We start from the raw sequence: 55300 nt of genomic DNA on the forward strand, positions 1-55300 counted from the left end.
GCGTCGATTCGAGACCGTCACACACAGGTCCCTCCCTGGAGCGATCCAGGGTATGGGGCTATTGGCGGTTTGCCCTCGTCGGACAGGCGGGGGCGTTCGGAGAGGGCGCCGTCCGACAAACATACGTCTCTAAAGGATCAAGTCCGTTGCAGGTACTCGTTCGCGATAACAACGTCGACCAGGCACTCCGCGTTCTCAAGAAGAAGATGCAGCGCGAGGGCATCTTCCGCGAGATGAAGCAGCGCAAGGCCTACGAGAAGCCCTCCGTGCGCAAGGCTCGTGAGAAGGCCGAGGCCGTGCGCCGCGCCCGCAAGCAGGCCCGCAAGACCGCGATCCGTGAGGGCCTGATCGCCGCTCCGAAGCCGAAGCCCCGTTTCGGCGCCGGTGCGCCGCGTCGTCCGGGCGGTTCGCCTTTCGCTCCGAGCGCCGCTCCCTCGGCCAACGTCGCCTCGTAAGACCGACCGGCGGCCGATCCCGTATCGGCCCCGAACGCGGTTACTGGCGCTACCGTCCCATCTCTCAGAATGCCCGGGCGCCGATGCGTCCGGGCATTCTGTCGTTTCAGGCGATCCCCACGGCGGCGGAGGCGTGCTCGGCTTCCACCAGGACATCGAGGGCGCGCCAGGGCTTCTGCATGTAAATGGCCTGTTCGGGCAGGCGACCGGTGCTGCGCTCGTCGTAGCCCGAGGTCAGGACCATCCGGACATCGGGCCAGCGCTGCTCCACGGTCCGCGCCAGGGCGATGCCGTCCATGGCCCCGCCGAGGCGCACATCGGCGAACAGCAGGGCGACGTTCATCCCCTTGCGCTCGAGAACGCCGATGGCCGCCTCGGCGCTGTCACAGGCAATCACGTCGAGATCGGTTTCCTCGAGAATGGCGGCAGCGAGGTCGCGAACCGCTGCATCGTCCTCAACCACGAGGGCAACGGGGCCGTCGATCTGGGCTGGCGATACGGTGTCGGCGGTCGAGTGGATGGTATGATTCATGAGGTCTCCTTCTTGGAATGGGGGCGGGCGCGATCGCGGCCCCGCAGGGCGTCATGCGCCCGGTCGATGATTCGATTGTTCGAAGGCTGCGCCGCCTGGCCGGGATCGGCAAGGGTGCCAGCCGCCGCCACGGCCATGCGCCTCTCGCTCCATAAAAAGCGGAACCGCCTCAAAGCGGGCTTGGTGGCAGCCTAAGATCCGAGAATGCACGAAATCGAGCGTCTCTGCACATCGTCTACGCAGACGCACAAGGTTCGGGCATACCGCAACGCATTAACGATCTGTTCACCGCAAAAGATCGAATGTTACAGTTCAACGACCGTCAAGCTGGATCATGGAACGGTTTCTGTTTCCCGATCCGGGGAGGGGTGCCGAAACAGGGGGTTGTTGCTCAGCCATGTGCCGCTTTCTCGCCTATAGCGGTGATCCGGTCTTCCTGACCGATCTCGTCTGCGCGCCGACGCACTCGCTGGTGCATCAGTCGCTGCACGCCACCGAGGCGAAGACGGAGACCAACGGCGACGGTTTCGGCATCGGCTGGTACGGCGAACGGACCGATCCGGGCCAGTATCGCGACGTCTGCCCGGCCTGGTCGGACGAGAACCTCGTCAATCTCTGCCAGCAGGTCCGCGCGCGGATGTTCTTCGCCCATGTGCGCGCCTCCACCGGCACGGCCACCACGCGGGCGAACTGCCATCCCTTCGCCCATGGGCGGCACCTGTTCATGCATAACGGCCAGATCGGCGGCTATCACCGCATCAAGCGGCGGATCGAGGCCCTGATCCCGGACGCGCTCTACGAAGCGCGGCGCGGCACCACCGATTCCGAGGCGATCTTCCTCCTGGCGCTGGCCAACGGTCTTGCCGATGACCCGATCGGTGCCATGGCCGAAACCCTCTCGACGGTCCGCGACCTGATGCAGGCGGCCGGGATCACCGAGGCCCTGCGCTTCACCTCCGTCGTCACCGACGGCGAGACCCTGACGGCCTATCGCTGGGCCTGCGACGGTCGCCCGCCGAGTCTCTATTACCGCCAGACCGAAACCGGCCTCGTAGTGGTCTCCGAGCCCATCGACGATTGCAAGGAGGGCTGGATCGTGATCCCGCGCGGCGGCACGCTGCAGGCGACGCGCGGCGGCACGGTGACGGTGAAGGGCGCCGACGAGGCGCGGGTCCGCATCGCCGCCTGAGACCGCTCCCGAGGGTTGCGGCACGGAGGGTTGCGGCGTCGGCGCGAAGGGCGGACAACCCATGCTCCTTCGAGAGCGTGAGCCGCCGATGACCGACACGGACGTGACCCTTCACATCGCCGGGGCCTGGACGCCCGGCTCCGACGCGCGGACGATCCCCGTCCTCAACCCCGCCACCGGCGACGCCATCGGCACCGTGGCGGTGGCGACGCGCAACGATCTCGACCGTGCCCTGGAGGCCGCCCGTCGCGGATTCGCCGAATGGCGCAGGGTCGCGGCCTTCGATCGCGCCAAGGTGATGCGGCGGGCCGCCGATCTGCTCCGTTCGCGCGTCGACGACATCGCCCGGACGATGACGCTGGAACAGGGCAAGCCGCTGGCCGAGGCACGGGTGGAGACGCTTGCCGCCGCCGACGTCATCGACTGGTTCGCCGAGGAAGGGAAACGCGCCTACGGCCGCATCATCCCCGCCCGCGTGCCGGGCGTGACCCAGATGGTTCTGCGCGAGCCGGTGGGTCCCGTGGCCGCCTTCACGCCCTGGAACTTCCCGATCAACCAGGCCGTCCGCAAGCTCTCGGCGGCGCTCTGCGCCGGCTGCTCGGTGATCCTGAAGGGGCCGGAAGATACGCCGGCGAGTTGCGCCGAACTCGTCCGCGCCTTCCTCGATGCCGGGGTGCCGGGTGACGTGCTGTCCCTGGTCTTCGGCGATCCAGCCGAGATCTCGTCCTACCTGATCCCGCATCCGGTCATCGCCAAGATCTCGTTCACCGGCTCCACTCCGGTGGGCAAGGAGCTCGCGGCTTTGGCCGGGCGCCACATGAAGCGCATCACCATGGAACTCGGGGGCCACGCCCCCGCCCTGGTCTTCGCCGACGCGGATGTGGAGAAGGCCGTCTCGGTGCTCGGCGCCAACAAATTCCGCAATGCCGGGCAGGTCTGCGTCGCGCCGACCCGCTTCCTCATCCACGATTCCGTCTACGACCGCTTCGTCGAGGGGTTCGTGGCGCATGCACAGGGCATCAGGGTCGGCGACGGGTTCGATCCCGAGACCCAGATGGGGCCGTTGATCCATGCCCGCCGGCGCGAGGCGATGGAATCCCTGGTGGCCGATGCCGTAGCGCAGGGCGCGGAGCTCCGCACCGGCGGCAAGCGCATCGGCAACCGCGGCCATTTCTTCGAACCGACCGTACTCACCGAGACCCCGCTCACCGCGCGGATCATGAACGAGGAGCCGTTCGGCCCCGTTGCCCTGGTCCAGCGCTTCTCCGACGACGAGGCGGCCTTCGCCGAGGCCAACCGGCTGCCCTATGGTCTCGCCGCCTACGCCTACACCCGCTCGGCCACCCGCGCGACGGAGATCGCCGCTCGGGTCGAGAGCGGCATGCTCGGCATCAACCATCACGGCCTCGCCTTCCCCGAAACTCCCTTCGGCGGCATCAAGGATTCCGGCTACGGCAGCGAGGGCGGCTCGGAAGCGATCGAGGCCTATCTGACGACGAAGTTCGTCAGCCAGGCGAGCGCCTGAACAGCCTCATTCGGTAGGCTCGACAAGCAAAACGCTCCATGGGGCAGACCCCATGGAGCGCTGATGCACGCCTTTGCTCCGGCCCCGCTCACGGGAGCGGCCTTAGCGGGTCGCGGGGTCGACGATCTCGGCGACGATGCGCCGGGTCGCGGGAGCACGCGAGGTCAGGGACGGCGTGGTGGTCAGTTCGGAGGCCGGACGCACGGCGGCCGTGATGCGGGCCTGCTCCCGATAGAGCGTGGGGGTGACGGTGATGCGCTCGTCGGCGGTCGCGGTACCGACCAGGGTGGCGGAGGCGAGAGCGGCGAGGACAAGGCTACGAACGGTCATAATATTGATCCCTCTGATGTTTCGGGGCCGATGCCCCGTTTCGTGAGACCGATATATTTTGCGGCGCAACATTCATCAAACAGATAGCTTCGATATCCGATATCGACCGTATCAATGCGATGCTTTCAATTGGACCGCGCGGCCGTTTACGTCTTCAGCCGTTTCGATCCGCAAACGTCGCTGGAAAGCATGAGACAGGATGGGATGTCTCACCCTGTCTCGTCATCAGCTGGGCTTGCCACTTCACCAAGGGTTTGAGACCTAAGTCCCGAAGCCGAGGCGCCTCTGATCGGCAGCCGATGGACGCCGACCGCCAGCGATGAGGCGGAGCTTCGACGTCGTTCTCAGCCCTGCCGTCAGTAGCGGGGGGCATCGACGCGTGCACCCCAGATATTGAGCGTGCGGATCGATGGCTTAGACGGAGCGTCCACGGCCTCTGCGCTCGCTTTGGCGGATGCGTAGGACCGCTTCGGCGCGATGGAATCGGTGTTCGGCGAGTTGGTGGCGGATGCGGTCAAGGTCGCTTGGGTACCGGGGACGGTGAAGCGATGCCCCCAGGCGTCGAACGACCTCGCCGGCTCGGCCTTAGCAGGAACGATGGCGGCGACGACGAGTGTGAGGATGGCGCCGGTGATGAAGGTGGAGCGAGTGGTCATGATACGACGTCCTGTTCGGTGAGCGTTCGTCGGGGGAGGTTTCCGATGACCCGACGCTTCGGCCCGTTGCAACAACGTTGATATAAACGTAGCGCTGCGGCCTGCGGTGCGCGTCCGCACATAGGTTGATATCAATTATATTCCGAGGAGGTCTCGTTTGGCAGGGGCTGTACAAAACCCGCAGGGCCATTATCTCGTTGGTATCAACAGTCCAGGGAAATCTCGTATGGCCGGACATCCGGTCCTCACTCCACAGATCGCGGCCGGGGTCGAACAAGCCTGCTTCAGCTTCGCGGCTCAGAAGGCGGCACGCGCCATTGGCCGGCGCTATGACGCGGCGCTCCGCCCGACCGGCCTCTCGAACTGGCAGTTTACGCTGCTGATGATGCTCGTCCGAGACGAGGCTCCGACCATCGGCGCGCTGGCACAGGCCCTAGCGATGGATCGCACGACCATCACCGCGAACGTGAAGCCCCTGGAACGACGCGGGCTGCTAAGAATCGAAGCCGATGCGGACGACAGGCGCGTGAGACGCATCCTGCTTACCGACGAAGGTCGCACAGTCCTGGCACAGGCGTACCCGCTCTGGGAGAAGGCGCAAGCCGCTTGCGCCGAACATCTCGGCGCGATCGATCAGACCATTTACCGTGCCGCCGTGGCCGCGCTGACGATGTGAGTCGGCCTGGCAGGGCACTCGGGACCTATCGCGCCCGGAGACCTTGCCACTTTGCTCGAAACATTCGCGAGGTGCGAGAAGCCGGTGCTCCTCAGTAACGCACCGTCGCCCGCACGCCGAACACCGCGGCATTCTTGATCCGGGCGCCATCGGGATCGCGCGGATTGGGCACGCCGCCGCCCGGGCGAAAGATATACTGGATGTCCGGCTGAACCGTGACGCCGGGTCCGAGGACGGCCTGATAGGTCGCCTCGATCACGGCCTCGCTGCTCCGACGGGGTCCACTCGCGCCGCCGAAGCGGATCACATCGGTGTCGAACCCACGGGCACTGTCCGAGATGCGGGCCAGGGCGAAGGCGACGCCGATCGTGTCGTCTGACCGTCCCTTGAAGAGGCCCTTATAGGCAATGCCCATATCGGCGTAGAAATCCACGATGTTGCGGTCGGAGGGCGAACCGGACAGGCGCAGGAACACACTGGCACCGTCATTGGGGTCATCGGGCTCGCGGTAGATGGTCTGGTCGATGATGCCGTAGAGGCCGCTATCGCCGCGAAAGCGCCGGGCGATGCCGGTGGTGGACGGATCGGCCAGTGAGCGCCCGGCCTCGTCGAAACGCTGGCTGTCGAACCGGCCAAAATGATGCCAGCCCCCCAGCGTCACCGTGCCGGGATCGCCCTCATCACCCTGCGCGATGTTGTACGCATAGGCGGCTTCCGCGATGACGAGGGTGGGATCGCTGGTGCGGAAATTCGTGCCGGTGCGGTTGCGGCGCTGAGGATCGAGATCGCTGGGGTAAGGCCCTGCCGGATCGCCGTCGAAGACGCCGACCTGCAGCGAGAAATTCTGGTTCGGGACGTATTTCGCCCGGATCGCCGGCACCGCCAGCGGGTAGATCGGACCGCCGCTCGGCAGCACCTCCGCCATGATGTTGGGCCAGCCGAAGGTGGAATTGATGAACAGCGTGCCGGTCTGAGTCACTGCGAATTCGGTATCGGCCGCGATCTGACCGACCTTCAATCCGAACTGTCCGTCGAACAGCTTCTGTTCAAGCCAGATTTCGTACAGCCGCGAAGAGGGCAGTGCCTCGATGGCGCTCACGGTGATGAAATTGTTGACGTAGTAGCGCGACAGGCCGGTGCCGTGGATGAGGTAGAGATTGGTGTGGAAGGTCGCCCCTTGCCAACCTGCCAGCTTCTCGAGGTCGGCATCGAACTGGATATCCAGGCGCCCTTCGACGATCGCACCGCGCCGTACACCGCCCGTCGCGTTGCCGAAGCTCTCGCCGATATAGGTGAGGCTGTACTCGATGCCTTTGGTCTTCAGAAAGGAACGCAGGCCATAGGGGTCGCCATACGGGCCGAGCTGGTCCTGTATAGAGGTGTTGAGGTTGGCCGAAGGCTTGGCCGAGGTCACCGACTGCGCCACCGACGTCTGCGGATCGCCGCCGGCGCCGCGCGGTGAGCCGATATCGAGCCCCTCCAGCGCCAGACGCGCCTGCCGTGCCGCAATCTCGGCAGCGGTCTGGGCGTGGGCGCCAGACACGGCAAGGCCGGACATCAGGGCTGCGACGGTCGCAAGAGGAAACGAGCGGAGCATCATTCCTCGGAAAAGCGTGTCCCAGGGCGACCGACCCCCGCTCGCGCTCTATCATGCAGAGCGTGACAGAGCTGTAACCGATACGAGGGAGCGATGTGGCCGCAGGAATTCCCTATCCCGGTGTGTCGCGCTTCCCACATCCGCTTCAGAGCAGTGCTCTGTGAGGAGCGCCTTACTTGCCGGTCCAGTTCGGCGGGCGCTTGGCCAGGAACGCCTCCATGCCCTCGCGGAAATCGGCGCTTGTGTAGCACATAAGGATGAGATCGTCGTCGGGCCGTTCCGATGCCTCCTCCTCGGCGGCGAGGCGGCGCAGACCTTCCTTCGTGGCGCGCAGGGTCAGCGGTGCATGGCCGGCAAGCTGCGTCGCGAGTTCCGTCGCCCTGGCGGCGAGAGCGGCGGCATCTTCCACGACTTCGCCGACGAGACCGGCCGAAAGCGCCTCCTCCGCGCCGAACAACCGAGCGGTGAAGATCATGTCCTTCACCCGTGCGGGACCGATGAGGCCGGACAGGCGCTGAAGGTTCGACATGGACAGGCAATTGCCGAGCGTCCGCGCAATGGGAAAGCCGAACCGGGCATCGCGTGTGGCGATGCGTAGGTCGCAGGAAGCCGCGATGGCGGCACCGCCGCCGGTACAAGCGCCGGCGACAGCGGCGATGACCGGCACGCGCAGACGCTCGAGCGTGCCGAGGACCTTGTCCATGAAGCGCTCGTATCCAAGGGCGTCCTCCGGGCTGGAGAAGTCCCGGAACTGGGCGATATCGGTGCCGGCGGCGAAGGCCTTCTCACCGGCGCCGGTAATGACGAGAACCTTGATCCGTTCGTCTGACTCGATCCGCCCGCACAGGTCGATGAGGCCCTGATACATCGCGAAGGTCAGGGCGTTTCGTGCCTGTGGCCGGTTGAGGACGATGCGGGCGATGCCGGCATCGTCGGTTTCGAACAGAATCTCGTCGGTGGCGCTCATGCGGGGTTCCCATGCCGGACCGGCCGTTCATCGGCCTCTTCGACACAGGTCTTGCCCATCCGTGCCGCTTTGGGCAACCGCGGGGAGACCGGACAGGCGGCCTTCGATGCCCTCGGCTCCGATCAGAACAGCGCCGGGACGAACATATCCTGCGGAACCGGCTGGCGGGCGTAATCCTCGTGGCGCATGCGCTCGGGCAGATGCACCGGCGGGTGCTCCACGTCGCCATAGGGGATCTGCGTGAGGAGATGGCTGATGCAGTTGAGGCGGGCCTTCTTCTTGTCTACGGCCTCGACCACCCACCAGGGCGCCTCGGGAATGTGCGTGCGGGCGAGCATCACTTCCTTCGCCTTGGTATAATCCTCCCAACGGCGACGGGATTCGACGTCCATCGGCGAGAGCTTCCACTGCTTCAGGGGATCGTGGATGCGCATGTTGAAGCGCAGTTCCTGCTCCTGATCGGTGATTGAGAACCAGTATTTCAACACGATGATGCCGGACCGCACCAGCATGCGCTCGAATTCCGGCGCGGACTGGAAGAACTCTTCGTACTGGTCCGGGGTGCAGAACCCCATCACGCGCTCGACGCCGGCGCGATTGTACCAGGAGCGGTCGAACAGCACTATCTCGCCGCCCGCCGGCAGATGCGCGACGTAGCGCTGGAAATACCATTGCGTGCGCTCGCGCTCGCTGGGAGCCGGAAGCGCGGCAACGCGACAGACGCGCGGATTGAGACGCTGGGTGATGCGCTTGATGGCGCCGCCCTTACCAGCCGAATCCCGCCCTTCGAAGATCACGACCACGCGGAGCTTCTGGGCCTGGACCCAATCCTGCAGACGAACCAGCTCGTGTTGGAGCCGAAACAGCTCACGGAAATAGACTCGCCGGTCCATGCTGGGCGGACGCGGGCTTGCATCGATTTTGCTAACCAGTCGCTCAAGGCGCTCGTCTTCTAGTTCCATCTCCAATTCTTCATCGAAGTCGTCGGCCATCTCTCGACGAATAGCCTCGATATCGAAAGGACGAGTCCCGGCGCGCGTGCCGTCCATAACATTGCCTTCCTGATGAATGGGAATGATCCAGGCCCTTGGATCACAACTGCATGACAGTAAGGAGACCTCCTCGGCGACGGCAACGAGCTCCCTAGAGCTTGTATTGGCGTGCATTCTCATGCGGGATTGTCGAGGGCATTTTTGGCCGGGAGGACGGCGACGCAGGCGAGCCGTCTGGTTGCGACATCCAGGGCGTTCGGCACGTTGGCGGTGCGGGCCGCCCCAATGGCGAAGCCCACCGAAAATCCATTCAACGACTCGGCGCTGTTCCAGCACGGCATCCTTCGACAAGCTCAGAATGAGGGCCGCTCTGACCCGGCGGCTTCTCGAAGACGGGGGGGCGCGTGCCCTGGATCAGGCACCAATCCTGGCGGCGCTCGACCGTGAGGCACCGTCGAATTTGGCTGAGTGCAGGCTGGACCATCTCTTTTTGCCGTCATCAAGGGCAACCAGCGCAACGCGATCCTGCACGTTCGCTGAAGCCAGGACATGCCCTTCGGTATCGATCAACGCCACGCGTTTGTGCCCGGCCAGCTTCTGGGTGCCGTCGTAGCCGCGCAGCCCTGCACGCCAATGCAGGTGACGCTTTTCTCCGGGCTAAGACGAAACTTCGCGGCTACACACAACCTGTCTGTTTCAAACATTCGCCCGGTTTCGGATTTCATCCGTTCTGCGCCGCCACTCCAGACGGCGTACTATCCCCGCGTGCCCCAGCGTACGCCCATCCGGCTCGGGGCCGCCGCATCGGGGCCGATCGGGGGACCGCTCGGCCGGGCGACCGGCGGGGAGGACGGCTCTGCGGCCTCCTCCTCTGAGGCGGTGAAGGCCTCCTTCGAGAACTGGCCCGCCTTGCGGAAGGTCCAGAGGTAGCCGGGCACGATGGCGGCCATCGCGGTGGGCAGGATGCCGAGCCCGTCCAGCGTGCGGCCTTCCGCCTTGGCGGCTTCCGAGACCACGTTGTCGGTCTGGAGCAGCGTGACCTGGTCGCGGGTGAGCTTGAGGCTGTCCGGCAGCAGGCCGAGGCTCAGCGTGTCCACGGTCTCGATCACGCGGGCCTGCAGCATGGCGATGGGTTTGGGCAGGTCGACGACGAGGCGGCGGCGGCGGGTGGTCTTCAGCATGTAGCGGACGAGGCCGTCGAGGGTCTCGACCTCCGGGCCGCCGAGTTCGTAGACGCGGCCGGCCTCGGCCTGCCCGTCCACCGCGCGGGCCACGGCCTCGGCCACATCGCCGACGAAGACCGGCTGGAAGCGCGTCTCGGCTCCGGCGAGGGGGAGGACCGGGAGCACGCGGGCGAGCGACGCGAAACGGTTGAAGAAGCTGTCTCCGGGGCCGAAGACCAGGGAGGGACGCAGGACCACAGCCCGGGGCTGGGCCGCCAGCACCTTCGCCTCGCCCAGCGCCTTCGAGCGCGCGTAGAGAGAGTCGGAATGCGGGTCCGCCCCGATGGCCGAGACGTGGACCAGGGGCGCGCCGATTGCGGCGGCGGCACGGGCGATCTCGCCCGCCCCTTCGGCCTGAAGCGTGAGGAATCCCTGCCTGCCGGTCTCCTGGAGGATGCCGACGAGGTTCACCACCGCGTCGGCTCCCTCCACCGCCCTGGCGATGGAATCCGGGTAGCGCAGGTTCGCCTGCACGGCGACGATCTGCCCGACCTTGCCGAGAGGCTGCAGGAACAGGGCGAGGTCCGGCCGCCGGACCGCGACCCGGATACGGTAGCCGCGCTTGGCCAGCGCCCGCACCACATGGCGTCCGAGGAAGCCCGAACCGCCGAAGACGGTGACCAGCTGCGATGACGGACGCGGCAATGACGGTCCGGCGAAAGGAGAGGTCGAAGCGTCGAAGCCGGTCATCGCCTGGTTCCCACCTGTCATCCGAGATGCCCTGCCACGCCCTGTCCGGGCCGGGGCCGAGTCTCTGTCCGTCACCACTGAACGCGGGATTACCATCGCTCGCGCATCGATAGCTAGGGCCGTTGACGGCAGCGCGGGAGGCCCAGGCGGCGATGAAACATTCGGCGAGGGAAAACCCCCGATACCCCGTCGTTCACGGAGGGGCCGGCGGTCGGCACCCTGTGGCGAAGGTCGGCTCCGCGACGCGTCCGATGCACCCCGGGTGATCGTCTCACCGAGGCGGGGCCGACGGGGAGGAAATAGAATGTTCTCGCTGACCGGCTGCCTATCGAAAGATTGTCCTTATCTGCGGCAAGAAAATGTATTTCCATTCCTTTGACTATAGGACCGGTTTGTAAGAGATTTCATCTATCAAAGATGAAGCACAAGCAGTGAATGATGATGTGCTTGCTGCAATAATGTATTCATTTGAGGCTTTCGCTTCAGATAAATGCCTGGTTTCTCACATTCGCGGATAGAACTATGACCCGCCCGAGCCATCGCCCTCCGGAGCCGATCCGTTTTGCCTATTGGGTGCCGAACGTGTCCGGTGGCCTTGTCATCAGCAAGATCGAACAACGCACGAGCTGGGAAGCGGATTACAATCGCCGCCTCGCACAGATCGCCGAGGAGGCGGGGTTCGACTACGCCCTGACGCAGATTCGCTTCACCGCCGGTTACGGCGCCGAGTACCAGCATGAATCGGTGGCGTTCAGCCACGCCTTGCTGGCCGTGACCACAAAGCTCAAGGTCATCGCCGCGCTACTGCCCGGCCCCTGGAACCCGACCATCGCCGCCAAGCAGATCGCGACGATCAGCCAACTCACCAACGGGCGCATCGCCATCAACGTCGTGTCGGGCTGGTTCTCTGGCGAGTTCCGCGCCATCGGCGAGCCCTGGCTCGACCATGACGAGCGTTATCGCCGCTCCGAGGAGTTCATACGCTCCTTGCGCGGGATCTGGACGCAGGACGACTTCACCTTCCGCGGCGATTTCTACCGCTACACCAACTACACCCTGAAGCCGAAGCCGGCCGACCCGCAGCCCGAGATCTTCCAGGGCGGCTCCTCCCGCGCGGCGCGCGACATGGCGGCCCGCGTCTCCGATTGGTACTTCACCAACGGCAACACGCCGGAGGGGATCCGGGCGCAGGTGGACGACATCCAGGCCAAGGCCTCGGCCAACGGCCATTCGGTGAAGGTCGGCGTCAACGCCTTCGTCATCGCCCGCGACACCGAGGAAGAGGCCCGCGCCGTCCTCCAGGAGATCATCGACAACGCCGATCCCGATGCGGTGAAGGCCTTCGGCCATGAGGTGAAGAACGCCGGCAAGGCCTCCCCGGAAGGGGAGGGCAACTGGGCGAAATCGAGCTTCGAGGACCTCGTCCAGTACAATGACGGCTTCAAGACCAACTTGATCGGCACGCCCGACCAGATTGCCGAGCGTATCGTGGCCCTGAAGGATGCCGGCGTCGACCTCGCGCTCCTCGCCTTCCTGCACTTCCAGGAGGAGGTCGCCTATTTCGGCGCGCACATCATCCCGAAGGTGAGGGCGCTCGAAGCCGCGCGCGAGCGCCGGGCCGAGGCCGCCTGAGCGGCCTTTCCAGCGCCAGCTGACGACAGCCGCGCATCCCCTCTCCCCGCAGGCGGGGAGAGGGCCGCGACGACCTCGTCGTCGGCGCGGCGAGGCGGCAGCCGCCGGTGAGGGGGCTCGTCCGGAGGAGCCTCTTTCGGAATCGCCCCCTCACCCTCGCTTCGGCCTCGCCTCCGCTTGCCTCGCCCCCGACGAGGGGGGCTCGGCCCTCCCCCCGCTGGCGGGGAGAGGGGGATCCGGCTGAGGTCTTCAAACGCCCGTTCAAACCAGTCCATCGTCTGCCCGGTACCCTGGAGCCATCCATGAACATCGCCGTCAGCGCCCAGTCGCTCGAAACCGCCCGGGGCGCGCCGCCGGTTCCCCGTCCGGCATCCCCCGCCCACGTCATCCGCGACGATGCCGAGGCGATCCGCGTTGCCCATGCCCTCGCCAAGGAGTTCCGCGAGGGCGCGTCCGAACGCGACCAGACCAACCGGCGGCCCTATGCCGAGCTCGACGCGTTCTCGCAGAGCGGGCTCTGGTCGATCAACGTGCCCAAGGCCTTCGGCGGTCCCGAGGTCTCCTACAAGACCCTGGCGCAGGTCGTCGCCATCATCTCGGCCGCCGACCCCTCGATCGGCCAGATCTCGCAGAACCACCTCGGCATCGTGGCGGCGATCCGTACGGTATCCGACCCGGAGCAGCAGGCGCTGCTGTTCGGCGAGGTCCTGAAAGGCACCCGCTTCGGCAATGCCTTCTCGGAGATCGGCACCCCGCGCGCCACCGACTTCAAGACCCATTTCGTCGATGACGGCGACCACGTCATCGTGCGCGGCAAGAAGTTCTATTCGACGGGGGCATTGCTCGCCCATCTCGTCCCCATCGTCACCCTCGATGGCGAGGGGCGCGCCTGGTACGCCATCGCCGAGAGGGGCGCCCCCGGTCTCACCGTTATCGACGACTGGTCGGCCTTCGGCCAGCGGACCACGGCGAGCGGCACCGTCATCATCGACGACGTCCGGGTGCCCAAGACCCATCTCGTCCCGGCTTGGAAGGGCTACGAGCAGCCGCGCTCCGACGGGGCGATCTTCCAGATCATCCAGGCGGCGGTGGATGCCGGCATCGCCCGCGAGGCCATCGACGACACCATCGCCTTCGTCCGCACCAAGACCCGCCCCTGGGTCGATAGCGGCCAGGACCGCGCCTCCGACGATCCCTACACGATCCAGGCGATCGGCGAGCTGACGATCCGACTCCATGCGGCCGAAGCCATCCTCGACAAAGCCGGCCTCGCCCTCGACGAAGCGGTGGCCAACCCGAGCGCGGAGACGGTGGCTGCGGCCCAGCTCGCCGTCGCCGAATCGAAGGTGCTCACCACCGAGATCGCCGTGCAGGCGAGCAGCAAGCTGTTCGAGCTCGCCGGCACCCGCTCGACCCTGGCCGAGAGCAACCTCGACCGGCACTGGCGCAACGCCCGCACCCACACGCTCCACGACCCGGTGCGCTGGAAATACGCGATCATCGGCAACCACGCCCTCAACGGCGTGAACCCGCCGTTCCACGCCTGGAGCTGACGGAAGGAGCCGGACGAAGGGTGCTCGTGCCTGAACCCAGCACTTCGTCGTGAAATGTTTGCTCGTCCGCGTTCGAACGACGAACGAAGGAAAGTGCCCGCCAAGGTAAAAGGGCCAGCCACAGGGGCACTCTCGTGGCTGATCGAGAAATGCCTCGATAGCGCCGAATGGTCAGACCTCAGCGCCTCCACGCGCAGGCGGTATACGGTGTACCGCGCGATCCAGGAAACCTCTGGTTCGAAGTCTCTGACAACCATAGATCGGGGGGTGATTCTCGCCGGCCGGGATAAGCGCCGCGACAAGCCGCACGCCGTCAACACATTCCTGAAGGCCATGCGTGGCATCGCCCCGACCCTCAACGCCAAGCTGCTGACGGGCGCGAATGATGAGGTGGGCTTCTTTGGCTGGACAGAGGACGAACTAGCCCGGTTCGAAGCGAAGTGGCCGGTCGGCACCCGCCAGCGCCTCGCCTTCGACCTGTCGCTCCATTCGGGCTTCAGGCGCGGCGATGCGGTGAAGATCGGTTGCCAGCACGTCCGGAGCGGGGAGCTGTCGATTCGCACGGAAAAGACGGGAAACGTCGTCCTGCGGCCAATCCTCCCGATGCTGGCCGAGTCGACCGCAGCGCCGCCGACCGGAGATCTCGCCTTCATCATCAGCGAGCACGGCCGGGCCTTCACGAAAGAATCGTACGGGAACTGATTCAACAAGATCTGTCGTGATGCCGGCGGGCGGGGTCAACGCGCGGTCTGCGGAACTCCGGCGCGCGCCGTGCTGCCAAAGCTGGAGCTACGGTGGCCGGCGAAATGCTCTCTATGGGTGGACGCCCGGAAGCCGGGAAAGCGCAGTCTATACCCGCGCCGCCGACAACGACCGGCTAGCCCGCTCGGCGCTCATTTATCCCTCACCTACTACCCTGGTGCGGGAGCCGATCCGGATAATCCAGCGAAACTACGAGCTTACAAAAAATAGATGGTGCCCAGGGACGGAGTCGAACCGCCGACACTGCGATTTTCAGTCGCATGCTCTACCAACTGAGCTACCTGGGCCCCCGCCGAAGCGCTTGGCGCCGTCGACTGGAGCGGGGGTATAGTGAGGTGGCGGGGCCCTGTCCAGCCTCCTTCGCACGCTTCGTGCGATGGAATCGGCTCAGGACGAACGCGGCGGGTCCTCGTCCTCGGTTTCGTCCTCATCGGTGGGGATCGCGTAGCGGTCGGTGAGCCAGCGGCCGAGGTCGATATCGGCGCAGCGGGCCGAGCAGAAGGGCTGGAATTCCGGCTGAGCGGGCTTGCGGCAGATCGGGCACGGCTCCGGCTTCGGCTTGATGGGAACGGCCCGGCTCACGCCATCGCCCCCCAGCCTTGCCGCACGGGAAAGCCCTCGCCTTCGAGAAGGCTGATCGTCTCGTAGAGCGGCAGGCCGATGACGGCGCTGTGCGAGCCGACAAGCTTGACCACGAAGGTACCGGCGAGACCCTGGATGGCGTAGCCGCCCGCCTTGCCCCGCCACTCGTCCGAGGCGATGTAGCGCTCGATGTCGCGGCCGGAGAGACGCTTGAACCGCACCCGCGTCTCCACCACACGCTCGCGGCGGCTTCCCTTGGGCGAGAGCACGCAGACCGCCGTGTAGACACGATGCTGGCGCCCGGAGAGCAGGCGCAGGCAATCGGTGGCCTCGTCGGCCAGTTCCGCCTTCGGCAGGACGCGCCGTCCCACGGCCACCACCGTATCGGCCGCGACGATGTAGCTGTCGCGCATGTCGTCGCGGCGGCGGGCGGCGTCCCCCGCCACGTCGAGCTTGGCCCTGGCGAGGCGTCGTGCGAGCTCGCGCGGCGCTTCCGATTTGTGGGGGGTCTCGTCGACATCGGCGGGAAGCAGGGCGTCGGGCTCGATGCCCGCTTGCTGCAGCAGCGCCAGCCTGCGCGGTGAGGCGGAGGCGAGAACGAGGCGAGGGCCCCGGCGCGGCGTCTCGCCGGAGGCGTCATTCATCGTGGCGTGCGTGCCGCCCTGCGCGGAAGAGATATCCATTGGTGCTTTTTGACAATCCGCAGGCTGGAAGAGGAGGCGGGCCGACCCGGTCGCGAGAGGCCCGCTTGGCGTGCCGGATCGACATGCCGGAACGGCCGGTACGCTATCGGAAAGCCCGCTCCTTGGAAACGCAAACCGTCGCGCCGCGCCCTGGCCAGGCCGTGGACAAAGCGGGCCGCTCTGATATGGTCCGCTCCGCTGGACGAGGGGAGGCTGTCGAGGCCCTCCCGCAACCGGCATGCGGGCGTAGTTCAGTGGTAGAACGTCAGCTTCCCAAGCTGAATGTCGTCGGTTCGATCCCGATCGCCCGCTCCAACTAACTCGTTGAAGCGTCAGATTTTCTGGCCCCCTTCCGCTGATCTCGCGTTCCTCATGTTCGCCGTCGCGTTCCCCAAGGCCTGTTCAGGCCCCGTTCTTCACGGCCCGATGCGCGACCCGAAGATTCGCTGCTGCCCGTGATTTTCCGCCTGCGCCGCGCGAGTAGCGCTGCGTCGTCGATGTCCGTGCGTGCGCCGCAGCCGACCCGATGTGGTCGAGATCTGCGCCAGCATCCCCAGCTTCCGTGATCGCTCCTGCCCTGGCGTCCACGTTCCAGACATGGTCCGGCACTCCTGCGGCCTTCGCGACGATTCGCCATTCGCGCCCTTAGCGGACTCGGCGAAGGGCCGGCCGGCTGTCTCGTCTAAGATCAACGGACCGACGCGGCGATCAGCCGGCACCTTGTCCGGTAAGGTCACTACGAGGGGGCAGAGCTTCAGATCGTGAGCGGCGAAGACGCCCGCCTTCGCCGTCGCCTTCCTCACCACGAGGTCGGTCGCGATATTAGACCAAGTCAGGCCGTTCACCCACCGGCGCCCGCTCAGGACGATATGCGGTGGATCTCAGGCTGCGGCGTCGACGGCCTGGTCGGTGTTCGTGCTGAGGGCCGGGGTGAACACGAGTTGGTCACACCGCTCGTAAGCCTCCCAACGGGCCAGCAGGGCGTCGATGTTCTCCGGGGTGACCGGGGCGGGGGCGCCGCACGCGTCGCCGATGGCGGCACGGGCGTACCGGGGCAGGCTGAGGGCCGAGCGCTTTATGCGCCCTGTCCCATGACGAGCGACACCGGCTGTCCGCGACAGGTCTCGACAGCAGTGAACCCGCGGGAGCGCAGTTCAACCTCCATGTCGTGACAATCCCACAGATGCCCGCCACTCCGGGCCAGCCGCAGGGCCGCCAGTGCGGCTCCGATGGGCTCCGCCGGCGGGGCATAGAGCCCCACGACCAGATATCCCTTCGGTCGGAGAGCAGCCGTCAGTCGATCGAGCGCTGTCCGGGCCGCGTCCTGCGAAAGGAAGGGCGTCGGGAGCCATGTCAGCGAGTAGCCCGCCACTTCATCGAAACGGGTCACATCCTGCAGGCGAAGTTCGATGCGGCTGCCAAAAGGGCTCGCCGCCACGTTCTCGCGGGCCAAATCGAGGGCGGGCTTCCAGATGTCCAAACCAACGACATGCAGCGAAGGCCATTGCGCAGCCGCCTCCAGGGCGATGCCGGCGACACCGGTGCCGACGTCCAGGAAATGCCCGCCAAGCGCGGCCGCGAGCGCTGGACGCTCCGCCGCCAAGGCTGCCAAGCGCCGTACGACGCCGCGCGAGGCTTGGCCTTGCGCCTGCAGCATCGCGGGATCGCTGACCTGCCAGAGCGGAGGCCTGTCCGGATGCTCGAACAGATCCCGTGCTTCCTCCAGCGCGTGGGTGGCGGATGTCAGTAGAGCGGACATCCGCTCCTGATCGAGCTCATCCAGGCCTCCCGGCACCAAGGCCGCGACCGCATCGAGCAGACGGCGCTCTACCTCCGGATGAACCTGTGCCGCTCCTTGCCGCACGCGTAAGACCGCACCGATCACGGCGAGCCCCCTTGCCTCATCTCCCATTTGCCGCAGCTGGCGTTCGACAGCATGGACGTTCATCGGGGACCACCAGTGCGACGATCGCGACACTTGGTCGTGACCTGTGAATGAGAAGGATCTCGCATGATTGCGACCGATCCGATGTGCCTGGATCAAGATCGATTCATGCGCGCGAAGATGACCGGCCGGCGATCATTCGAAGTTTCTCCAAAGACAAACGCGCTTGAGCCGGCAGCACTGATGAAAATTCTGATGATGCCGATATGATGCTATGCATCTGCTTGACGATGCATGAAATCATCCGTTCTCGGCTCCCGGTATCACGCAGTATGACGCCAAGACCTGGGACAATCGTGTCGATGACCGGGCATCCAGGAACCGCCATCCTGCCGATATCCTCACCGCGGACGCCGTCCGTCGGCGCGGCGCATGGCTGCGCTACGATGATAGGCCGTGAGCCTGGTGGATCATCTGTGCAGCCCGCTCCCCGATGATGGCGCAGGGCGCTTGAGTATTCCCCGTGGTCACACGCGGCATGACCGAGGCATCTGCGATACGCAGGGATTCGATCCCGTAAACCTTCAGCGACGCATCGACGACCGACATCGCGTCACGGCCCATCTTGGCCGTGCAGCTCTGGTGCCAGTAGGTCACCGCGGCATCACGGACGAAGTCTTCGCGCGCGTCACCCTTGAGGTCGCCGGGCATGGCCTCGTTGCGGACAAAGGGCCGGAACGCGTGAGCATTTCCCAATTGGCGGCAGAGATCGACGCATCTGAGGGCCGTTGCCATATCCGCGGGCTCGGACATCATGTTGGCCTCGATCTCCATCGGCACCGAGGGGTCGGCGCTCGTCAGACGCAGCCGGCCGCGGCTCGCCGGATGCGCGAGACCGGCGAACATCGTCCAGCCATGTGCCGGCACACCGCGCGCCGCGGTCCGCTCGCTTGGGACGGGAAATTCGACTTGGCAGAACAACACGTCCGGCGCATCGAGTTCCGGACGACTCTTCCAGTACAGGGTGGCCTCGCTGCCGCTGTTACGCGGGGCGATAGGCTCTTCGTAATTCCAGATGCATCCGAAGGACACGTGGTCTTGAAGGTTTTGCCCGACGCCCGGCAGATGCTGCAGCACCGGTATTCCCATACGGGTCAGTTCCGCCTGATCTCCGATGCCCGAATGCATCAGGACCTTGGGCGTCTGGATCGCGCCCAGTGACAGCACGACCTCGGACCGCGCGTGGATCGTGAGGACCTGCCCGGCGCGAACCACCTCGACCCCGACGGCGCGCCGATTCTCGATCAGCACGCGCCGAACGGTCGTGTCGGTCAAGACCGTCAGGTTGAGGCGGTCGAGCCAGGGGCGGATATAGGCCTGGTAAAGCGACTGGCGCCGGCCGTCGCGGACCAGCATGTCCGAGATAGAGGCGCCGCCCGGCCCCTCCATCATCAGGCCGTTCGGGTGCTCGAAGGTCGGGATACCGATCTCGCGGGCGGCATCGAGCATCGCGTATGCAATGGGACTGGGATCAGAGGCGGGCTGGACCCAGACCGGCCCCGATTGGCCGCGATAGGCGGGATCGGGCGTACCCTGCCAATTCTCGATCCGACGGTAGATCTCGAGGACATTGTCGTAACCCCAGCCGGAATCGCCTGCCTCTTCGGCGAAGAAATCCCAGTCGCTGCGATGCCCGCGCGCCCACACCATGACGTTGATGCTGGAGCCACCCCCGAGACCTCTGCCCATCGACATCGACAGGGCACGACCGTTCAGATGCGGGTTCGGTTGCGCCTGGAAACCCCAATCCCGCTCGCTGCCCAGATTGGCGGGCCATTGAGCGGGGTCGAGCACGGCCTCCGCGTCATCGCTGCCGCCGGCTTCGATCAACAGCACCTGCGCTTCGGAGTTCTCCGCGAGCCGCCGTGCGACGACGGAGCCCGACGCGCCAGCGCCGCACACGATGAAATCGTAGTGCGGCTTCAACTCGGCGATGAGGCGCCCTTGGTTCTCCCGCGCACGACGAGACAAATCCCGGTCTTCAACAAAGGTTTGGCTCACCATTTCATGCCTCCTTCTTCCGTAAAACTGTGGTCACTAGGGACAAAGACAGTCTCCCCCGGTCTTTGGTGGCTTCCGCTGCGAAATGCAGGAGTTGCCGAGATCCGGCTTCAGGAGACGGTGCACCCGTCTGCGGCTCGGGGCTGAACCGCTACAGGGAAGCGTCGTTATATCAAATCTATCAGATTTAGCAAATATACCAATTTTGCATGGGAGAGGCTTCCCTGCTAGGGCTCGCTGTTTGTTGCCGACGGCGCCGTTCGCGTCGGCGGAATCGGCAGGTGGACACAGTGAAGGCGATGGAGAAGGACATCCTCACCACGGCCCAGACGGCCAAGCTGCTCGGCGTTTCAGTCCGCACAGCTCAGCTGCTCATCGAGGGGGGCTCGGTTCCGTCCTGGAAGACGCCGGGTGGGCATCGCCGTGTGTATCGGACGGATATCGAAGCGCTCATCGAGGGTGGTGGATGTGGCACGCTCTCGGCCTCCGCCACTGTGATCGTCATCACACCGGGAGATCGGATTCGATCCTACGAGGAAGTGTTCGCCGCCGTCCCCGAATGCGAGGCTGAGATCTTCGAAGATCTTCATGCCGCGCTGTTCGCGCTCGGCTCGGCCCGTCCCCATGCCATCGTGGTCGATCTTGTGGATGGGGATGTCGAGCGGTCCGGCCTCCTGCACAGTCTCGTGGCCAACCCATCCTTAGGTCACAGCCGCATTCTGGCCGTGGGTGCCTCCGTGCAGGCGAGGAAGACAGATGGGCTCGATCGGGTGATCGCCATCGATACCCCCGAACAGGCGGTAGCGGCCATCCGCCGGTCGTTGGCTGATACGGGGCAGACGGCACTGCCGCCCGGGGCCTTGCCCTTCCCAGTCGCCCTCAACGAGGGCCAGAGGCTTGTGGCGTTGGAACGATCCGGGCTCCTGGGCACGGCGCCCGAGGAGACCTTCGATCGCCTGACATGGCTTGCCAGCCAGACACTGAAAGCACCGATCTCGCTGCTGACCCTGCTCACGCCGACGCAGCAATGGTTCAAGTCACGCCTTGGGCTCGACCTTCCGGAGACGCCGCGGAGTTGGGCGTTCTGCAACTATACGATTCTGCAAAAAGGGGTCTTCTCGGTGGAGGATCTCGCAAAGGACCCTCGGTTCAGCAGTAATCCGGCCGTTGCGGGCGATCCTGGGTTTCGCTTCTACGCAGGCGTTCCCGTCCTCGACAACGAAGGTTTCCCCGTCGGCTCGCTCTGCGTGATCGACTACAAGCAGCGCGTGCTCGACGAGCGTGAGGCGCAGGCTCTGTCGGCGCTTGCCGCTCTGGCCTCCTCCGAGGTCCGCCTGCGGGCGACCGAACGGCAATTGCGCGAGGCCCTCCGAAGGGAGGGACGGCATGACTCGGCCCGAGGCCGCGATCCTATTGCGCAGCATGCGGTGAAACCTCACGCTCGATCTCTGACTTGAGGGCGCAGGGCGAGTCATGGGTGAGGTTGCCCGCCTTTCTTCAAATCTCCCCTTTGGTGCAGCGTCCCGCGTCTTCGTCGAGCGACCCGTTAGGCCGTCTGCGGCTCAATCCGGCTGGGTGATCGAAGCAATTCCGCCGTTGCTGAGCATGACGATTCCGCGGCGCGATTTTATTCCGGCGTGTCTCGCGCAGCGGACCATTTCAGAAGCGCGTCCAGCATCGGGCACAACGATTGCCCCCACTCCGTGAGGCTATACTCGACTTTCGGCGGAACCTGATGGTGGACGAGGCGTGTCACGATTCCGTCTGCTTCCAACCCTCGTAACTGCTGAACCAGCATCTTTTGTGAAATCGCCGGGATCGCGCGCTCGAGATCGGGGAACCGGAGACGCTGAATGACGAGCGCTTGCGCAAGACCAGCCAACCTGCCGGACGGTGTGGAATTCGTCGCGGCGGACCTGCTGTCATCCGCCGGATGCTCCGACTTGGCCCGGGCAGCGATTGCGGCGTTCGGGGGTGTCGACATCATCGTCAACGTACTCGGCGGCTCGAGCGCCCCGGGCGGCGGCTTTTCGGCGCTCGACGACGAGACCTGGGACAGGGAGATACAACAGAACCTGATGGCGGCGGTCCGCCTCGACCGAGCCCTTGTCCCTGCCATGGTCGAGCGTGGGCACGGAATCGTCGTGCATGTCACGTCGATCCAGCGCCAGCTCCCCCTGCCGGAATCGACCACCGCCTATGCGGCGGCGAAAGGCGCGCTCTCCACCTACAGCAAGGCCTTGTCCAGGGAGGTCACGCCCAAGGGGGTCAGGGTCGTTCGCATCTCTCCGGGATGGGTCGAGACCGAAGCATCGATCCAGCTGGCGGAACGCCTCGCGGCCGAAGCGGGGACGGATTATGAAGGGGGCAAGCAGATCATCATGAACAGCATTGGCGGCATCCCACTCGGACGCCCCGCAAAGCCCCAGGAAGTCGCGAGTCTGATCCTGTTCCTCGTATCACCCCATGCGTCCTCGATCAGCGGGACCGAGTACGTCACCGATGGAGGCACGATACCGACCGTGTGAGGAAGGCGCGACGCCCCGGCCGAAGGAGACGCGCAAGTCTTGCCGAAGGACCGGTCTTGCCAGATCTCCCGGCTCCAAGAGTGCTTACGAAACTCCCGGCCACGGTCGGCCCTCGCTCGGAGCACGACGGCGCAAAGGCAGTTCTGTGAGAGATACTGAGACGCCGTTGTGCATTGGGCCGTCATGCGAGCCTAACCTCGCGCGACGACTTGGCTGCGCCGCTCTGTGACCTTCATCACGGACGATCCGACCCATGAAGAGCCATAGGGCGAGGCGTCGCGCCGACACGAGGCTGCAGGACGGATCGGACGATGACGGTGAAACAGAGCAGTGCCTTCGGCGGGAGTACCCGTTCCGGTGCGAAGAAGACCCTGGGGGCGACGCTGCGCGCGGAGCGCCGTCCTCGCAGATCCGGTCCGAGGTTCGAACGTCGACGTATCGCTTGTCTGCGAAGTCTGGTCCCGAACGTGCGCCCGGCCTCGCGACTTCAGGGGACGCGGCCGTGAGCACGCCACACAGGCTCACCCGCATCCTGGCGGCCAATCCTTTCTTCGCCGAACTGGGCCAGGAAGCCATCCAAAGCATCGCCGGCCTGTGCAGGACGGTGAGCGTCGCGCGAAACGAGGTACTTTTCCAGAAGGGCGATCCGGGCGATGCTCTCTACGCGATCCGTCGCGGGCAGATCCGCATCGCCGCTTGCAGCGAGGAGGGGCGGTCCGTGACGCTGAATCTCCTCGGGGCCGGCGATGTCTTCGGCGAGATTGCCCTTCTGGACGGCCATGCCCGCACCGCAGAGGCCGTCGCACTCGAGGCGACGGATCTCTTCGTCATCGAGCGGCGGGACTTCCTCGGCCTTCTCACGCATGACGCAACGCTGGCGGTCCGGATCATCGAATTCCTGTGCCAAAGACTGCGCTGGATGAGCGAGCGGATGGAGGAAGCCACGCTGCTTCCCCTCGACGCTCGATTGGCACGCCGACTAATCATGTTGTCCGAGGATTACGGTGCCGAGATTCAGGTGACGCAGCAAGAGCTTGCTGCTTATGTTGGCGCGGCGCGGGAAAGCGTGAACCGCGTTCTTCAGGATTGGCGCCGGTCCGGCATCATCGATCTTGGGCGCTCACGCGTGAATGTGAAGTTCGCACAGCGTCTGGCGGCCCTCGGCGGTCCGTCCCGGATATGAGGCGGCAGAAGGGATCCAACCCATGAAAAACCCGGCACGAGTCGCGGCGGCACTCGCGGCCAGCATCGTCCCCGGTATCGCCCTTGCCCAAACGCGCTGCACGGAAACGACACGCTTCGATCCGCCCCTGCGGGTCCTGCATTGCACGGATGGTCTTTCACTCGAAACCGAGCGGTCGGCCACGCTGCGGCCGATCGATCGGAACGGCGACGGGCAACTGGAAGGCGCCGAGATCGGCGGCCGCGCCGTTCTGGTGACCCTGCCGCCCCGCTCGCGTCCCCGGAAGGGCGGCTTCCAGATCCTCACGCCCCACGCGATTGCCTCCGTGCGCGGCACGGTCTACGCCGTCGATGTGACCGACGCCAAAACGGCGGTGTTCGTGGCTCGCGGCCATGTCGTCGTCGCGCGTCGTAACGCGCCGGGCGTTTCCGTCACGCTGGCCCCGGGTGAGGGCGTCGATGTCGACGGGGACCAGCAGAGGCCCCTGGACGTGCGGCGGTGGCCGCAGGAACGCGTCAGAGGTTTGCTGGAACGCTTCGGGCAGTGAAAGCAGCGGGCCTGATGCAGGGGCGTGAGCCGATCTCGAACCGCCGTCGGGTGACCCGGCGCTTCGTCCTCCTTGCGTTGGTGACCGCTTTTGGCTGGAGTGGCTGGCTCGCCCATCTGCACATCGCCGGGCGGGCGACGCCTCTCGACCACGTCGAGGCGGCCATGACGGACCTGCGCATGCGGCTGGCCGGTCGGCGCGCGCCCCCCGAAGAGATCGCGATCGTCGCCATCGACGACGAGATCGTCCGCCGGGACGGAGGCTTCCCCATCTCGCGCGCGACGATGGCGCGGCTGATCGAGACGATCGCCACCGCTCGCCCGCGCGCGCTCGCCGTGGATGTTCTGTTCCTGGAAGACGGGCGCCAGCCGGAGGCGGATCGTGCCCTCGCCGCTGCCCTTGCCAAGGTGCCCGCCGTGTTGGCGGCGGCGGCCGTTTTCAACGAGGTGACGAACGAAGAGGGTATCCCGGTCGCCACTGCCGTGCACCGGCCGATACCGGGGATCGGCGCGACCGCGCTGTCGGGGATCGTCAATGTGTCCGAAGACGCTGCGGGCGTGCCGCGGCACCTTCCCCTGGTTGCGATGACGGATGAGGGCGTGGCCACGGCTTTCGTCCTGCGCGCGGCGGCCCTGGCAGCGCGGACGGATCCGGTCCTGGGCGAGGGACAGGTCCGGATCGGCTCTGCAGTCATCCCGCTCGATCTCGGCTATCATCTTCCTCTTCGTCCCTATGGGCCGCGGCGCACGATCCGGACCCTCAGCGCCGCCGCGCTCCTCGATGGTACGGCGGCAGTGGCAACTCTGAGCGACCATATCGTCGTGATCGGCGCGACGGCACTCGGAGGCAGCGACACCTTTGCCACGGCGTTCGATCCGGTGATGCCCGGCGTCGAACTGCTGGCGACCGGCATCGCCCACCTGACTATGGGGGACGGCTTGGTGCGCGATGCCCGCGTGCGGCGGCTCGACGCCCTGGCGGCCGTGACTCTCGCGGGCGCCGCCGTGCTTCTGATTGCGCTGGCGCCGCCTGGCCCGGCGACCATCCTCGTGCTGATCTTGCTGGCTGCGTGGTTTGCCGTGGGCACCGTCGCCTTCAGCCATGGCATCTGGTTGAGCGCCGCCCTGCCAGTCGCAGCGGCCGGACTGCCGATGCTTCTGTGTGCGGTGGCGCGGCAGATGCTGGATCGCCACCGAGGCGTGCGGCTGGCGCAATCGGAGCAGGCCCTGCGCCAGCTTCAACCCGCAGCCCTCGCGGATCGTCTCGCCTGGGACCCGACTTATCTGGCTGAGCCCCTCGCGCGCGCGATCCCGGTGCTCTTCATCGATCTCACCGGATTCACCCGCCAGAGCGAGCGCCTTGGCCCGGTGCGCACACGCACGATCCTCAAGACGTTCCACGATCTCGTGGACGAGACGGCTTCTTCACACGGAGGTCTCGTCGTCAACTTCATGGGCGACGGCGCGATGGTCGTGTTCGGCGCATTGGACCCCGATCCGGCGCAAGCGGAAAACGCCGTGCGGGCAACCGAAGACCTCATCCGACGCACCCGGGATTGGATCGCACGCGACCTTGAGCTGGCGGGCGCAGGACGCGCGCTCGATGTGCGCATCGGCGCTCATTACGGGCCGGTCATTCTCTCGCGCCTCGGAAGCGACACCAATCAGCACATCACGGCGACAGGCGATACGGTCAACGTCGCGAGCCGCCTGCTCGCAGTGGCCTCCGAGAGAACGTCGCGCCTCGCCGCGAGCGCCGATCTGCTGAAAGCCGCCGGCATCAATACACCGGATGACATTTTCGACGAGCAACAGATTGCGGCCATCCGTGGACGCGCTCAGCCGATAGAGGTTTGGCTGCGGCACGATCCACCTCCGCCGTGATATTCTTCGAGTCGAGGCGAACGCTCAGGTATTCGTGACCCAGATCACAGAGACCAATCATCATCGAGGGCAGAGTGCTTCCACCCCAACAGGGAGAAGCACGATGAAGACAAATTCGACGAAGATGATGATTGCATCCGGTCTCGCGCTCGCGACTTTGGCTGCCGGTAGCCTCAGTGCGGATGCCCGCGGGTTCAGACACGGCGGCTTTCACGGCGGCTTCGGCCATCATGGAGGCTTCGGTCACCGCGGGTTCGGGCACGGGCGGTTCGGGTACGGGCGGTTCGGGCATGATCGACGTTTCTACCACCGCGGGTTCCGCCAGCGCTTCGGCGGGCTCCCCTGGGTCGCTCCCGCAAGCGGCTACTTTCTCAGCTCCGATTTCGGCGATTGCCGCACCGTCTACACGCCCTTGTTCGACGGTTACGAGCGCGTCTGCGGCTGATCGGGCGCCAAGCTCTTCAGGTTTCGAACCGTAGAACGGCCGCCGCCGTACGCACGGCGGCGGCCCGGACACTCTCTTCGCCGCATCACGCCTTGCGGGGACGACGGGGCGCGTATCGGCACGCTGGCCTCGGCCGTTGCGGAGATCTCGCGAGCCTCGTGAAAGACAACGCTATCGCGTTGAAAACAAATTGGGTCATGGTCCAGCACCGTATCGGCGGGGACAGCTCTACTTGGACAGGGGGAACCGCAATGGCACAGACATGGGATCGAAAGAGATTCAGCGGCTTCATTGCGCGCGCGATACTGACGCTCATCTTCACAGCTGCGGCCGGCATGAAGTTTGCCGCACTGCCCTTCGAGGTCGCCGGCTTCGAGCGCTTCGGCTACCCGCTCTGGTTCATGTACGTGATCGGGGCTCTGCAACTGCTCGGCGCGGTATTACTCTGGGTTCGCGGCTTCACCGCAGCCGGAGCGACACTGCTCGCCATCCTGATGGCCGGCGCCGTCGGCAGCCACTGGTATGCGGGTGATCCTGCCGCGACGATGCTACCTCCGCTCGTGCTGCTGATTGCGCTTGCCGGGCTCGCCTATGCCCGTCATGCGGAGTTTGTCGCGATGCCCTTGATGAACGCGTCGCGACCCGAACGCCGCCACTGGTCCTGATCTTGACTTGATCTGGTCTTTTCCAAGAGCGCTTCGCATCATCCGTTCTTGATGCACTTGCGCGAGAAGCAGGATCGCAAGCCTTCCCGTTGGCCGAGCCTTACCGTTGGCATTGAGCAGAAGCGAAGAGGATTGCGAAGTCGTATGGCCAGAAACGAAGAGGATCGAGTTCTCATCGCCGGTGGCGGCATCGCGGGCCTCGCCATGCGGCGGGCGCTGCGGCGGCGCGGGCTGCCTTCGCTCACCCTGGAGCGGCGTGGAGAGCCGGCGGATGCGGGCCTCGCCATCAACCTGCCGGGCAATGCGGTCCAGGCTCTCGGCCAACTTGGCCTGGGCCACGCCCTGCGCAGGGTCGGCGCACCCATTCACCGGCGCGAATACCGCACCGAGAGCGGGCGCCTCCTCTTCGCCGTCGACGAGACGGCGTTCTGGGGCGAGGCGGCACGGCCTCATTGTCTCCGTCGCGCCGACCTGCTGCGCCTTCTGACGCTCGACCTCGAGCCAGGCGACATCCGAAGCGGATGCGAGGTCGCCGCCGTCAGGCAGGGGCCGCACGGTGTCACCGCCGAATGCGGGGACGGACGTGTCGAAACCGGAGGGCTGCTCGTCGGCGCGGACGGGGTGCATTCGCGGGTCCGACGCAGCGTGTTCGGCGATCGTGCGCCCGACGCGGCGATGCTGGCCCCGGCGAGCTGGCGCTTCATGGCACCGAATCCAGGCCTCGACGCCTGGACACTCTGGGCGGGATCGGGCGGATTGTTCCTGCTCATCCCCGTCGGCCGGGGCGAGGTCTATGGCTGGGTCTCCGTCGTCAAGGCTGCCGGACAGGGGCGGGACTTGGCCGCCTCGCGTGCTGCCTTCGCGTCGTTCCCGCGTCTCGTCCGCGACACCCTCGATGTGGTTCTGGCCGAGCCGGGCGGGCTCTATCACTCCCCCCTCGAAGAGGTTCGGATTCCGAGCTGGAACCGGGACCGGGTGGTGCTGGTCGGAGATGCCGCGCACGCGACCGCGCCGGTCTGGGCCCAGGGCGCCGCCCTCGCCCTGGAAGACGCGCTCGTGCTGAGCGCTCTGCTGGCGGAGAGAACGGACTGGGGCACGGTGGGTGCACACTACGAAGCGCTGCGCCGGCCTCGCGTGGCCCATGTCCAGGCCATGACCGATCGCCTGTCCCGCACCGCGCGGATGCCGGGCTGGGCCAGAAACCTCCTGCTTCCCGTGATCGGCCCGCGCAGCTACCGCGCCACGTACTCCCCGCTTCGCACCCCAGTGTCAGCCTGAGGCTGGCTCCGGCGATCCCATCCTTCCCCTGATGAGGGGTCGTACCCCCGATCGTGGGAATCAGGAGAACGTTTCCGGAGGCGGGTCCTCGGGACAGACGAATATGCCGGTCCGCTAACGACCGTGATCGGTGCGAACCAGGCGATGCCGATCCTATGCGGGGATGAGCCACGCTAGACGGCGCATGGCTCGGCTCGCACGAGAAGGACCGTTCATGGAAAAACGATGGCCCGAAGGCTGGAGTGAGTGTCCGGATGGATCGGCTACGGAAGGAAACCTGTAACCGCAGTTTCCGATCGACCGGACGATGGCGTTTCGCAATCCGACTGCTTTGCGGACTTCGCCGAACCATCGGGTCGGGAAGCGATCGCAGTTGAACGAAGCCCGCTCACTCAAAATCTTTCGGTGAGCATGGATTAAAGAGCGCCCTGCCGCGTAGCTTCACCCTGCGAGATCGGATTGTAAAACAAGTTGATTGTTAACGCATGGCCACTTTTAGAGGTTTCGGTTCAGGGCATAGCCTCTTGACAACGATCAATAGGGGCGATCCTATGATTTTAGGTCTATCTTTTCTGTGTGAGCTAAAGCGTTAGCTGCCCAGGCCGCGCAGAGGTCGTCCTCGAGGATACGCTTCGTCGGAACACATCTGATCTGAACATCGCTGTGACGACCGCCCGAAGAACGAAGGCGGCGCGCGTAGGGGGAAACGATGAGTGACGCATCCGACGGCGTGCGGCGGACAAGGTCCATCGTGCCTGCGCCGCAGAGCTTCGTGGCCGGCATCGCGCTGGTTCTGCTCGGGATGTTTGGTATCTGGGCCGCAAGCGATCTGCCACGGGGCACCCTGGGGTCCATGGGACCGGGCATGCTGCCGCACTGGGTCGCGATCGGTGTCGCCATCTGCGGCGGCGTGCTGGCCGCCACGGGGCTCGTCCGTGAAGGCGCTGGCCTCCAGACCTTCGGCTTGCGCGGCCCGGTCACCGTCGTGCTGGCGATCCTTGCCTTCGCGGTCACGATCCGTCCCTTTTCCCTCGGCCCCGTCGCCGGTCCCGGCCTCGGCCTGATCGTCGCGGGACCGCTCGCGGTGATCATCGGGGGCTACGCCACACCCGAAGCGCGATTTCGCGAACTTCTGATCCTGGCCCTGCTTCTCACCGCCGGTTGCATGCTGCTGTTCGGGGACCTGCTCAACCTGCCCATCCCCATCTTTCCCACCGTCCTCATCGAGGCGGCGAGCGGCACGATCCCGTCGCGCGTGATGCTGAGGCTCGGGGCCGGCGCCCTCGCCCTGGCGGGACTCGGCCTGCTCGCCATGCAGCGCCGCTCCACCCACCGAGGTCGGATCGACGTCGCGCCGCACACGATGTCGACCTGATCGGGAGCGCGGCACGTGACGGATCTCCTCGCCAATCTCGGCCTCGGCTTTGCCGTCGCGCTGAGCCTGCAGAACGTGACGCTGTGCTTCTTGGGCTGTCTCGTCGGCACCCTGATCGGCGTGCTGCCCGGCGTCGGCCCGATCGCCACCATCGCGATGCTCCTGCCGATCACCTTTGGGCTCGATCCCGTCGGCGCCCTGATCATGCTCGCGGGGATCTATTACGGGGCGCAATACGGCGGCTCCACCACGGCGATCCTGGTCAACATCCCCGGTGAGGCGACGTCGGTCGTCACCACCCTCGACGGGCACCAGATGGCCCGTCAGGGGCGGGCCGGAGTAGCCCTCGGCATCGCCGCCATCGGCTCGTTCTTTGCCGGCACCGTCGCCACGCTGCTGATCGCGGCGCTCGGCGCACCGCTGACGCGCCTCGCGCTAATCTTCGGGCCTGCGGAGTACTTCGCCCTGATGGTGATGGGGCTCGCCTTCGCCGTCGTCCTCGCACACGGCTCCGTGCTCAAGGCCGTGGCCATGATCCTGGTCGGAATCCTGCTCGCCGCCGTGGGCACCGACCTCGAGACCGGCCAGGAGCGCATGACCTTCGGCCTCGTCTTCCTCACTGACGGCGTCGATTTCTCGGTCCTGGCGATGGGCCTGTTCGGGGTCGCCGAGATCCTGCGTAACCTCGACCAGACCGAGACCCGTGAGATCGCCCGGGCGCGGATCGGCCGCCTGCTGCCCAGTCTCGCGGACCTTCGGCAGGCCGCACCCTCGGCTCTGCGCGGGACGGCGATCGGGTCGATCCTGGGCATTCTGCCCGGCAATGGCGCCGTCCTCGGCCCCTTCGCCTCCTACACGATCGAGAAGCGGCTCGCTCGCGATCCGAGCCGCTTCGGGCGCGGCGCCATCGAAGGGGTGGCTGGTCCGGAGAGCGCCAACAATGCCGGGGCGCAGACGGCCTTCATCCCGCTCCTTACCCTCGGCATTCCGCCGAACGCCGTGATGGCGCTGATGGTCGGCGCGATGACGATCCACGGCATCGTTCCGGGCCCCGGCGTGATGACCAAGAACCCCAACCTGTTCTGGGGCATGATCGCGTCGATGTGGATCGGCAACCTCATGCTCCTCATCATCAACCTGCCCCTCGTCGGCATCTGGGTGCGCCTGTTGAAGGTGCCCTACCGGTTGATGTTCCCCGCGATCCTGATGTTTTGCTCGATCGGCATCTACTCGATCAATTCCCTGCCCACCGACGTGATGCTGATCGCGGCCTTCGGAGTGTTCGGATACGGGCTGATCAAGTTCGGCTTCGAGCCCGCGCCGCTGCTACTCGGCTTCGTCCTGGGCAAGCTGATGGAGGAATACCTGCGCCGTGCCCTCACCCTGTCGCGCGGCGACGCCCTGGTGTTCCTCGAGCGCCCGGTCAGCGCGGTGCTGTTCCTCGTCGCCTTCACCATCCTGGCGGCGGCGCTGCTGCCGTCGCTGCGGCGAAGCCGCGACGAGGTGTTCACGGAGGCCTGACGGAGCGGACGCCCCGGCGTCCTTCGACGGCGGACACGATAACCAGAAACGAAAAGGATGAGGAACATGAGAAGGGCTCTCGCCATCGGCCTCCTGTCGGCGCTCGCCGCCGTCAGCGCTGCAGCCGATACCTATCCCCAGCGTCCGATCACCATGGTGGTGCCTTTCGCGGCCGGTGGACCGACCGACGTGGTGGCGCGGATCGTCGCCGAACCCATGTCCCGGGCTCTCGGCCAGCAGGTCGTCATCGAGAACGTCACCGGGGCCGGCGGCACCACGGGCATCACCCGTGCATCACAGGCCTCGCCCGACGGCTACACCATCATGATGGGCCACATGGGCACGCACGGCGCGGCACCGGCCCTGTTCAAGGGCCTGAAATACGATCCGGCCAAGAGCTTCGATCCCATCGGCCTCGCCGCCGGCACGCCGATCGTCATCGTCGCCAAGAAGGGCTTCCCGGCGCAGGACCTCAAAGCCTTCATCGAGGCGATCAAGGCGGGCGGCCCCTCGATAAACCAGGCCCATGCGGGCGTCGGCTCGGTTTCGCATTCGACGGGCGTGCTCTTCAACTCGCTCACCGGCGCCAAACCCACGCTCGTCGTCTATCGCGGCACGGGGCCTGCGCTGAACGACCTGATGGCGAACCAGGTCGACTTCATGACGGATCAGATCGTCAACGTCGCCCCGCAGATCGCCGGCGGCACGATCAAGGCCTATGCCATCGCGACGCCCGAGCGCTCCCCGAGCCTGCCCGACGTGCCGACGACGAAGGAGGCCGGCCTGCCCGGCTACGAGGTCAGCGCCTGGAACGCTGTATTCGCGCCGAAAGGCCTGCCGGCGGATGTCCGGGCCAAACTCGTGGCGGCTCTTGAGACGGCGCTCAAGGACCCGGGCACGACGAAGCGCATCCTCGATCTCGGCGGCACGGTGCCGAAGGATGCCGAGGCCGGCCCGGACGCTCTGCAGGCGCTTGTCGAACGCGAGGTGGCGCGGTGGACCCCCGTGCTCCGCTCCGCCGTCGAAGCCAATCCCTGAACCCGCGATCAGAGCCGGTATCTCCTTGGGGGATTGCCGGCTCTGGCGACAATCCGAGGTGCCCGCCCGCGCACGTGCAGGCGGGATGATGGGCACCTGCCCAGTGCTCGATCGCTTCGCTGAGCCGGAGCAGCAGAGGCGTTTTCGACGTGGAATCCTACCTCACCTCCTCCTTCCTGTTGTCGCTCCTGCAGATCGTCTGGATCGACATCATCCTGTCGGGCGACAATGCGGTGGTCATTGCCATGGCCTGCCGCGGCCTGCCCGAGCGGCAGCGTCGGATCGGCGTGTTCGCGGGCGCTTTCGCGGCGGCTCTGCTGCGGATCTTCTTCGCCGTCATCATCTCGCAGTTGCTGGCGGTGCCCCTGCTGAAGGTGGCCGGTGGCCTCATCCTGCTGCATATCGCGGTCAAGCTCGTGCGCGGCGAGGAGGAAGATGAGAGCGCCATCAAGGAGCATTCCAGCCTGCCCAAGGCGATCTGGACCATCGTGGTGGCCGACGCCGTGATGAGCTTCGACAACGTCGTCGCGGTGGCGGGCGCCGCCAAGGGACACGACGAACTCTTCATCATCGGCCTGGCCCTCTCTGTTCCGCTGCTTGTGGTCGGCGCCAGCCTGATCACCCGGCTGATCGACCGGTTCCCGATCCTGATTTGGTTCGGCGGCGGGCTGTTGGGTTGGGTGGCCGGCGAGATGATCGCGACGGATCGGCTCGTTCAAGAGCACATGGTCGCGCTCATGCCCCCAACCCTGCAGGGCTTGGTCCCGCACGCGATAGGTGTGCTCGGTGCTACCCTCGTCGTGGCCATCGGCCTCCGTCTCAAGCGCAGATCCGACAGGGCCGTCGCGCAGCAACAGGCAGCGGCCGTGGGCAAGGCAGAGGCGGACATGCTCGGGACTTGAAAGAAGCACGAGAAAGAAAGAGCTTCGCGTCACCTCTCCGGTGCATCGCACGACTGTCTCCGGCGTCAGCAGAACAGATCCCCGATATGAGAAAAGCCTCGTCTTCAAGGGGCAGGGCTGATGCGCTTGGCCGTAAGGTAAAGACTACGGTAATTCAGGTGGTCAACGTCACCAGCTTGGGCGGGGTGTTGTTGTTTTCAATCACCAACCGCCGGTTCGCTCAACGGTAAGGTCGGGTGGTTTGCCGTCAGTCCGCTATCGTTCGATCAGATGCGCATGCGGTCGATCAAGACCCTGAGACCTCCGGAGACATGCCGTCGGCTTGGATAGTAGAGGAACAGGTCTCCCTTCACGGGGCACCATTCCTCCAGGCACAGGACCAGTGTCCCGGCGTCGAGGTGCGGCCTGGCGCGATCCTCCCAGACGTAGGCGAGGCCGCCTCCCTTGGCGGCCACCTCGATCATCAGTTGCTGGTCGTCGAGGGTGATAGGTCCATCGACCTCGACCTCGATGGCCTCGCCGTCGCGCTCGAACCGCCAGTTGAAGATTTTGCCACTGGGGAAGCGGTATCGGATGCCGGTATGCTGTGCGAGGTCCCGTGGATGCTCTGGACGAGAGTTCTTGCTCAGGTAATCCGGCGAAGCCACCACGACGAGACGCTGCACCGGGCCAATCCGGATGGCAACCATGTCGCGGGATAGCACTTCGCCGAACCGGATGCCGGCGTCAAAACCTTCCTCGACGATGTCGACCAAGCGGTCTGTGGACACGACGTCCAGGTGCAGACCCGGATTTCCCTCGGTCAGCGGAACCAGGACGTCGCGCAGCAGGAAGGGGGCAATCGAGGTTGGCAGGTTGATCCTGACCATGCCGAACGGCGTCTCCCGGAAGGTGTTCAGTCTCTCCTGAGCCCTCGCGATCTGGTCGAAGGCGGGTGCGAGTTCGGCGAGAAAGCGTTCGCCTGCGTCGGTCAAAGCAACGGATCGGGTCGTGCGCTGTAGCAACCGAACGCCGATGCGTTCCTCAAGGCTGCGGATTGCATGGCTGACAGCGGAGGAAGCGACGCCACGCTCAGTTGCGGCTTTCCGGAAGCTGCGATGCTTGGCAACGGCCAGGAAGGTCGACATCTCACCGAGCTCGCTCGCGCGCATTGTTCAGGTCCATTCATCACCGCGCGCAGAAACTAGCAGGTTATCGCAGCAGTCACCCATCCTTAGGTTCGAGACACCAGCCCATCCCCGATCCGCGGGAATGGCGCCCACGACAGGAAACACCCCATGACGCGCGTCGTACGCTTCCATGAAATCGGGGGCCCCGAGGTCCTCAAGGTCGAGGACGTGGCGGTACCGGCGCCGAAGGCCGGCGAGGTCCAGATCCGGGTCAAGGCGATGGGTCTGAACCGCGCCGAGGTGATGTTCCGGACTGGCCAGTACGTCACCGAGCCGACCTTCCCGGCCATTCTCGGGTACGAGGCCGCCGGCACCGTCGAAGCTCTCGGACCGGACGTCGATGGCCTCGCGCTGGGCGATGCCGTCAGTGTAATTCCCTGCTTCATGCTGGGGGAGTACGGCCTGCACGGCGAACTCGTGAACGCACCGGCCACCGGTGTAGTGAAGCACCCGGAGACGCTGTCCTGGGAGGAGGCGGCCGCCGCCTGGATGATGTTCACGACCGCCTACGGCGCGCTGATCGACATCGCGGACGTGAAGGCCGGCGAGACGGTGCTGATCCGCGCTGCGTCCAGCAGCGTCGGGCTCGCCGCCATTCAGATCACAAAGGCGCTTGGCGCCATCCCCGTTGCGTTGACCCGGCGCAGCAACAAGCGCGACGAACTCCTGGCCCATGGTGCCGCCCATGTCATCGCCACGGAGGAGCAGGACCTCGTCGCCGAGGTGAGGCGGATCACGGACGGCAAGGGCGCTCGCGTCGCCTTCGACCCGGTCGGCGGACCGGAGGTCGGTAAGATCCTTGAGGCGTTGAGCTCCCTCGGGATCTTCTTTCAGTACGGCGCGCTCGACACCACGCCCATCACGATCCCGGTCCTGTCGCTGCTCGGCAAGAACCTCACCGTGCGTGGCTACCAACTCTTCGAGATCACCCAGGACCCGGAGCGTCTTCGGAAGGCCAAAGTGTATATCGTCGAGGGCCTCGCTTCAGGGGCACTCAAGCCAGTCATCGCGAAAACCTTCAAACTCGATGGCATCGCCGAGGCGCATCGGTTCATGGAAAGCAACGAGCAGATCGGAAAGATCGTCGTTACGGTCTAGCCGCGGCGCGAGGGCTCGGTAGGGTCGCCCATGGGGGACGCGTCCGCTTGCGGACGTCCAGGATGATTGCGACGACCGGGCTACCATCCAGCAGCCCAATTTAGCCCGGGCTCGTTCTGCCAGCTTATTCATCTGCCGATTATTCAAGGAGGCCAGCGTCGTGATCGAGCTATGGCGGAGGCGCTACAACAGCATCCTCCCAGACCAGTCGGTCGGCTGCCACCCGCCAGCGCCAGAGGTCGTCATCTGGTCAGCAGAGCCAAGCAGCTCAGCGCCGTTCGCTCGCTCCGCCATCGTCACACGGCCGCTGACGCGCTAACTTTGTACTTGGGTCACCAGATGGGGCAGGCCGTGGCGTAATGGTGCCGATTACGGAGGATACCCCCATATTCAAGTTGGGCGGCGCATCCTAGCATCGTCGAAAATGGCCAGTACTTCACTACCGAGCGGACCGACTTCCAAGTTGCGCTGTCTTGGTGGAAGCGCATTACGATGTCTGGGAAGGCTGGCGTCGCCTACGTCCCGCCGGCCTACGCAAACGGGGCCTGCGCCGACGATCGCATCGTGTGCGAAATGGTTCCTCGCCGCTTCGTTTCCTATACAGGCCAACGACTGCAACGTTCAGGCATCATTGAACAATGGGGAGGGATATTCGGCCGCGTGGATGCCGATATGATCGCGTGCAGCAACGCAGATTACCGCGATTTGCCAAAGATATAGCGCAAAGCAGATAATCTTTGCGCTTTCGTCTAAATGTTCAAATTCAGCCAGCAGGCACAATTTGATGAGTCCCAAGCGAAGCGGCAATACCGTTTCGCTTGGGACTGAGTCCTCTTCAGCCATTCACCAACGGTAGCGCAGCTTCGCCAGCACGGTTTGACGATTGCCGTAGAAGCAGCCGGTCGCGGCGATGCAGGTCGATACGTAGGTCTTATCGAACAGGTTCGTCGCATTGACGGCGAGATCCACGCCTTTCAGCGCTGGATAGCGGTAGCCGAAATCATACCGAACGGCCGCGTCGACCAGGGTGACGACCGGAATATGATAGAGGTTGGCGTTGTCCCCCACCGAGGCGCCGATGTAGCGCACGCCCGCCCCGAGACCGAGCCCGGCCCAATCGCCCGTTCGGAATGTGTAGTCGAGCCAAGCCGATGCCTGGTGCTGGGGTACGAAGGGGAGTTCGTTGCCGATGATGCTTGCGCCGGCCGCATTCGCATTCGCCTTGGTGATCTCGCTGTTCATGGCGGCGTAGGAGGCGATCAGGTCGAGACTCTCGGTCAGGCTTGCCTTGACCTCCAGTTCCACGCCGCGGACGCGGGCCTCGCCGGTCTGTGCATTGAACCGGAAATCCGTCGGGTCCGGTGTCAGAACGTTCTTCTGCGTCAGATCGAATACCGTTCCCGTCATCAGGAGGTTCGTACCGGGCGGCTGAAACTTGATGCCGCCTTCGATCTGCTCACCCTCCGTCGGTGCGAAGGGCTGACCGGCGCGGTCCGTCCCGGCCGTGGGCTGGAACGAGGTGGCGTAGCTGATGTAAGGGGCCAATCCGCCGTCCAGCAGATAGCTCAGCCCGACGCGGCCCGTGAAAGCAGCGTCATCCTGTTTCACTCGCGTGAGTGCGCCGGTCGCGGCATTCGTCGTGCGGGTCACCGCGTCGGCCCAGTCCTGACGCCCGCTGACGGTCAGGCGGAAGCCGCCGAAGCGGATCTCGTCCTGCGCGTAGAGTCCGGTCTGGTTTCGTCCCTGGGTGATCCGCGTACCGAGCGGGGGACGCGTGACCGTGCCTGCATAGACCGGGGCGAACACGTCGACGGATGGCACGATCCGGAGCTGGGACTCATCGTACCGGGCATCCTCGCGCAGGTAGTCCGCGCCGAGGAGAAGCGTATGCGCGAAGGGGCCGGTGGAGAAGCGGGCTTCGGCCTGGTTGTCGATGTTGAACAGGTCCGACCGCTCCGGGAAGGCCCAAGCGTAGCGGGAGAGCGTGCTGTTATCGGCGCCGAGGCCGATTGCCTGCACACGCTGGGTATTGGCGTCGACATGCGAGTAACGCAGGTTCTGCCGGACGGTCCAGACGTCGTTGAAGCGATGTTCGAACGCGTATCCGATGAAGCCTTGCTGCAGCTTGAACCGGTCGTAATTCGGCTCTCCGATGAAGCGTTTCGTAGGGATGCGGCCCTTCGGGTTCGCGTAGAGTGTGCCCAGGGCGGGCAATCCCTGAGGCGCTCCCCCGCCGGGCGAATCGATGTTGAGATATTGTGACAGGATCGTCAGGGACGTATCGGCATCCGGCCGCAGGGTGAGGCTCGGCGCGATGAAGACGCGGTCTTCCTCGAGATAGTCGAGTTGCGTTCCCGTGGTGCGGGCCAGACCGGTCAGCCGATAGAGGATCTTGCCTTCAGGATCGATCGGCCCGGACAGGTCGAAGGCGGCTTGCGCACGCCCGAAACTACCGGTCTGGAGTTGGATTTCACGCAGAGGTGTCGCCGTCGGGCGCTTGCTCACGAGGTTGAGCAGGCCCCCTGGGGAATTCTGACCATACAATCCCGACGATGGCCCCTTCAGCAACTCGACACGCTCGAGACCATAGGATTCGACACGCGGTTGCGAGTAGCCCCGGGCTCCGAAGGGCAACCGCAATCCATCGAGGTAGCGGCCCGGCACGAAGCCGCGGACGTAGAGCCAATCATAGCGCACATCCGTGCCGTACTGGTTCATCACGCCGGGCGTGTAGAGCAGGGCCTGACTGACGCTCTGGGCCTGACGGTCCTCGATCTCCTTCCGCCCAACCACGTTGATGGCCTGAGGGGTCTCCAGGATCGGCGTTCCGGTTTTGGTCGCGGTTGCGCTGCGGCGGGCGACATAGCCGTGGACGGGACCGATGGCGTTCTCGCCCGACACCTCCAGCATGTCGAGGGCAACGGCCCCGGCCTGATCCGGGGCGACGATACCGGCCTGTGCCACCACGCGCAGGAGGGTGGCGGATCGCTCGGCGGTGAACTGGGGCGTCAGTCCCGTGCCGGCCAGGAGCCGCCGCAACCCTTCGGCGCGGTCATAGCGTCCGACGACCGCGACCGAGCGCAGATATCGGGTGGCGCTGCTGTCATAGATCAACTGAACGCCACTGGCCGCGCCATAGGCGGCGAGCGCTTCGTCGAGGGGCATGGCGGGTAGGGCGAAGTCGATCGCCGCGTCCTGGGCCGGCATGAATGCCGATGCCTGGACGAGATGTAACCGACCCATCGTTACAGCCGGGCCGGCATGCTCGATCGCCGCCGAAGCCGGAGCCGGCATGGCGGCGACCAATGTCGCGAGACCGCTCAATCCAATGGCCATCCGGTACTGGTCCCGTCCCCGGTCTTGTCTGCTACGCCGCACCGTCATCAGCCCCATCGTCTCAAGGCGGCTTGCCACCGCTGTGCGACGGGTCGTGATCGCCCGTCTGATTCCTGAGACGCTGCGGAGCCCGTCACCCCGCAAGAAAAGTCCGTGACGAGTCAGCGCAGGATGACGAGCCGGTCGCCGAGCCTGAATTCGGAGAGAGCGAGGGCGGTGCGGATGTTCGTGAGTGCCTCCTCCGGACGCGACAGGTGGAAGATGCCCGTCACCCGCCGGATTGAAGCCGCCGAACTGCCCAACACGATCCGACCGGGGCGATAGCGGTTGAGATCGTTGACGACCTGAGACAACGGCGTGTCGCGGAAGACGAGAAGGCCGCGTCGCCACGCCGCTGTCGTCGCCGTGTCGATGGAATGAATGTCCCGCGCCCCACGCTTCGTGCCGACCCTCTGGCCGGCGGCCAGCACCGTCGGCGGCGCGCCCGGTTCCGCCACCACTTCGACGGAGCCCGAGAGGCAGGAGAGTTCGGCGTCCGTCCCGCCGGTCCAGCCGGTGAGCCCCTCGGCCGGACGGCAGCGAACGACGAACTCCGTCGCCATTCCGGGACGCGTGGCCACATGCGCCGGACCGACCGTCAGGGAGATCGGACGCGCATTGGCGGGGACCGTGACAGCGACGGCCCCCGCATGCAGGACGAGGGTGCCGGGTTCAGCCGTCCCGGCATCGAGGGCGGTTTCAGCATCGAGCTCGATCCGGACCCCTCCCGGCAGATCGATCGTCCGCACCTCTCCGGTGCCGGTTCGGAAATCCGCGCTCAGTTCGGGCCAGCTCGCCAGAAAGGCAGCCCCACTCGCGGCGATGGAGGCCGAGGCGATTCCCAGCCCCGCCCCCCGGAGTATCCGGCGGCGGGAGATGTCACGCGGTGCCTCGCGGACAAGGGCAGGTGCGACCTGCTTCGGGAGCGCGATACCGGCTTGGCGCCACAGCTTTGAGGCCGCGATGAAAGCGGCATCGTGCTCGGGCCGCGTGCGCCACGCGGTAAGGGCCTCCGCATCGGCATGCGTTGCCGTCCCGGACGTCAGCCGCACGATCCAGGCACGAGCCTCCCGTTCGACGGCCGCCGCGTCGCCGGATCCGAGTTCCCGGTCGTGATCCCCGGCCATCATAGCCTTCGTGCCTTCTCCTCGTGGACACGCCGCAAGAGCATTCCCAGACTGTGGCGTGCAAGGGCTACTCTCCCGGAGCGACGGCTTAGACAGCCTATCCGACCGGATGCTCGGAGCCTTCGCCGGTTATTGGCATGACTCTGCAACACAGCCCCTCGGTTGCGGGCCGTTACGTTGGAAGACGCCTCCGCCCGTGCCGCCCCGCAATCAGCGTCCATGGTGATCGATCCGTAGGCGCTCGGCGCAATGGTCCAGTGCCATCCGAACCTCCGATTCGACCGTGCGGAGCGAAACACCGAGATGCGTGGCGATGGCCGCATGGCTCATGCCCTCGATCCGGCTGAGACGGAAGGCGGTCGCCCGGCGAGGCGGCAACTCGGACAGCGCCTGCGTCAGACGGCGGAGATCGGCACGTGCCTTGGCATCCCGGTCCGGCCCCGGTGCCTCATCCGGCACCGAAAGATGGGCGGCAATGTCCTCCGCGCTGAGCAGGCGTGCCCGACGTGCCTCCGCTCGCCGATGATCGATCGCCAAGTTCGCCGCGACCTTGAACAGGAATGCGCGTTCGTTCTGCAGCGGGGGATCGTCCAGGGCGACGTGGGCCACCCGAAGAAACGTCTCGTGCGCGAGATCGGAGGCTTCGTGAACCCCCACCTTCCGACCGAGAAACCGCAAAAGTGCCTCGCGATGGGTGCGATAAAGTATGCCTAGCCGGGACTCCTGTTCGGACTGCGTTCGGGAAACGCGGAGCATTTCGAGTGCCGAGTTAAAGCATCCTGGAACAGATGCGCGTAAAGGATCGGATTGCAAAATTCCGATACACACACAAGAGGCAATTCACACAGAGCAGCGATGTGATCAATATTAGAATCGATACAATTAAATAATCAATCCGCCGCCATTCAGGGAGCGTACGCAGCTACGACATCGATGCGCTCCTCGATCGTCTCACCGAGGAGGCTCATTGTACGGAGCGCAAATGGATTTGCGGTAATTACTCCGTGCTCCCCCGAGTGATATCATACAGTGACGCATCGCCTTACCTCCTGCGCCCGCTTCTCGGAGGCAGATCCTCCGTCCCGTCCAACTCTTTGTCCGTTCGTCGTGTGTCGAAACAGGCTGCGGTGAGGCGTCCTTTCAACCGGATGCCTCACACTGCTTCGATGCCGCATTGCCCCTGCCGACATTGCAGGAACGATCGAAATCACTGGTCGAAGCCAACGCGATCATGCCCGCGCTACAGCGGCCGAATCTCTTCGCGGCACGCTCAAACTTCCCGACACTCGAACATCAGCGCAGCCGACTCGAATTCAGTGAGGCGGGCCGTGCAAGACCGAAGGCGCCGATGAAAGTGCCGGGATAAGACCCATCCCATGTCACATCCGGCCTTGGCGCGTCGTCACCCACACGGACCAATCACGTGGGGAGAGTGCGATGACCAAAGCTATTCGGCTGCTGGCTGGCCTTCTTGGCGCAGGATTGATCGGCAACGGCCTCTCCATGCTCGCCGCACCCGAGGCTTGGTATTTCGCCGTGCCGGGCGTGACCTCGACAGGCCCGTTCAATCAGCACTTCCTGCGAGATATCGGCCTGATCTTCGTGCTGATCGGATCGGGATTTGTGTACGGTGTCGTGAGACCCGGCTCGCGTGTCCTGCTCTGGACCATGGGTGCGACCTGGCTCTCGGGCCATGCGCTGTTCCATGTCTGGGAGGTGGCCGTCGGCATTTGCGGACCGGAGGTTCTGCCTCGCGACTTCCCCGCGGTGACACTTCCTGCGCTTATTGCGGTCGCCCTCAGCATCTGGTCGTTCCGCCATGCCGACCATTGACGATCCGACCCTCGTCTTCGAGCAGGAGCGGGTGCGGCTCGTCCGGCTCGCCTACCGCATGCTCGGGTCCATCGGCGAGGCCGAGGATGTCGTACAGGACGCCTGGCTCCGCTGGCGGCGCGTCGACCATGCCGAGGTCGGCTCGGCCGGTGCCTTCCTGTCACGCACGGTCACGCGGCTCTGCCTGGACGTCATGAAATCCGCGCGGGTACGGCGCGAGACCTATTTCGGGACCTGGTTGCCCGAGCCCAACGCCATGGCCCCGGACGAAGACCCGGGCGACGACCTGACACTCACGCTGATGTTGGCCCTGGAGCGGCTCTCGCCGCTGGAGCGGGCCGCGTTTCTCCTGCACGATGTCTTCGCGGTTCCGCTCGCGGACGTCGCGGTCACGCTCCGGCGTGAGCCGCCGGCGGTTCGTCAACTCGCCGCGAGGGCCAGGAAGCACGTGCAGTCCGCCCGCCCGCGCTTTCCGGTCGAGAGGGAGGAGGGGGCGCGGATCGCGAAAGCCTTCTTCGAGGCATCGGCGACAGGCGACGTCGCGGCCCTGCGCAGCATGCTCGCCGATGCCGTCGTCGTGCACTCGGACGGCGGCGGGAAGGTGCACGCATTCCCGCGGCCCATCGTCGGCATCGAAAAGGTCACGCGCATGTTCGAGGGCGCCGCGCGAAAATCGTGGATCCAGCATGCCCAAAAGCTGCAGGACCTCTGGATCGATGGCCTGCCGGGCTATGTCAGCCTGGAGCCGGGCGGAATGCTCCAGACCGTCGCCCTGGATATTCAGGCCGGACTGATCGTCGGCATCTACTTCACCCGCAATCCGGACAAGCTCCAGCGGATGGCCATGCGGTTCGGAGGGATGCTGGGAGCGCCGGTGTCTCACTGAGCCTCAACGGCGGGCGATTGCCAGTTCCCTGCGGCAGACGATCGAGAACGCGCAGAGCGGATCGAGGTCCCTGGCATGGCGGATGTCCGAGAAGGCGGCGAGATCCTTGTTGGGAGCGAAGTAGGTCTCGCCGATGCGCTGCATGACACGCTCGGCCTCTTCGAGTGTCTCCGGCTCTCCGAAGAGCCGGATCTTGTTCACGATGGCATAGAGGTTGACCAGCTTGGCCGGGTCGTCGAGGTCATGCTCGAAGGCGTCGCCGAACAGGGTCGAGGCCTCGCGGATGAACTCGCCGTAGAGTGCCTCCCGTCGCGCGCGGTCCTGCACCAGGAGCGTCGCGCGCTCCTGGCTGTGCTGCGTCAACCATGTGGTCGCGAAGGAGGCCATCGCGCCGATGGCCGACCCCGCAAGCGCGGACAGCGCCGAGATATAGGCCGCATCCACCGGCGGGGAGCCTCAGGCCACGCGCTTCGGCTGCGCCGCCAGCCAGTCGCCGTAGCGCCGCTGCGAAAGCCACGCGTCCCCGGTGGGCGTCAGCCAAGGCCCTCCAAGGACCACCCCGAAATACGGTGCGGTGTCGTCCGTGATGACGTCGCGTGTCTCGCCGATGCCGTCGAAGTGATGCTTCACCAATTCGGCCATCGGCAGCCGGTCAGGGCCGGCGATCTCGATCATGCCGTTCCGGGGTGGCGCCAGGGCAAACTCGGCGACCTTCGCGGCCACGTCGGCAGATGCGATCGGCTGGATCGACGCGGAGGTGACGCGCGCAACGCCGTCGACGATGGCGGCCTCCGCAATCGCCGCGACGAATTCGAAGAACTGCGTGGCACGGACAAGCGTCCACGGCACGCCCGCCGAGGCGATCAGCTCTTCCTGGGCGAGCTTGGCTCGGAAGTAGCCGCTGTCGAGCAGGAGTTCGGTCCCGACGACCGAGAGCGCGACATGGTGGGAGACGCCGGCATTCTTCTCGGCCTCCGCGAGGTTCCGTCCGGCATGAACGAAGAAGTCCATCGCCGCCTCGTCGGCGAAGGACGGTGAGTTGGCGACGTCGATCACGACGCCGGCGCCCCGCAACGCATCCGCGAGGCCTTCGCCCGTGACGGCGTTGACGCCGGTATTCGGCGAGGCCGCAAGGACCTGGTGGCCGGCGGCTTTGAGAATGGTGACGACCTGCGAGCCGATCAGCCCCGTGCCGCCGATGACGACGATCTTCATGTGACGCTCCATCTTGTCTCCAGTCCCATCGGGACCGGTCGCCGTCATGACGAGGAATGCCCCTCGCGGTGTGACATCGGCGCGGACGATCGATGCGTCCGACTCGGGACCGGCGAGGGCTCGCCATGTGGGATGCTCGCGACGGGCGCAGCCTCGGAGAAAAAGCGTCCCGGTTCGGGCGTGCCGGGACAGTGTGATCCCATGGAAACCGCTCCTCGGGACGGATCCCGAGGAGCGGCGATTGCCGATGGATCATGCGTGCGCGTACCCCGGTTCGAACGGACGACCGGGTCGGCACTGACCCCATGCCTTCAGTAGTCCCAGAACACGGGAACCCACCGAAAGGCGTCGCCATCGACCGCGACCCGACCGACCGACGGGAACGGCAGGTGCGTGGCGATCAATTGCTCGCCCGTCGCCGCCAGTTCCCGCAGAAGCCGGACACGAACGCGAGCCGCCTCCTCGGGATCGTGTTCGAAGCCATTGTGCCAGTCCGGGTGCTCGAACCCGACCGTGAACACGGCGTCGCCGGCGAATGTCAGCCGGTCGCCGCCGGATGCCAGGCGGACCACGCTGTGCCCGGGAGTGTGGCCACCGGTGCGATGGACGACCACCCCCGGCGCGACCTCGTGCTCTTCATCGAACAGCCGCAACTGGCTGCGGTACACCTGCGCGAACCGCTTGGCGGCCGCCCGAAGCGCGTCCGGGAACCCCTGTGGCATGTCGACATGAGTAAAGTCGGGCGCTTCCCAGAATTTGACCTCGGCGGCCGCCACATGGATCCGCAGGTCCGGGCGCAGCCGCTCCTTCACTCCCTCGACGAGGAGCCCGCCGACATGGTCCATGTGCATATGGGTCAGCACCACGTCGGTCACGGACGCCAGATCAATACCGGCGGCCTCCAATCGCCTGACCAGTTGCCCGGCCCGCGGCAGGTTGAGGTTCGGGTCCAGCCCCAATCCGGCGTCGATGAGAATGGTCTGGCCGCCACTGCGGACAACCACCACGTTCAGCGACCAGTCGAACGCGTCCGGCGGCAGGAACATGTCGTTCAGCCAAGTCGCCCTCTCGGCCGCCTCGACGTTGTGTCCCAACATCTTGGTCGGGAGCGGCAGCACTCCGTCGCTGACGACCAGCACGTCGATCTCACCGATCCGCACTGCGTAGCGCGAGGGCACCAACTCCTCAGCCCCCACAGGTGGAGCGCCAGCATATCCCGGATCGGTTCGTCCGGTATTGGTCGTCACTGCAGTCGTCATCGTCATCCCTTTCGTGGGACGCGCTTGCATCTGGCTCGTTAGGATCACGAAACGCGCGTCATGCCACAGGGACGAGACTGGGTCGGCAGATGTGACATGAGCGATGAGGCCTCGAACTCATCGCTTCTGGATGAACGGTTCTCCTCGATACTTCCCCTCTGGAGCGGACGGTCCCTCTTCCGACCAATAAGAAGCTTCGAAGCTGGTACCGAGCGTCGGGTTTCCACGTATGGGCCCGTCTCATTCCCCGCAGAGGAGTCGGGGGCTCGTCCGCACGCGAGGGCGACGAGAGGCTTCCGTGAGAAACTCGCTGCCCGGATCTTCTATCGCTGCGTGGATTCCACGAAAAACCGCTTCGAGATTTCGGTGCGCACATGTTCGCGGAACAGGCGTACGCGTGCCGGCAAATTCCGTCCCGCCAGGCTCACCGTCCTCGATGTCCCGCCCGTGGTGGCCCACGGTCCGCGAACCCGGACGAGCAGGCCCCCTTCGACGTCACGGGCGGCGATGAGGCTCGGGAGGTGCCCGCCCCGGCCAGGGTCAGTCGAAGCGTCGTCGCGACGTCGCTCGCCCGGATGGCGGGACGGATGCCGACCTGTTCCGTGCATTCCTTGCCGTCGTTGAGAAGGATGCCCATCACGCCGGGCCGCTCGCGCGCAACGACAACGTCGTGTTCCGCCAAAGCCGCCAAAGGCGGCGCCCTCGGCTTCGCGGCAGCGGCGCTCCGCACCGGCGCTGCCGGCCGCGTCGGTGCCGCCGATGAGAAGCACACGGCGCTCGACATTGATTTGTCGGTGTCCGCGGCGAGGGCAGCCTACGGCTCTCTCGTCGAAGCGGCGCCGAACCTTCCGAACCGCCGGCCGTTGCTGATCGACTTCAGCCGCACGGACGGACACATGACCCTCACGAAACTCGCTCTCACGACTACGCTGGCTGTCCTGTTGACCGCGCCGGCTTTCGCCGAGCAGCTGGCTCCCACCGGCGGGGCTGGGAACACTGGCGTCATGACGCCATCCATTGAGCCGGGTCCGGTGCCGCGGGCAAGCGGTGCGAGGGGCCGTCCTGCCGATGCTATTCCGGGCAATCCGAGCCCGGCTTCCGTTCCTGGCAGCACGCCGGACGTGAATATCGGCGGCACGCTCACCAGCAGCCCGCCCGGCACCGGTGGGACTTCGGGCGGACCATCTCTTAGCGGGCAGTAGATTGAAGCTTGACCATGTGACGGTGCGACACCAGACCCAGGCATACCAGCCGGAACACGCCCGCTCGCAGCGCATTCTAAGCTCACTTCTCCCAATTCAATGCGTCCAGATGGGCCTGACAAATGTACAATCACATTGAACGTGATCGTCTTGCTACGCCTGCAACCTTGGAACCAGTGGTGCGCGGCTCTAACTCCTTGACCGACATTGGGCGTAGAGAGCCAACCACTAATAGCGGGACGATCCAGCCTACGTCGGCACCTCCGGCTCCATATGTCAGAGCTGTATCTCCGTCGGTTTTTGAGAGTTTCGGCTCGTTCTCCTGAGGAGGCTTTCCCGCAACCAGATCCGTGGCGTCGGCCATACAACCGCGTGGCCGCCGTCACGGATGGGCTACGACCACTCGCCGTGTCGCGGGTTGTCGTAGCCCATCCGTTTGCCTTCCATGCGCGGACGAGCGTGTGAATGCAGTATGGAGGACTAGCGATAACCGTCGATACGTCATCCAGCCTCCCTAGCAGGAGGCAGCTTGACCGCGATCCCGCGAGCAAGGCCGCCCATGCGGATTTGCTCGACGATGATAAAAAGAAGCGTATCCTCTTTCTCGTCCCGCACGGGGCAAGGGAGGAAATAATGTCTGCAAAGTGGAAATCAGTTAAAGACGACCTGGACTGGAGCCTGAACCAAGGACAGGATGTAAAAGGTCGCGCTGAGTTGAGGGAGGCCTTCAGCAAGGGCGATGCAGAAGAAATAGGGCACGTGATCGAAGCGTTTAAAATGGGCCAGCGCGACAGCCATAAGCTTGCAAACCTAGCACGATGCGCCCAGGAGGACGACAAGAGGCTGTACAATATTGGGCGGAAACTGATCGAGATGAAGCCTTCATAAAAACCCAGTTGAGAAAGCGGATCGTAACACGAAGAACAGCTTAGGATTATTCAAGCTTCCTTCACTCGCCGTCTGGAGAGGTAATGGCTTTGCCCATCCTCGCGGTTTCTAGTTTTACGCCTCGCCCTGTTCTCTCATCCGCGGATGGCCGGCACTGACCTGTTCGCGCGGAGCGAAGGCGGCTACACCCGTCAGCTTTATGGCCCAGCTCGCGATATCGGTCCCTTCGGGGGGCGCGAGACGGCCTCGACCTCGTGAATCCGAGGCGGGGGCGGGGCCATCGACAGGGGTCACGACATGCGGTCCAGCCGAAGATTGTCCGAACGCTGGTTGACGCTCGGGCTTTGGCTCATCGCCCTCCTCTTCGGCTGGTTCCTGATCGGCCTTGGCGCCCTCATCGTCGGTGACCTGCCCCAGGTCGAGCACCGCTATACCCTCGAACAGTTCCTCGACGGACCGGCCGATGGCGCGGCGGCCGAGTCCCTCAAGCGGATCCGTCGCGAGCAGGACGACATCCGGCGCCGGACGGAGCAGGAGCAGCTCGCCCTCGATGCCGCGCGTTCGGCCTCGGAGGCTGCGCGCGAGACCTTCGCCAATTGGCTGAAGACCCGCGACGCCACGCAGCGCGTCGACCAGGATCCGGACCTCATCGCGCGCACGCAGGCGCTCGATGCGCTGAAGGGGGCGGAACGGACCATCGAGGAGCGGCTGGAAGGGCTGGCGAAGGCGCGGCTCGCCCTTTCCGAGCAGGAAGAACCGCTGACGCAAGCGGAGAGCGACCTGCGCGCGGCGGCTCAGGTCAAGCTCGACGCCGTCGAGCGGGAGCAGGAGCTACGCGTCTTCGGATACCGCCTCGCCTTGACCCTGCCTCTGCTGGGGCTGGCCGGGTGGCTGTTGCTGAAGCGGCGGCGGGGCCGCAACTGGCCGTTCGTCTGGGGCTTCGCCTTTGCGGCGACCTTCGCGTTCTTCGTCGAGCTCGTTCCGTATCTGCCGAGCTATGGCGGCTACGTGCAATACGGCGTCGGCGTCCTCGTGACCCTCGTCGCCGGCCGTGCGGCGATCGGTGCCCTGCAATCCTATAACGAGCGGCAGAAGCTGGCGGAAACGCGACCGACCGAGGAGCGCCGGGGCGAAATCGCCACGGATCAGGCGTTGGAGCGGCTCGCCAAGAAGTCCTGCCCGGGCTGCGAACGACCGATCGCCCTCGACGACCCGAACCTGAACTTCTGCCCTCATTGCGGCCTTGGCGCCTTCGAACGCTGCCCGACCTGCGACCACCGCAAGAGCACCTTCGAGCGCTTCTGCCGGGCCTGCGGAACGCCGTCCGCTCATGAGGTGCGCCCTGTCGCCACCTGACGGCGACACCCCAAGGGGCGTTAGATAAGCGGCGGACCGTCGGACCGCGGCCGACGGCCGGGCCGGATGGGGGACGTGGCGCGTGCGGGCGGGGAACGGCCCGGTTCCGCTTGGGAACACTGAACGATTGCAACCCGCTAAGCGCCGCGCTTAAACAGTTTTTAATGCTGATCTGTCTGTCTGATGTCTCCCCGACGGTCAGGAACGCGGTCCCGGCGTGACGCCGAGAACGATCAGCGTGAGATGAGATGAAGAAGCTCAGCCTGAGCCTGATGTCGATGAAATCGCTCTATGCCGTGGTGGCCGGAGCATCAGCGCTCGTGGGCATCCTCGTCGTTTCGGGCAGTCTCGCGGTCTCCAACCTGAGCCGTGATGAGGCGCGCAAGCCGCTGGAGGCCGCCCAAGCCTCCCAGCGCTTCGCCGCCGCCCTCGATCGCGGGGTCTACGACGTCGTCCAAGATCTCAAGACGCTCGCCGTCACCCTGAAGCAGACGTCCCAGCGCCTCGATGCGGATGAGCTTCAGCCGGTGCTGAGCGCATGGCTCAGGTTGCGTCCCGATTATGCCGAGCTCAACTTGGTGGGGCCGAATGGCCGCGTGAAGGTCGCCGGCAACGATCTCGGTTTCGGCCGGGACGTATCCGGCCGGTCCTGGTTCCTGCGCGCCAGGGCCTCCCAAGGCATCGTCGCCGTGCCGTCTCCGGGGGCGAACGGACGGACGGTGTTCGACATCGCGCTGCCGGTTCCGGGCCCTGCGGCCGGCGGAGAGGGCATTCTCGTCGCCCGCCTAAACGAGGCGTGGATCGGCGAGATTCAGGACAGGGTGCTGGCCGCCTCTGCCACGGCGAGCGGCCCCGTGACGAACGGCGTCATGGGCCTGTCCATTCTCGCTCCCGATGCGCGGCCGAGTTCGGGCCTCATGGCCCAACAGGCTTCTGGTGCCCGGGAGGTCGTGGAACAGGCGACGCCGAGCGCAGGATTTCGTGATCTCGCCCCGTCGGGCTGGCTCGCTGTCGCACGCGTGACGAATGCCGGAGCGCCGCGGAGCATCGAGGCCTCCCTTCCCGATAAGGGGAGCGTGGTGCTGTGGCTGGCCGTCTGTCTTCTGACGGCCTGCGGCGGCTGGATCGTCGGCGATCGCATCGTGCGGCGGCTCAAGCTGATCGGCGAGAGCGAGCAGGGCGTCTCGTCGCCCTCGCGCATCGCGGAATTATCGGAACACGAAGAGCGCCTCGTGGCACGGGAGCGCAGCGGTGTCCGCGCACTCCAGGAGACGCGCTCGGCCCTCTCGCGCATCCGGGAGCGCTTCCGCACCTTCGAATCCATGTCGGGCTGGACCTATTGGGAGATCGACACCGAGGCCGGCAGTGTCACCTGGAGCGACCCCGCCACGCACGCGAACCATGCGGTTCCGGACCGCGCCGTCGCCCTCACCGATCTCAAGAGCGGAATCGCCCCGGACGATCGCGACCTGATGGATTTCACGATGCGGTCGGCGCTGGACCAGCCCGGCCCGCATGACGTCGTCCTGCGCACCACCGGAAGTCTGGCGGAGAATGGCCAGCGGCGCCTCTTCGTCCGTTTCATCCGCGCCGAGGACGAGACGCAGTCGGCCAAGCCCACGATCCTGCATGCGCTGAGCCGCGAATTCGTTGGCGAGACCGTCAAAGACCCGAATTTCGTCGGTGGCGCGGAGGCGGAGGGCAGCGCGTCTCCGGTCGAGCGGCGTCGCCGGGAGACCGATGGTCCCGTGGAATCCCGGACCGGTACCGTCCTGCGCAAGGTCGTGGATGGGGTGATCCACGACTTCAACAACGTGCTCACCGTGGTCATCGCCAATCTGGCGACCCTTCAACGGCGTCATGATCTTCCCTCGAACCAGGCACGCCTGATCGATGCCGCCCTGGCGGGCGCCCAACGCGGATCGAGCCTGACCCGGCGCCTCGTCAACTTCGTGCGCCGCGACGATTCCGGCCTGCAGGAAACCGACGTGGCCGTGACGCTGACCGCCTTCGTCCCGTTCCTGGGCGCCAACGTGCTGCACCAGACCTCGGTGGAGACCCGGATCCGTCCGGGCCTCGCCAAGGTCCTGTGCAGCGAGAAGGTTCTGGAGGCCGTCCTTCTCAACCTCGCCTTCCATGTCCGCGACATCGGCTCGGAAGGGTTCGCCATCGGTGCCGACGAGAAGGTGCTCTCCGACGACGAGGGGATCGCACTCGCCTCCGGCCGTTACGTGCGGATCATCCTGGCCAGCGGCACGCCTGGTCGCCATGCCACGACCATACCCTCCAGTGACAGCGAGGCGACCAAGGCGGTGGCTGCTCTCCTCACCCAGGTCGGAGGTGGTTTCAGACTTCTGGCGGATGGCAGCAGTGCCACCGGCTTTCTCGCGGAAGTCTGGCTCCGCGCCGGGGATGCGCCCTCCGAAATCGAGGCGCAGGAAGCCGGCGCGCAGATGCCCGCCCTTCGGGTGCTCCTCGTCGACAGCGACAGCCTCGTGCGCCAGAGCTTCGCCGATGCGCTCACCGATCTCGGTCACGACGTCGTCCAGGCGGGCTCAGCAGAGCATGCCCTGGCCCTCGTCGACGAAGCGGCGACCTTCGACGTCATGATCGCCGATTGGGCCATGCCCGTGGTGAGCGGTCTCCAATTGGCCGTGACCATGACCAACCGCCATCCCCAGATCCGCGTCATTCTCGCGAGCCCGGGGGGACAGTTGCCGGCGAGCGCCCGCGCGTTCCTGCATATCGAGAAGCCATTCCGCTATCCGGCCCTGGCGGCGGTCATGCGCGAGGCCGCCCGCAAGAACGCGGCGGTCGCGGCCTGAGAAGGCGCGGGACGCCTCGTCCCGCGAGCTCGGACCGACAATCGCGGCTTCGTGGCTGGACTGGCGCAGGACGCACGTCCCACCGGCCGACGATCCTCGGACCGCGATCGATGATCGCGGCATCCGCCTCGGATGTCGCCGCGCCCCCGTCGCGGGATGAGCCGGCCTGTCACGGACGTATTGGCTTGAGCGTTCTCGTCCCGTTGCGACACAAGATCGCGCGTCGCCAAGTAAGTTTTCAGCAAGCTTACGAAGAATGTCGGCTTCCCGGCCGCCGTTAGCTCTCAGTTAACGTTGACGGAACATAAAAGAAAACGCGTCGATGATAACGGTACCCGTTGAGGGATGCATCCGGGCGCGCCGGGACAACAGGGTCGTGCCCCCATGAAGTGCTTTGCAACTCTTGCTACTGTCGTCGTCCCCGCTTTGCTCGTCGGGATGTCGGCTCAGGCGGCGGATTGGTACACGGGCGCCGAGCCCGTGGCGCGGGACGACGCCTGGACGACGGCCGTGGATGCCTCGGCGGCCGTCACCTCGAACAGTTCGGCCTTCGGTTCGGTGACGGGGACCTTTGCCACGGAAGGCACTCTGCTTCAAAGCGGCCCGCGTATTCGCGTCGAGGCGGTCGCCGGAACCTACAGCTATCCCGGCCAGGGCGTCGCCCAGCGGGTCAACGGCTACCAGCAGGAAGGCGCGCTCAGCGCCGGCTACGAGTGGATCTGGCGCGACGCGGCCTTGGCCGGCTTCGTCGGCTTCAACGTGAGAAGCAACCAGCTCTCGATTCTCGACCCGGACAACCCCGTGATCGGAACCGGAGTCGGGGCCAAGCTCGCCGCGAATTTCTACGCTCGGCCCACCGAGAACACCATGGTCTCGGCATATGGCTCCTACTCGACGCAGTTCAGCGCCTATTACACGCGCTTCCGCGCCGGCTACATGGTCGCCGACGGAATCTATATCGGGCCCGAGGCCATGGTCCTGGGCGACAATTTCTTCAGCCAGTACCGCATCGGCGCTCATGTCACCGGCTTCTCCATTGGCCCGATCAAGATGGCCGTTGGCGTCGGCTACGTGAAGGACCGGATCCAGGGCAGCGGCTACTATTCCAGTGTGGAGGCCCGGGCCGCGTTCTGAGGCCGTGCCTGCCGTGCTTCGTTTCGACGCGTCACACCATTCCGCGCTTTTTCGGCGTCGCAACCGCCCAATTGCATCCTAAACGACATATTAAGACCGAGATTTCTCGATTTTCAGCGTAGCAAGACAATCGCAACCGGTTGGCCGCAAAATGGCCGAGTCCGATGCCTGACGCTGCCGTGGATGTCGGATGCTGGAAGTTAAGCATTCTTCCTCACGACAGCTTCATGCACCCGCGCGATAATTGCTTGTGCCGACCGATTGCCCGCCCCCAAAGGGATACTCGTTTTGAGATCTGCATTGCGCTGGATCGTGTGGATGGTGTCCGCGGTCGCCGTTCTCGCTCTGCTGAGTCAGCCGATCAGCACGCAGGATCAGCTCGCGATGAGCCTGTGCGCCATGGTGGCGATGAGCATCCTATGGATTTTCTTCGACAATCCGCCGGCGCGGTTCGTCTTCCTGGCTCTCGGGAGCCTCGTGGTCCTGCGCTACATGTTCTGGCGCGTCACGAACACGTTGCCGTCCCCGTCCGATCCGGTGAGCTTCGGGTTCGGCCTCGTCCTGCTGCTGGGCGAACTCTACTGCGTCTTCATCCTCTTCATCAGCCTCATCATCAACGCCGATCCGCTGCGCCGCGCTACGCCGCCCCTGGGCCCGCCCGAGGACCTGCCCACCGTCGACATCTTCGTTCCGAGCTACAACGAGGATGCGGGGATTCTCTCCACGACCCTGTCCGCCGCCAAGCTCATCGACTACCCGGCCCACAAGCTCCATGTCTGGCTGCTCGATGACGGCGGCACCGACCAGAAATGCGCCGATCCCGACCCCGCGAAAGCGCAGGAGGCGATACAGCGGCGCAGCGAGCTTCAATCCCTGTGCAAGGCGCTCGGCGTCACCTATCTGACCCGGCCGCGCAACCAGCACGCCAAGGCCGGCAACCTCAATAACGGTCTCAAGCATTCGCAGGGCGAGATCATCGTCGTCCTCGATGCCGACCACGTGCCGTTCCGCTCCTTCCTGCGGGAGACGATCGGCCATTTCGCGGCCGACCCGCGCCTGTTTCTGGTTCAGACCCCGCACGCCTTCCTCAATCCGGACCCGATCGAGCGGAACCTGCGCACCTTCGACCGCATGCCCTCCGAGAACGAGATGTTCTACTCGGTGACGCAGCGCGGCCTCGACAAGTGGAACGGGTCGTTCTTCTGCGGGTCGGCCGCTCTCCTGCGCCGGCGCGCGCTGGACGAGGCCGGGGGTTTCTCCGGCGTCACGATCACCGAGGATTGCGAGACCGCCTTCGAGCTGCATTCGCGCGGCTGGAACAGCATCTACGTGGACACGCCGCTCATCGCCGGCCTGCAGCCCGATACACTGGTGGCCTTCATCGGCCAGCGCTCGCGCTGGTGCCAGGGCATGTTCCAGATCCTGATGCTCAAGAACCCGCTGTTCAAGCGCGGGCTCCACCCGATCCAGAAGCTCGCCTACCTGTCGAGCATGACGTTCTGGTTCTTTCCGGTGCCGCGCATGATCTTCATGTTCGCGCCCATGCTGCACATCTTCTTCGACCTGAAGATCTTCGTCGCCAGCGTCGATGAGTCGATCGCCTATACGGCGACCTATATCGTCATCAACCTGATGATGCAGAACTACGTCTACGGTAAGTTTCGCTGGCCCTTCGTCTCGGAGCTCTACGAATACGTCCAGGGCCTGTATCTCTTCCGGGCCATCATTTCGGTGATCGTTTCGCCGCGCAAGCCGACCTTCAACGTCACCGCCAAGGGAGCCGCCCTCGATCAGGACCACCTCTCGCCCATGGCGTGGCCCTATTTCGCGGTCTACTTCATCCTGCTCATCGGCTGCGGCACGGCCCTCTACCGCTACCTGTTCGAGCCAGGCGTCACCAACCTGATGCTGGTCGTGGGCCTTTGGAACTTCTTCAACCTCCTCACCGCCGGCGTGGCCCTCGGCGTGGCGGCGGAGCGCAGGACCACCGAAGCGAGCCCCTCGCTGGCGATCAACCGGCATGGCCGCCTCGTCTTCGGCGGGCGCGCTCTCGATGTCGCCATCGAACGCGCCTCTGCGTTGGGCTGCACGATCCGTTTCGGCGCCGAGGCGCTGCCGCCGGGAGCTGGGAGTACGCACCGCACCGGCCAGCTTTCCGTCGTCCCCATCGACGGTGCTCCGGTGCAGGTGCCGCTGCCGGTGGAGATCGGCGAAATGACCCAATCGGGCGACGAGATGGTGCTCAACCTCCAATTCCAGCCCCTCGACCCCAAGGGATACGGGGCGCTGGCGGGCCTGATGTACGGCGATGCCGGTGCGCTCCTGCGCTTCCAGCAGAGCCGCCGCCGGCACAAGAACATCCTTTCCGGCACGCTGCAGCTGATCTGGTGGGGCCTGGTCGAGCCGTTCCGCGCGGCGAGCTACGCCTTCAAGAGCGGACATGCATCTACGGCGGAGACCGTGGCCAAGGCAGGCCCGGTCCTGCCGAAACAAGGCGCGCAAGCCCCCCTCCTGGTGCAGCAGCCGGCCCCTTTCACCGCACCCGCCGACACGCAGCCCACCCTGGCCCTTATACACA

General features: G+C 65.5%; 50 protein-coding genes, 2 tRNA genes and 2 pseudogenes. 31 read left to right on the forward strand and 23 right to left on the reverse strand.

The window, feature by feature from the left end; translation table 11 throughout:
- The first annotated feature begins 146 nt into the window (after positions 1 to 146).
- Positions 147 to 455, forward strand: a complete 309-nt coding sequence (gene rpsU / locus IPV08_RS04790) for a 30S ribosomal protein S21 (RefSeq protein ID WP_056428151.1) — start codon at positions 147 to 149, stop codon at positions 453 to 455.
- 106 nt (positions 456 to 561) lie between these two features.
- On the opposite strand, the gene IPV08_RS04795 is transcribed toward rpsU, so the two are convergent.
- Entirely contained in the window at positions 562 to 987 is a 426-nt protein-coding gene (locus IPV08_RS04795; RefSeq protein WP_207410967.1) for a response regulator, read from the reverse strand.
- Positions 984 to 1124: a hypothetical protein gene (locus tag IPV08_RS04800; protein WP_207410968.1), complete on the reverse strand. Its 141-nt coding sequence runs from the start codon at positions 1122 to 1124 to the stop codon at positions 984 to 986. The genes IPV08_RS04795 and IPV08_RS04800 overlap by 4 nt, the downstream gene beginning before the upstream one ends.
- Positions 1125 to 1384: 260 nt before the next feature.
- Between IPV08_RS04800 and IPV08_RS04805 the strand changes: the two genes are divergently transcribed.
- Together IPV08_RS04805 and IPV08_RS04810 are read left to right on the forward strand one after the other, a co-directional pair.
- The gene (locus tag IPV08_RS04805) at positions 1385 to 2176 is read left to right on the forward strand and encodes a class II glutamine amidotransferase (protein WP_207410969.1); all 792 of its coding nucleotides are present in this window, start codon (positions 1385 to 1387) and stop codon (positions 2174 to 2176) included.
- 88 nt (positions 2177 to 2264) lie between these two features.
- Positions 2265 to 3701: an NAD-dependent succinate-semialdehyde dehydrogenase gene (locus tag IPV08_RS04810; RefSeq protein WP_207410970.1), complete on the forward strand. Its 1437-nt coding sequence runs from the start codon at positions 2265 to 2267 to the stop codon at positions 3699 to 3701.
- A gap of 102 nt (positions 3702 to 3803) precedes the next feature.
- Here the strand turns inward: IPV08_RS04810 and IPV08_RS04815 are convergent, their stop codons facing one another.
- Positions 3804 to 4031, reverse strand: coding sequence for a hypothetical protein (locus IPV08_RS04815; RefSeq protein WP_207410971.1), 228 nt, complete (start codon positions 4029 to 4031; stop codon positions 3804 to 3806).
- 356 nt (positions 4032 to 4387) lie between these two features.
- On the reverse strand, positions 4388 to 4687 hold the full coding sequence (locus IPV08_RS04820) for a hypothetical protein (RefSeq protein ID WP_207410972.1): 300 nt from the start codon (positions 4685 to 4687) through the stop codon (positions 4388 to 4390).
- Between the two features lie 226 nt (positions 4688 to 4913).
- Here IPV08_RS04820 and IPV08_RS04825 point away from each other — a divergent pair, with 226 nt between their 5' ends.
- A complete protein-coding gene (locus IPV08_RS04825) occupies positions 4914 to 5363 on the forward strand; it encodes a MarR family winged helix-turn-helix transcriptional regulator (protein ID WP_207410973.1) in 450 nt (149 codons plus the stop codon).
- A gap of 91 nt (positions 5364 to 5454) precedes the next feature.
- Here IPV08_RS04825 and IPV08_RS04830 read toward each other — a convergent pair whose 3' ends face one another.
- The 4 genes from IPV08_RS04830 to IPV08_RS04845 all read right to left on the reverse strand — a co-directional run bounded on the left by IPV08_RS04830 (position 5455) and on the right by IPV08_RS04845 (position 10832).
- Positions 5455 to 6963 (reverse strand): carbohydrate porin, encoded by a 1509-nt coding sequence (locus IPV08_RS04830; protein WP_207410974.1) that lies wholly within the window; start codon positions 6961 to 6963, stop codon positions 5455 to 5457.
- Positions 6964 to 7132: 169 nt separating this feature from the next.
- On the reverse strand, positions 7133 to 7927 hold the full coding sequence (locus IPV08_RS04835) for an enoyl-CoA hydratase/isomerase family protein (RefSeq protein WP_207410975.1): 795 nt from the start codon (positions 7925 to 7927) through the stop codon (positions 7133 to 7135).
- A gap of 122 nt (positions 7928 to 8049) precedes the next feature.
- Complete coding sequence (ppk2, locus tag IPV08_RS04840) at positions 8050 to 8976, reverse strand: polyphosphate kinase 2 (protein ID WP_207410976.1); 927 nt, start codon at positions 8974 to 8976, stop codon at positions 8050 to 8052.
- 698 nt (positions 8977 to 9674) lie between these two features.
- Positions 9675 to 10832: a complex I NDUFA9 subunit family protein gene (locus IPV08_RS04845; protein WP_056428129.1), complete on the reverse strand. Its 1158-nt coding sequence runs from the start codon at positions 10830 to 10832 to the stop codon at positions 9675 to 9677.
- 522 nt (positions 10833 to 11354) lie between these two features.
- Here IPV08_RS04845 and sfnG point away from each other — a divergent pair.
- Positions 11355 to 12464 (forward strand): dimethylsulfone monooxygenase SfnG, encoded by a 1110-nt coding sequence (sfnG, locus tag IPV08_RS04850; protein WP_056428126.1) that lies wholly within the window; start codon positions 11355 to 11357, stop codon positions 12462 to 12464.
- A gap of 32 nt (positions 12465 to 12496) precedes the next feature.
- Here sfnG and IPV08_RS24440 read toward each other — a convergent pair.
- A pseudogene (locus IPV08_RS24440) lies at positions 12497 to 12693 on the reverse strand (hypothetical protein); the annotation flags it as partial.
- A gap of 73 nt (positions 12694 to 12766) precedes the next feature.
- Between IPV08_RS24440 and IPV08_RS04855 the strand changes: the two are divergent.
- A complete protein-coding gene (locus IPV08_RS04855) occupies positions 12767 to 14017 on the forward strand; it encodes an SfnB family sulfur acquisition oxidoreductase (RefSeq protein WP_207410977.1) in 1251 nt (416 codons plus the stop codon).
- 93 nt (positions 14018 to 14110) lie between these two features.
- A complete protein-coding gene (locus IPV08_RS04860; RefSeq protein WP_207410978.1) occupies positions 14111 to 14719 on the forward strand; it encodes a hypothetical protein in 609 nt (202 codons plus the stop codon).
- Between the two features lie 271 nt (positions 14720 to 14990).
- Here the strand turns inward: IPV08_RS04860 and IPV08_RS04865 are convergent.
- The 3 genes from IPV08_RS04865 to IPV08_RS04875 all read right to left on the reverse strand — a co-directional run bounded on the left by IPV08_RS04865 (position 14991) and on the right by IPV08_RS04875 (position 16044).
- Positions 14991 to 15066: transfer RNA gene (locus IPV08_RS04865), tRNA-Phe, on the reverse strand.
- Between the two features lie 100 nt (positions 15067 to 15166).
- Positions 15167 to 15361, reverse strand: coding sequence for a DNA gyrase inhibitor YacG (gene yacG, locus IPV08_RS04870; RefSeq protein ID WP_207410979.1), 195 nt, complete (start codon positions 15359 to 15361; stop codon positions 15167 to 15169).
- Positions 15358 to 16044, reverse strand: coding sequence for a Maf-like protein (locus IPV08_RS04875; RefSeq protein WP_162239900.1), 687 nt, complete (start codon positions 16042 to 16044; stop codon positions 15358 to 15360). Before IPV08_RS04875 ends, yacG begins: the two co-directional genes overlap by 4 nt.
- Before the next feature lie 240 nt (positions 16045 to 16284).
- Here IPV08_RS04875 and IPV08_RS04880 point away from each other — a divergent pair.
- A tRNA-Gly gene (locus IPV08_RS04880) sits at positions 16285 to 16359 on the forward strand.
- A gap of 760 nt (positions 16360 to 17119) precedes the next feature.
- Here IPV08_RS04880 and IPV08_RS04885 read toward each other — a convergent pair.
- Positions 17120 to 17992: a class I SAM-dependent methyltransferase gene (locus IPV08_RS04885; protein WP_246747786.1), complete on the reverse strand. Its 873-nt coding sequence runs from the start codon at positions 17990 to 17992 to the stop codon at positions 17120 to 17122.
- Between the two features lie 63 nt (positions 17993 to 18055).
- Here IPV08_RS04885 and IPV08_RS04890 point away from each other — a divergent pair, with 63 nt between their 5' ends.
- Positions 18056 to 18199, forward strand: a complete 144-nt coding sequence (locus IPV08_RS04890) for a hypothetical protein (RefSeq protein ID WP_207410980.1) — start codon at positions 18056 to 18058, stop codon at positions 18197 to 18199.
- Positions 18200 to 18370: 171 nt separating this feature from the next.
- Here the strand turns inward: IPV08_RS04890 and IPV08_RS04895 are convergent, their stop codons facing one another.
- The gene (locus IPV08_RS04895) at positions 18371 to 19993 is read right to left on the reverse strand and encodes a GMC family oxidoreductase N-terminal domain-containing protein (protein ID WP_207410981.1); all 1623 of its coding nucleotides are present in this window, start codon (positions 19991 to 19993) and stop codon (positions 18371 to 18373) included.
- A gap of 278 nt (positions 19994 to 20271) precedes the next feature.
- On the opposite strand from IPV08_RS04895, the gene IPV08_RS04900 reads away from it, so the two are divergent.
- Positions 20272 to 21447 (forward strand): GAF domain-containing protein, encoded by a 1176-nt coding sequence (locus IPV08_RS04900; protein ID WP_348646075.1) that lies wholly within the window; start codon positions 20272 to 20274, stop codon positions 21445 to 21447.
- Between the two features lie 170 nt (positions 21448 to 21617).
- Here IPV08_RS04900 and IPV08_RS04905 read toward each other — a convergent pair whose 3' ends face one another.
- Positions 21618 to 21872 carry a winged helix-turn-helix transcriptional regulator gene (locus tag IPV08_RS04905; RefSeq protein WP_210348201.1) on the reverse strand — a complete coding sequence of 85 codons (255 nt, stop codon included), beginning with the start codon at positions 21870 to 21872 and terminating at the stop codon, positions 21618 to 21620.
- Here IPV08_RS04905 and IPV08_RS04910 point away from each other — a divergent pair.
- From IPV08_RS04910 to IPV08_RS04960, 11 genes are all read left to right on the forward strand, one after another.
- On the forward strand, positions 21844 to 22518 hold the full coding sequence (locus IPV08_RS04910) for an SDR family oxidoreductase (RefSeq protein WP_207410982.1): 675 nt from the start codon (positions 21844 to 21846) through the stop codon (positions 22516 to 22518). The two genes, IPV08_RS04905 and IPV08_RS04910, sit on opposite strands and share 29 nt — an antisense overlap.
- Before the next feature lie 502 nt (positions 22519 to 23020).
- On the forward strand, positions 23021 to 23701 hold the full coding sequence (locus IPV08_RS04915; protein WP_207410983.1) for a cyclic nucleotide-binding domain-containing protein: 681 nt from the start codon (positions 23021 to 23023) through the stop codon (positions 23699 to 23701).
- 22 nt (positions 23702 to 23723) lie between these two features.
- On the forward strand, positions 23724 to 24248 hold the full coding sequence (locus IPV08_RS04920) for a FecR domain-containing protein (RefSeq protein ID WP_207410984.1): 525 nt from the start codon (positions 23724 to 23726) through the stop codon (positions 24246 to 24248).
- A 14-nt stretch (positions 24249 to 24262) separates the two neighbouring features.
- Entirely contained in the window at positions 24263 to 26131 is a 1869-nt protein-coding gene (locus IPV08_RS04925; RefSeq protein ID WP_207411024.1) for an adenylate/guanylate cyclase domain-containing protein, read from the forward strand.
- Between the two features lie 103 nt (positions 26132 to 26234).
- Positions 26235 to 26576, forward strand: a complete 342-nt coding sequence (locus IPV08_RS04930; protein ID WP_207410985.1) for a hypothetical protein — start codon at positions 26235 to 26237, stop codon at positions 26574 to 26576.
- A 251-nt stretch (positions 26577 to 26827) separates the two neighbouring features.
- Complete coding sequence (locus tag IPV08_RS04935) at positions 26828 to 27241, forward strand: DoxX family protein (protein WP_207410986.1); 414 nt, start codon at positions 26828 to 26830, stop codon at positions 27239 to 27241.
- 144 nt (positions 27242 to 27385) lie between these two features.
- Positions 27386 to 28519, forward strand: a complete 1134-nt coding sequence (locus tag IPV08_RS04940; protein ID WP_207410987.1) for an FAD-dependent monooxygenase — start codon at positions 27386 to 27388, stop codon at positions 28517 to 28519.
- A 709-nt stretch (positions 28520 to 29228) separates the two neighbouring features.
- Positions 29229 to 29894 (forward strand): tripartite tricarboxylate transporter TctB family protein, encoded by a 666-nt coding sequence (locus tag IPV08_RS04945; RefSeq protein WP_207410988.1) that lies wholly within the window; start codon positions 29229 to 29231, stop codon positions 29892 to 29894.
- A gap of 15 nt (positions 29895 to 29909) precedes the next feature.
- Positions 29910 to 31415, forward strand: coding sequence for a tripartite tricarboxylate transporter permease (locus tag IPV08_RS04950; protein WP_207410989.1), 1506 nt, complete (start codon positions 29910 to 29912; stop codon positions 31413 to 31415).
- Between the two features lie 66 nt (positions 31416 to 31481).
- Positions 31482 to 32453, forward strand: a complete 972-nt coding sequence (locus IPV08_RS04955) for a tripartite tricarboxylate transporter substrate-binding protein (protein WP_207410990.1) — start codon at positions 31482 to 31484, stop codon at positions 32451 to 32453.
- 149 nt (positions 32454 to 32602) lie between these two features.
- Complete coding sequence (locus IPV08_RS04960; RefSeq protein WP_207410991.1) at positions 32603 to 33355, forward strand: YjbE family putative metal transport protein; 753 nt, start codon at positions 32603 to 32605, stop codon at positions 33353 to 33355.
- A 266-nt stretch (positions 33356 to 33621) separates the two neighbouring features.
- Here the strand turns inward: IPV08_RS04960 and IPV08_RS04965 are convergent, their stop codons facing one another.
- The gene (locus tag IPV08_RS04965) at positions 33622 to 34506 is read right to left on the reverse strand and encodes a LysR family transcriptional regulator (RefSeq protein ID WP_207410992.1); all 885 of its coding nucleotides are present in this window, start codon (positions 34504 to 34506) and stop codon (positions 33622 to 33624) included.
- 126 nt (positions 34507 to 34632) lie between these two features.
- Here IPV08_RS04965 and IPV08_RS04970 point away from each other — a divergent pair, with 126 nt between their 5' ends.
- Both IPV08_RS04970 and IPV08_RS24445 read left to right on the forward strand, forming a co-directional pair.
- Entirely contained in the window at positions 34633 to 35622 is a 990-nt protein-coding gene (locus tag IPV08_RS04970) for a zinc-dependent alcohol dehydrogenase family protein (protein ID WP_207410993.1), read from the forward strand.
- 145 nt (positions 35623 to 35767) lie between these two features.
- Positions 35768 to 35941: pseudogene (locus IPV08_RS24445) on the forward strand (IS3 family transposase); the annotation flags it as partial.
- 302 nt (positions 35942 to 36243) lie between these two features.
- Here IPV08_RS24445 and IPV08_RS04975 read toward each other — a convergent pair.
- The 4 genes from IPV08_RS04975 to IPV08_RS04990 all read right to left on the reverse strand — a co-directional run bounded on the left by IPV08_RS04975 (position 36244) and on the right by IPV08_RS04990 (position 40880).
- A complete protein-coding gene (locus tag IPV08_RS04975) occupies positions 36244 to 36465 on the reverse strand; it encodes a hypothetical protein (protein ID WP_207410994.1) in 222 nt (73 codons plus the stop codon).
- Complete coding sequence (locus tag IPV08_RS04980; protein ID WP_348646076.1) at positions 36466 to 39036, reverse strand: TonB-dependent siderophore receptor; 2571 nt, start codon at positions 39034 to 39036, stop codon at positions 36466 to 36468. It lies immediately after the preceding gene.
- 83 nt (positions 39037 to 39119) lie between these two features.
- Complete coding sequence (locus tag IPV08_RS04985) at positions 39120 to 40127, reverse strand: DUF4880 domain-containing protein (protein WP_246747787.1); 1008 nt, start codon at positions 40125 to 40127, stop codon at positions 39120 to 39122.
- 207 nt (positions 40128 to 40334) lie between these two features.
- A complete protein-coding gene (locus tag IPV08_RS04990; protein ID WP_207410995.1) occupies positions 40335 to 40880 on the reverse strand; it encodes an RNA polymerase sigma factor in 546 nt (181 codons plus the stop codon).
- 681 nt (positions 40881 to 41561) lie between these two features.
- On the opposite strand from IPV08_RS04990, the gene IPV08_RS04995 reads away from it, so the two are divergent.
- Both IPV08_RS04995 and IPV08_RS05000 read left to right on the forward strand, forming a co-directional pair.
- Positions 41562 to 41957: a hypothetical protein gene (locus IPV08_RS04995; protein ID WP_207410996.1), complete on the forward strand. Its 396-nt coding sequence runs from the start codon at positions 41562 to 41564 to the stop codon at positions 41955 to 41957.
- Positions 41944 to 42843 (forward strand): sigma-70 family RNA polymerase sigma factor, encoded by a 900-nt coding sequence (locus tag IPV08_RS05000; RefSeq protein ID WP_207410997.1) that lies wholly within the window; start codon positions 41944 to 41946, stop codon positions 42841 to 42843. Before IPV08_RS04995 ends, IPV08_RS05000 begins: the two co-directional genes overlap by 14 nt.
- Before the next feature lie 3 nt (positions 42844 to 42846).
- Here the strand turns inward: IPV08_RS05000 and IPV08_RS05005 are convergent, their stop codons facing one another.
- From IPV08_RS05005 to IPV08_RS05015, 3 genes are all read right to left on the reverse strand, one after another.
- Positions 42847 to 43287 carry a hypothetical protein gene (locus IPV08_RS05005; RefSeq protein ID WP_207410998.1) on the reverse strand — a complete coding sequence of 147 codons (441 nt, stop codon included), beginning with the start codon at positions 43285 to 43287 and terminating at the stop codon, positions 42847 to 42849.
- Between the two features lie 12 nt (positions 43288 to 43299).
- Complete coding sequence (locus IPV08_RS05010) at positions 43300 to 44058, reverse strand: SDR family oxidoreductase (RefSeq protein WP_207410999.1); 759 nt, start codon at positions 44056 to 44058, stop codon at positions 43300 to 43302.
- A 311-nt stretch (positions 44059 to 44369) separates the two neighbouring features.
- The gene (locus IPV08_RS05015) at positions 44370 to 45317 is read right to left on the reverse strand and encodes an MBL fold metallo-hydrolase (protein WP_246747788.1); all 948 of its coding nucleotides are present in this window, start codon (positions 45315 to 45317) and stop codon (positions 44370 to 44372) included.
- Between the two features lie 629 nt (positions 45318 to 45946).
- Between IPV08_RS05015 and IPV08_RS24450 the strand changes: the two genes are divergently transcribed.
- The 6 genes from IPV08_RS24450 to bcsA all read left to right on the forward strand — a co-directional run.
- A complete protein-coding gene (locus IPV08_RS24450; RefSeq protein ID WP_246747789.1) occupies positions 45947 to 46519 on the forward strand; it encodes a hypothetical protein in 573 nt (190 codons plus the stop codon).
- Between the two features lie 465 nt (positions 46520 to 46984).
- The gene (locus IPV08_RS05025; protein ID WP_207411001.1) at positions 46985 to 47407 is read left to right on the forward strand and encodes a hypothetical protein; all 423 of its coding nucleotides are present in this window, start codon (positions 46985 to 46987) and stop codon (positions 47405 to 47407) included.
- Positions 47408 to 47704: 297 nt separating this feature from the next.
- Complete coding sequence (locus IPV08_RS05030) at positions 47705 to 48763, forward strand: zinc ribbon domain-containing protein (RefSeq protein ID WP_207411002.1); 1059 nt, start codon at positions 47705 to 47707, stop codon at positions 48761 to 48763.
- 248 nt (positions 48764 to 49011) lie between these two features.
- Positions 49012 to 51588 (forward strand): response regulator, encoded by a 2577-nt coding sequence (locus IPV08_RS05035; protein WP_207411003.1) that lies wholly within the window; start codon positions 49012 to 49014, stop codon positions 51586 to 51588.
- Positions 51589 to 51972: 384 nt separating this feature from the next.
- Positions 51973 to 52722: a cellulose biosynthesis protein BcsS gene (bcsS, locus tag IPV08_RS05040; protein WP_207411004.1), complete on the forward strand. Its 750-nt coding sequence runs from the start codon at positions 51973 to 51975 to the stop codon at positions 52720 to 52722.
- Between the two features lie 318 nt (positions 52723 to 53040).
- Positions 53041 to 55300 (forward strand): UDP-forming cellulose synthase catalytic subunit (bcsA, locus tag IPV08_RS05045; protein WP_246747790.1); only part of this gene is annotated, 2260 nt, incomplete at its 3' end.

This window comes from Methylobacterium sp. SD274 (assembly GCF_017355285.1).
Classification (GTDB): domain Bacteria; phylum Pseudomonadota; class Alphaproteobacteria; order Rhizobiales; family Beijerinckiaceae; genus Methylobacterium.

Bases quoted from the DNA above. Each gene is read 5' to 3' on its own strand.
- IPV08_RS04795 (WP_207410967.1), bottom strand. From the start codon at position 987: ATGAATCATACCATCCACTCGACCGCCGACACCGTATCGCCAGCCCAG.
- IPV08_RS04800 (WP_207410968.1), bottom strand. From the start codon at position 1,124: ATGGCCGTGGCGGCGGCTGGCACCCTTGCCGATCCCGGCCAGGCGGCG.
- IPV08_RS04805 (WP_207410969.1), top strand. From the start codon at position 1,385: ATGTGCCGCTTTCTCGCCTATAGCGGTGATCCGGTCTTCCTGACCGAT.
- IPV08_RS04810 (WP_207410970.1), top strand. From the start codon at position 2,265: ATGACCGACACGGACGTGACCCTTCACATCGCCGGGGCCTGGACGCCC.
- IPV08_RS04815 (WP_207410971.1), bottom strand. From the start codon at position 4,031: ATGACCGTTCGTAGCCTTGTCCTCGCCGCTCTCGCCTCCGCCACCCTG.
- IPV08_RS04820 (WP_207410972.1), bottom strand. From the start codon at position 4,687: ATGACCACTCGCTCCACCTTCATCACCGGCGCCATCCTCACACTCGTC.
- IPV08_RS04825 (WP_207410973.1), top strand. From the start codon at position 4,914: ATGGCCGGACATCCGGTCCTCACTCCACAGATCGCGGCCGGGGTCGAA.
- IPV08_RS04830 (WP_207410974.1), bottom strand. From the start codon at position 6,963: ATGATGCTCCGCTCGTTTCCTCTTGCGACCGTCGCAGCCCTGATGTCC.
- IPV08_RS04835 (WP_207410975.1), bottom strand. From the start codon at position 7,927: ATGAGCGCCACCGACGAGATTCTGTTCGAAACCGACGATGCCGGCATC.
- ppk2 (WP_207410976.1), bottom strand. From the start codon at position 8,976: ATGGACGGCACGCGCGCCGGGACTCGTCCTTTCGATATCGAGGCTATT.
- IPV08_RS04845 (WP_056428129.1), bottom strand. From the start codon at position 10,832: ATGACCGGCTTCGACGCTTCGACCTCTCCTTTCGCCGGACCGTCATTG.
- sfnG (WP_056428126.1), top strand. From the start codon at position 11,355: ATGACCCGCCCGAGCCATCGCCCTCCGGAGCCGATCCGTTTTGCCTAT.
- IPV08_RS04855 (WP_207410977.1), top strand. From the start codon at position 12,767: ATGAACATCGCCGTCAGCGCCCAGTCGCTCGAAACCGCCCGGGGCGCG.
- IPV08_RS04875 (WP_162239900.1), bottom strand. From the start codon at position 16,044: ATGGATATCTCTTCCGCGCAGGGCGGCACGCACGCCACGATGAATGAC.
- IPV08_RS04885 (WP_246747786.1), bottom strand. From the start codon at position 17,992: ATGAACGTCCATGCTGTCGAACGCCAGCTGCGGCAAATGGGAGATGAG.
- IPV08_RS04890 (WP_207410980.1), top strand. From the start codon at position 18,056: ATGATTGCGACCGATCCGATGTGCCTGGATCAAGATCGATTCATGCGC.
- IPV08_RS04895 (WP_207410981.1), bottom strand. From the start codon at position 19,993: ATGGTGAGCCAAACCTTTGTTGAAGACCGGGATTTGTCTCGTCGTGCG.
- IPV08_RS04910 (WP_207410982.1), top strand. From the start codon at position 21,844: ATGACGAGCGCTTGCGCAAGACCAGCCAACCTGCCGGACGGTGTGGAA.
- IPV08_RS04920 (WP_207410984.1), top strand. From the start codon at position 23,724: ATGAAAAACCCGGCACGAGTCGCGGCGGCACTCGCGGCCAGCATCGTC.
- IPV08_RS04925 (WP_207411024.1), top strand. From the start codon at position 24,263: ATGCAGGGGCGTGAGCCGATCTCGAACCGCCGTCGGGTGACCCGGCGC.
- IPV08_RS04930 (WP_207410985.1), top strand. From the start codon at position 26,235: ATGAAGACAAATTCGACGAAGATGATGATTGCATCCGGTCTCGCGCTC.
- IPV08_RS04935 (WP_207410986.1), top strand. From the start codon at position 26,828: ATGGCACAGACATGGGATCGAAAGAGATTCAGCGGCTTCATTGCGCGC.
- IPV08_RS04940 (WP_207410987.1), top strand. From the start codon at position 27,386: ATGGCCAGAAACGAAGAGGATCGAGTTCTCATCGCCGGTGGCGGCATC.
- IPV08_RS04945 (WP_207410988.1), top strand. From the start codon at position 29,229: ATGAGTGACGCATCCGACGGCGTGCGGCGGACAAGGTCCATCGTGCCT.
- IPV08_RS04955 (WP_207410990.1), top strand. From the start codon at position 31,482: ATGAGAAGGGCTCTCGCCATCGGCCTCCTGTCGGCGCTCGCCGCCGTC.
- IPV08_RS04965 (WP_207410992.1), bottom strand. From the start codon at position 34,506: ATGCGCGCGAGCGAGCTCGGTGAGATGTCGACCTTCCTGGCCGTTGCC.
- IPV08_RS04970 (WP_207410993.1), top strand. From the start codon at position 34,633: ATGACGCGCGTCGTACGCTTCCATGAAATCGGGGGCCCCGAGGTCCTC.
- IPV08_RS04975 (WP_207410994.1), bottom strand. From the start codon at position 36,465: ATGGCTGAAGAGGACTCAGTCCCAAGCGAAACGGTATTGCCGCTTCGC.
- IPV08_RS04985 (WP_246747787.1), bottom strand. From the start codon at position 40,127: ATGATGGCCGGGGATCACGACCGGGAACTCGGATCCGGCGACGCGGCG.
- IPV08_RS04990 (WP_207410995.1), bottom strand. From the start codon at position 40,880: ATGCTCCGCGTTTCCCGAACGCAGTCCGAACAGGAGTCCCGGCTAGGC.
- IPV08_RS04995 (WP_207410996.1), top strand. From the start codon at position 41,562: ATGACCAAAGCTATTCGGCTGCTGGCTGGCCTTCTTGGCGCAGGATTG.
- IPV08_RS05000 (WP_207410997.1), top strand. From the start codon at position 41,944: ATGCCGACCATTGACGATCCGACCCTCGTCTTCGAGCAGGAGCGGGTG.
- IPV08_RS05010 (WP_207410999.1), bottom strand. From the start codon at position 44,058: ATGAAGATCGTCGTCATCGGCGGCACGGGGCTGATCGGCTCGCAGGTC.
- IPV08_RS05015 (WP_246747788.1), bottom strand. From the start codon at position 45,317: ATGACGACTGCAGTGACGACCAATACCGGACGAACCGATCCGGGATAT.
- IPV08_RS24450 (WP_246747789.1), top strand. From the start codon at position 45,947: ATGCCCATCACGCCGGGCCGCTCGCGCGCAACGACAACGTCGTGTTCC.
- IPV08_RS05025 (WP_207411001.1), top strand. From the start codon at position 46,985: ATGCAGTATGGAGGACTAGCGATAACCGTCGATACGTCATCCAGCCTC.
- IPV08_RS05030 (WP_207411002.1), top strand. From the start codon at position 47,705: ATGCGGTCCAGCCGAAGATTGTCCGAACGCTGGTTGACGCTCGGGCTT.
- IPV08_RS05035 (WP_207411003.1), top strand. From the start codon at position 49,012: ATGAAGAAGCTCAGCCTGAGCCTGATGTCGATGAAATCGCTCTATGCC.
- bcsS (WP_207411004.1), top strand. From the start codon at position 51,973: ATGAAGTGCTTTGCAACTCTTGCTACTGTCGTCGTCCCCGCTTTGCTC.